Annotated in this window: 42 protein-coding genes, 4 tRNA genes and 2 pseudogenes; 22 read left to right on the top strand and 26 right to left on the bottom strand. The window is 62.0% G+C overall.

Going from position 1 to position 42,041, the window contains the following annotated elements; translation table 11 throughout:
* Positions 1-21: 21 nt before the first annotated feature.
* From E4U03_RS08065 to E4U03_RS08060, 3 genes are read left to right on the top strand one after another with little or no spacing between them, the layout of a single operon-like run.
* Entirely contained in the window at positions 22-942 is a 921-nt protein-coding gene (locus E4U03_RS08065) for a dihydrodipicolinate synthase family protein (RefSeq protein ID WP_135013036.1), read from the top strand.
* A gap of 29 nt (positions 943-971) precedes the next feature.
* Positions 972-1,907 carry an ROK family protein gene (locus E4U03_RS13190; RefSeq protein WP_209304149.1) on the top strand — a complete coding sequence of 312 codons (936 nt, stop codon included), beginning with the start codon at positions 972-974 and terminating at the stop codon, positions 1,905-1,907.
* 10 nt (positions 1,908-1,917) lie between these two features.
* On the top strand, positions 1,918-2,604 hold the full coding sequence (locus E4U03_RS08060; RefSeq protein ID WP_209304148.1) for an N-acetylmannosamine-6-phosphate 2-epimerase: 687 nt from the start codon (positions 1,918-1,920) through the stop codon (positions 2,602-2,604).
* A 49-nt stretch (positions 2,605-2,653) separates the two neighbouring features.
* On the opposite strand, the gene nagB is transcribed toward E4U03_RS08060, so the two are convergent.
* Positions 2,654-3,463, bottom strand: coding sequence for a glucosamine-6-phosphate deaminase (nagB, locus tag E4U03_RS08055; RefSeq protein WP_135013034.1), 810 nt, complete (start codon positions 3,461-3,463; stop codon positions 2,654-2,656).
* Between the two features lie 73 nt (positions 3,464-3,536).
* Between nagB and E4U03_RS08050 the strand changes: the two genes are divergently transcribed.
* Complete coding sequence (locus E4U03_RS08050) at positions 3,537-4,667, top strand: N-acetylglucosamine-6-phosphate deacetylase (RefSeq protein WP_135013033.1); 1,131 nt, start codon at positions 3,537-3,539, stop codon at positions 4,665-4,667.
* Positions 4,668-4,683: 16 nt separating this feature from the next.
* Here E4U03_RS08050 and E4U03_RS08045 read toward each other — a convergent pair.
* Positions 4,684-6,401, bottom strand: a pseudogene (locus E4U03_RS08045) (long-chain-fatty-acid--CoA ligase).
* A gap of 47 nt (positions 6,402-6,448) precedes the next feature.
* Between E4U03_RS08045 and E4U03_RS12860 the strand changes: the two are divergent.
* The 6 genes from E4U03_RS12860 to E4U03_RS08020 all read left to right on the top strand — a co-directional run bounded on the left by E4U03_RS12860 (position 6,449) and on the right by E4U03_RS08020 (position 11,383).
* Positions 6,449-6,598: a hypothetical protein gene (locus E4U03_RS12860; protein ID WP_167752362.1), complete on the top strand. Its 150-nt coding sequence runs from the start codon at positions 6,449-6,451 to the stop codon at positions 6,596-6,598.
* A gap of 1 nt (position 6,599) precedes the next feature.
* A complete protein-coding gene (locus E4U03_RS08040) occupies positions 6,600-7,241 on the top strand; it encodes a sugar O-acetyltransferase (protein WP_135013032.1) in 642 nt (213 codons plus the stop codon).
* A 28-nt stretch (positions 7,242-7,269) separates the two neighbouring features.
* Entirely contained in the window at positions 7,270-8,118 is an 849-nt protein-coding gene (locus E4U03_RS08035; RefSeq protein WP_135013031.1) for a hypothetical protein, read from the top strand.
* A 174-nt stretch (positions 8,119-8,292) separates the two neighbouring features.
* Positions 8,293-9,006 carry a response regulator transcription factor gene (locus tag E4U03_RS08030; RefSeq protein ID WP_135013030.1) on the top strand — a complete coding sequence of 238 codons (714 nt, stop codon included), beginning with the start codon at positions 8,293-8,295 and terminating at the stop codon, positions 9,004-9,006.
* Positions 9,007-9,153: 147 nt separating this feature from the next.
* Positions 9,154-10,377, top strand: coding sequence for an ATP-binding protein (locus E4U03_RS08025; RefSeq protein ID WP_135013029.1), 1,224 nt, complete (start codon positions 9,154-9,156; stop codon positions 10,375-10,377).
* On the top strand, positions 10,367-11,383 hold the full coding sequence (locus E4U03_RS08020) for a hypothetical protein (protein WP_135013028.1): 1,017 nt from the start codon (positions 10,367-10,369) through the stop codon (positions 11,381-11,383). Before E4U03_RS08025 ends, E4U03_RS08020 begins: the two co-directional genes overlap by 11 nt.
* 514 nt (positions 11,384-11,897) lie before the next feature.
* Here the strand turns inward: E4U03_RS08020 and E4U03_RS08015 are convergent.
* The 4 genes from E4U03_RS08015 to E4U03_RS08000 form a co-directional block, all read right to left on the bottom strand.
* Positions 11,898-13,421 (bottom strand): dihydrolipoamide acetyltransferase family protein, encoded by a 1,524-nt coding sequence (locus E4U03_RS08015; RefSeq protein WP_135013027.1) that lies wholly within the window; start codon positions 13,419-13,421, stop codon positions 11,898-11,900.
* Positions 13,422-13,438: 17 nt separating this feature from the next.
* Positions 13,439-14,440, bottom strand: a complete 1,002-nt coding sequence (locus E4U03_RS08010; RefSeq protein WP_135013026.1) for an alpha-ketoacid dehydrogenase subunit beta — start codon at positions 14,438-14,440, stop codon at positions 13,439-13,441.
* A 3-nt stretch (positions 14,441-14,443) separates the two neighbouring features.
* The gene (locus E4U03_RS08005; RefSeq protein WP_135013025.1) at positions 14,444-15,619 is read right to left on the bottom strand and encodes a thiamine pyrophosphate-dependent enzyme; all 1,176 of its coding nucleotides are present in this window, start codon (positions 15,617-15,619) and stop codon (positions 14,444-14,446) included.
* A gap of 152 nt (positions 15,620-15,771) precedes the next feature.
* The gene (locus tag E4U03_RS08000; protein WP_135013024.1) at positions 15,772-16,908 is read right to left on the bottom strand and encodes a histidinol-phosphate transaminase; all 1,137 of its coding nucleotides are present in this window, start codon (positions 16,906-16,908) and stop codon (positions 15,772-15,774) included.
* A gap of 145 nt (positions 16,909-17,053) precedes the next feature.
* Between E4U03_RS08000 and E4U03_RS07995 the strand changes: the two genes are divergently transcribed.
* A tRNA-Thr gene (locus E4U03_RS07995) sits at positions 17,054-17,128 on the top strand.
* Between the two features lie 120 nt (positions 17,129-17,248).
* Here E4U03_RS07995 and E4U03_RS07990 read toward each other — a convergent pair.
* The 4 genes from E4U03_RS07990 to E4U03_RS07975 form a co-directional block, all read right to left on the bottom strand.
* Positions 17,249-17,485 carry a hypothetical protein gene (locus E4U03_RS07990; RefSeq protein ID WP_135013023.1) on the bottom strand — a complete coding sequence of 79 codons (237 nt, stop codon included), beginning with the start codon at positions 17,483-17,485 and terminating at the stop codon, positions 17,249-17,251.
* Positions 17,486-17,520: 35 nt separating this feature from the next.
* Positions 17,521-18,372, bottom strand: a complete 852-nt coding sequence (locus tag E4U03_RS07985) for an HpcH/HpaI aldolase/citrate lyase family protein (RefSeq protein WP_135013022.1) — start codon at positions 18,370-18,372, stop codon at positions 17,521-17,523.
* A 146-nt stretch (positions 18,373-18,518) separates the two neighbouring features.
* Positions 18,519-19,217, bottom strand: coding sequence for an ABC transporter ATP-binding protein (locus E4U03_RS07980; RefSeq protein ID WP_135013021.1), 699 nt, complete (start codon positions 19,215-19,217; stop codon positions 18,519-18,521).
* 19 nt (positions 19,218-19,236) lie between these two features.
* Positions 19,237-20,328, bottom strand: coding sequence for an ABC transporter permease (locus E4U03_RS07975; protein ID WP_135013020.1), 1,092 nt, complete (start codon positions 20,326-20,328; stop codon positions 19,237-19,239).
* Positions 20,329-20,556: 228 nt separating this feature from the next.
* Between E4U03_RS07975 and E4U03_RS13185 the strand changes: the two genes are divergently transcribed.
* The 4 genes and pseudogenes from E4U03_RS13185 (at position 20,557) to E4U03_RS07965 (ending at position 22,552) form a co-directional block, all read left to right on the top strand.
* The gene (locus E4U03_RS13185; protein ID WP_209304147.1) at positions 20,557-21,237 is read left to right on the top strand and encodes a hypothetical protein; all 681 of its coding nucleotides are present in this window, start codon (positions 20,557-20,559) and stop codon (positions 21,235-21,237) included.
* Positions 21,197-21,295: pseudogene (locus tag E4U03_RS13790) on the top strand (histidine kinase); the annotation flags it as partial. The gene E4U03_RS13185 and the pseudogene E4U03_RS13790, both read left to right, overlap by 41 nt.
* Positions 21,296-21,302: 7 nt before the next feature.
* A complete protein-coding gene (locus E4U03_RS13175) occupies positions 21,303-21,926 on the top strand; it encodes a sensor histidine kinase (RefSeq protein ID WP_228066019.1) in 624 nt (207 codons plus the stop codon).
* Positions 21,923-22,552, top strand: coding sequence for a response regulator (locus tag E4U03_RS07965; protein WP_135013019.1), 630 nt, complete (start codon positions 21,923-21,925; stop codon positions 22,550-22,552). The genes E4U03_RS13175 and E4U03_RS07965 overlap by 4 nt, the downstream gene beginning before the upstream one ends.
* Positions 22,553-22,565: 13 nt before the next feature.
* Here E4U03_RS07965 and E4U03_RS07960 read toward each other — a convergent pair whose 3' ends face one another.
* The 5 genes from E4U03_RS07960 to E4U03_RS07940 form a co-directional block, all read right to left on the bottom strand.
* On the bottom strand, positions 22,566-23,729 hold the full coding sequence (locus E4U03_RS07960) for an acyltransferase family protein (RefSeq protein WP_135013018.1): 1,164 nt from the start codon (positions 23,727-23,729) through the stop codon (positions 22,566-22,568).
* 147 nt (positions 23,730-23,876) lie between these two features.
* The gene (locus tag E4U03_RS07955) at positions 23,877-24,362 is read right to left on the bottom strand and encodes a dehydrogenase (protein ID WP_135013017.1); all 486 of its coding nucleotides are present in this window, start codon (positions 24,360-24,362) and stop codon (positions 23,877-23,879) included.
* A 135-nt stretch (positions 24,363-24,497) separates the two neighbouring features.
* Positions 24,498-24,686 carry a YbdD/YjiX family protein gene (locus E4U03_RS07950; protein ID WP_135013016.1) on the bottom strand — a complete coding sequence of 63 codons (189 nt, stop codon included), beginning with the start codon at positions 24,684-24,686 and terminating at the stop codon, positions 24,498-24,500.
* 9 nt (positions 24,687-24,695) lie between these two features.
* Positions 24,696-26,966 (bottom strand): carbon starvation CstA family protein, encoded by a 2,271-nt coding sequence (locus E4U03_RS07945; protein ID WP_135013015.1) that lies wholly within the window; start codon positions 26,964-26,966, stop codon positions 24,696-24,698.
* A 163-nt stretch (positions 26,967-27,129) separates the two neighbouring features.
* A complete protein-coding gene (locus E4U03_RS07940; RefSeq protein WP_135013014.1) occupies positions 27,130-28,122 on the bottom strand; it encodes an NAD(P)H-quinone oxidoreductase in 993 nt (330 codons plus the stop codon).
* A 168-nt stretch (positions 28,123-28,290) separates the two neighbouring features.
* Between E4U03_RS07940 and E4U03_RS07935 the strand changes: the two genes are divergently transcribed.
* Positions 28,291-28,381, top strand: a tRNA-Ser gene (locus E4U03_RS07935).
* A 109-nt stretch (positions 28,382-28,490) separates the two neighbouring features.
* Here E4U03_RS07935 and E4U03_RS07930 read toward each other — a convergent pair.
* A complete protein-coding gene (locus E4U03_RS07930) occupies positions 28,491-28,877 on the bottom strand; it encodes a DUF4190 domain-containing protein (protein ID WP_135013013.1) in 387 nt (128 codons plus the stop codon).
* 177 nt (positions 28,878-29,054) lie between these two features.
* Here E4U03_RS07930 and E4U03_RS07925 point away from each other — a divergent pair.
* Positions 29,055-29,146, top strand: a tRNA-Ser gene (locus tag E4U03_RS07925).
* A gap of 97 nt (positions 29,147-29,243) precedes the next feature.
* Here the strand turns inward: E4U03_RS07925 and E4U03_RS07920 are convergent.
* From E4U03_RS07920 to E4U03_RS07875, 10 genes are all read right to left on the bottom strand, one after another.
* Complete coding sequence (locus E4U03_RS07920) at positions 29,244-29,771, bottom strand: SixA phosphatase family protein (RefSeq protein WP_135013012.1); 528 nt, start codon at positions 29,769-29,771, stop codon at positions 29,244-29,246.
* A gap of 9 nt (positions 29,772-29,780) precedes the next feature.
* On the bottom strand, positions 29,781-30,563 hold the full coding sequence (locus E4U03_RS07915) for an alpha/beta fold hydrolase (RefSeq protein ID WP_135013011.1): 783 nt from the start codon (positions 30,561-30,563) through the stop codon (positions 29,781-29,783).
* 129 nt (positions 30,564-30,692) lie between these two features.
* Positions 30,693-31,466: a winged helix-turn-helix domain-containing protein gene (locus E4U03_RS07910; RefSeq protein WP_135013010.1), complete on the bottom strand. Its 774-nt coding sequence runs from the start codon at positions 31,464-31,466 to the stop codon at positions 30,693-30,695.
* Positions 31,467-31,926: 460 nt separating this feature from the next.
* Positions 31,927-32,565 carry a uracil phosphoribosyltransferase gene (upp, locus tag E4U03_RS07905; protein WP_135013009.1) on the bottom strand — a complete coding sequence of 213 codons (639 nt, stop codon included), beginning with the start codon at positions 32,563-32,565 and terminating at the stop codon, positions 31,927-31,929.
* A 171-nt stretch (positions 32,566-32,736) separates the two neighbouring features.
* Positions 32,737-32,827, bottom strand: a tRNA-Ser gene (locus E4U03_RS07900).
* Positions 32,828-32,892: 65 nt separating this feature from the next.
* Positions 32,893-33,546 (bottom strand): TetR/AcrR family transcriptional regulator, encoded by a 654-nt coding sequence (locus E4U03_RS07895; RefSeq protein WP_245207694.1) that lies wholly within the window; start codon positions 33,544-33,546, stop codon positions 32,893-32,895.
* Positions 33,547-33,656: 110 nt separating this feature from the next.
* Complete coding sequence (gene tadA, locus E4U03_RS07890) at positions 33,657-34,142, bottom strand: tRNA adenosine(34) deaminase TadA (protein ID WP_194210394.1); 486 nt, start codon at positions 34,140-34,142, stop codon at positions 33,657-33,659.
* 18 nt (positions 34,143-34,160) lie between these two features.
* A complete protein-coding gene (locus E4U03_RS07885; RefSeq protein ID WP_245207693.1) occupies positions 34,161-36,383 on the bottom strand; it encodes a RecQ family ATP-dependent DNA helicase in 2,223 nt (740 codons plus the stop codon).
* Positions 36,383-37,120, bottom strand: coding sequence for a hypothetical protein (locus E4U03_RS07880; protein ID WP_135013008.1), 738 nt, complete (start codon positions 37,118-37,120; stop codon positions 36,383-36,385). Before E4U03_RS07880 ends, E4U03_RS07885 begins: the two co-directional genes overlap by 1 nt.
* A 72-nt stretch (positions 37,121-37,192) precedes the next feature.
* Positions 37,193-37,699: an asparaginase domain-containing protein gene (locus E4U03_RS07875; protein ID WP_135013007.1), complete on the bottom strand. Its 507-nt coding sequence runs from the start codon at positions 37,697-37,699 to the stop codon at positions 37,193-37,195.
* Positions 37,700-38,146: 447 nt separating this feature from the next.
* Here E4U03_RS07875 and E4U03_RS13170 point away from each other — a divergent pair, with 447 nt between their 5' ends.
* From E4U03_RS13170 to E4U03_RS07855, 5 genes are all read left to right on the top strand, one after another.
* Positions 38,147-38,863 carry a hypothetical protein gene (locus E4U03_RS13170; protein ID WP_209304144.1) on the top strand — a complete coding sequence of 239 codons (717 nt, stop codon included), beginning with the start codon at positions 38,147-38,149 and terminating at the stop codon, positions 38,861-38,863.
* A gap of 30 nt (positions 38,864-38,893) precedes the next feature.
* The gene (locus tag E4U03_RS13165; protein WP_209304143.1) at positions 38,894-39,466 is read left to right on the top strand and encodes a hypothetical protein; all 573 of its coding nucleotides are present in this window, start codon (positions 38,894-38,896) and stop codon (positions 39,464-39,466) included.
* Between the two features lie 154 nt (positions 39,467-39,620).
* Positions 39,621-40,439 carry a sulfurtransferase gene (locus tag E4U03_RS07865; protein WP_135013006.1) on the top strand — a complete coding sequence of 273 codons (819 nt, stop codon included), beginning with the start codon at positions 39,621-39,623 and terminating at the stop codon, positions 40,437-40,439.
* Positions 40,440-40,595: 156 nt separating this feature from the next.
* Complete coding sequence (locus E4U03_RS07860) at positions 40,596-41,159, top strand: hypothetical protein (protein WP_135013005.1); 564 nt, start codon at positions 40,596-40,598, stop codon at positions 41,157-41,159.
* A gap of 78 nt (positions 41,160-41,237) precedes the next feature.
* Positions 41,238-41,870, top strand: coding sequence for a class I SAM-dependent methyltransferase (locus E4U03_RS07855; protein ID WP_135013004.1), 633 nt, complete (start codon positions 41,238-41,240; stop codon positions 41,868-41,870).
* Positions 41,871-42,041: the final 171 nt, after the last annotated feature.

The raw sequence follows: 42,041 nt of genomic DNA, 5'->3' as shown, positions 1-42,041 counted from the left end.
CCCCACCAAGGAGAACACCCCATGACCGCGCCCGCTTTCTCCGGCGTCATCCCGCCCCTGCTCACCCCCCGCACCGCTGACGGTGCCCTCGACATTTCCTCCCTACGCCGCCTCATCAACCACCTCATCGACGGCGGAGTAGACGGCATCTTCGCCCTGGGTTCCTCATCCGAGGTCCTCTACCTGACCAACGAAGAACGCGAAACCGTGCTCACAACCTGCGTGGACGCCATCGCCGGCCGGGTCCCCCTCATCGTCGGCATCAACGACATGACCACCGCCCGCGTCATCGATGAAGCCCAGCGTCTGCTAGCTATCGGCGGCGACGCCATCGTGGTCACCAGCCAGTTCTATGCCATCGACAACGCCTTCGAAGAAGAACGCCACTTCCGCGCTATCGCCGACGCTGTCGACGTCCCCGTCTTTGCCTACGACGTGCCCGTCCGCACCAAGCAGAAGCTCCCGCTGCCCCTGCTCACCAAGCTAGCCCGCGAAGGCGTCATCGCCGGTGTTAAGGACTCCTCAGGCGACGACGTTTCCTTCCGCCAGCTGGTCCTAGCCACCCGCGACCTCGACGGTTTCGCCGCCTTCACCGGCCACGAAGTCGTCTGCGACGGGGCCATGCTCTCAGGTGCCGCAGGCCTCGTGCCCGGTCTCGGCAACGTCGACCCCGCAGGCTACAAGCGCCTCTACGAAGCCGCCCGCGCAGGCGACTGGGAAACCGCCCGCACCGAACAGGACCGCCTGGCCCGCCTCTTCGACATCGTCTTCGTCGAAACCCCCAGCGTCTCCGGCGGCGCAGCAGGCCTCGGCGCCTTCAAAACCGCCCTGCAGGTCATGGGGGTACTCGACTCCAACACCATGTCCCAGCCCATGGAAACCCTCGGCGACACCGAAACCCAGCGCATCCGCGCTATCGTCGAATCAATAGGGCTCATCTAGCCCCCTCCACCTGAGAAAGGGACGCTTTCATGACCAACCAGCCCGTAGCACTCACCGCAGACCTCGGCGGCACCAAAACCGCCCTCGGCATCGTCTCCCCCACCGGCGGCGTCCTGCACCGCGACAAAATCCCCACCCAGGCCCAAGCCGGAGGGACTAAACTCGCCGAGCACACCGCGTCCGCCCTAGCCGACCTCGCCGACCTGGCCCGCAGCCGCGGCTACCAGCCTGTCGGTATCGGCATCGGGTCCGCCGGAGTCATCGGTGAAGAAGGGCAGGTCATCACCGCAGCCAACCTCATCCACAACTGGAGCGGCACCCCGCTAGCAGCCATCGTCACCGACCGCACCGGCCTACCCGCCTACGCCGTCAACGACGTACACGCCCACGCCCTGGGCGAAGCCTGGCGGGGTGCCACCGCCACCGCCGAAACAAGCCTCATGGTCGCCTTCGGCACCGGAGTCGGCGGCTCCTACATCAGCGGCGGCACCCAAATGCGAGGAGCCCACTCCCTCGCCGGGCACGTCGGCCACTTCTCATCCCCCTGGGCCATGGGCGTCAACTGCACCTGCGGCAGAGCAGGCCACGTAGAAGCCGTCGCCTCAGGCACCGGCATCGTCGCCAGCTACCACCGCCTCGGCGGCGAAAGCCCCGCAGCCAACCTCTTCGACCTCGAACACCTGGCCGACGCCGGAGACCCCATCGCCTGCGATGCCATCGCCCTCGGGGCCCGGGCCGCCGGCATCGCCCTCGGTGACTTGGCCACCATCCTCGACCCCCACCTCATCGTCATCTCAGGCGGCGTGGTCAACCTCGGCACCCGCTGGTGGAACGACATGGCCGCCGCCTACCTCGGCTCCGCCCTGGGCCAGGCAGCCGAAACCACCATCGTCCGTGCGACCCTGGGCTCCGACGCCCCCCTGCTCGGTGCCGCCACCCTCATCCCCGACTTCGCCACCCGCTAGGAAAAACACCGTGTTCACTCTCGACCAGCTCACCGACCTCCTCGCAGGCCAACTCATCGTCTCCGCCCAGGCCTACCCCGGCGAGCCCATGCGCGACCCCCGCACCACCGTCCAGGTCGCCGCCTCAGCCGTCCTCGGCGGGGCCGCCGCCGTACGCGTGCAGGGCCTGGCAGATATCCAGTTCACCCGCACCGCCGTTGAGGTCCCCGTCATCGGGCTCTGGAAGGACGGCCACGACGGAATCTTCATCACCCCCACCCTGCACCACGCCCTAGCCGTCGCCCAGGCAGGAGCCCACATCGTCGCCCTCGACGGAACCCTACGGGACCGCCCCGATGGACTCACCCTCACCCAAGTCATAGACGAAGTACACGCCTCAAGCAACGCCCTAGTCATGGCCGACTGCGACTCCCTCGACTCAGCCCTCGCAGCCGCCGACGCCGGAGCCGACTTCATCGGCACCACCCTAGCCGGCTACACCGGCGCCCGCCCCAAAACCGACGGCCCCGACCTCGAACTCATCGAAGCCATCGCCGCCCGCGAGCTGGGCCGACCGCTCATCGCAGAAGGACGTTTCCACACCCCTGCCCAGGCTAAAGCCGCCCTCGATGCCGGAGCACACGCCGTCGTCGTCGGCACCGCCATCACCCACCCGATTTCTATTACGAGTTGGTTTAAAGAGGCAATGACTCAATAAATAAAAAGGGCCGGGGCAATATTTACACCCCGGCCCTTTTTATATATTTTTATGCCCCAATATTTTCGGGCTTTTGGAAAAAGGGAATATTATTTTGGGCAAAACGGTAATATTCTGCATTTTTAAGCTGGGAAGCAGCCGCCTCATCGATAACCACGGTAACGTCGGGGTGCAGCTGCAAAATTGACCCCGGACAGGAAGCCGTTACAGGACCCTCAGCCATACCGGCAATAGCGGCTGCCTTGTTCTCACCATCGGCAACCAGCACAATTTTGCGGGCCTCCATGATGGTACCGATACCCTGAGTCAGGCAGTGAACCGGAACCTGTGAGGTATCACCGCCAAAGAAACGGGCATTGTCTGCCACCGTCTTGGGGGCCAAAGTCTTGATGCGGGTACGTGAAGCCAGGGAGGATCCCGGCTCATTAAAGCCTATATGCCCGTTGGCGCCTATACCGAGAATCTGCACGTCAACACCACCTTTAGCCTTGATAGCTGCCTCGTAGGCGGCGCACTCGGCAGGAATATCTTCAGCCATGCCATTGAGCACATGCACCCGCTCAGCACTCAGGCCCACCTTCTGCACCACCTGGTCATCAATGACACTGCGGTAAGACTCCGGATGGGCAGGGTCAAGCCCCACATACTCATCAAGAGCGAAGGCGCTCACAGCACTCACATCGAGGCCCGCCTGCACTTTAGCCGCAAGGTGCTCATAGGTACTCTCGGGTGACGAACCGGTTGCTACGCCCCACACGGTTGAGGTGCCCCGCTGATTATTTCGCTCGGTCACCATAGCAATAAGCGATGCGGCATAAGCTCCCGCTTGATCCTTTGAATCACATATAATTATTTCCATAAGAATATAGTACGAAAATATATGTATAAATACCCGCCAGCACAACAATATGACGTATTGATAAGGGGCCCTCATGCCACGCACCATTCTTTTTCATTCCCTCCCCCACCTCACCCCACAGAGCAGCCCCACGGTCTGGGTTCTGGTGGAGGGCGAGCGCCTGCTGGCCATGGGCGAAGGTGAGAGCTGGCGGGAGGAACTGACGGCAGATCAACTGGCCTCTGCCCAGGTGCGCGAGGCCGGCAACTGGCTCCTGGCACCCGGCTTTACCGATATTCACTGTCACGGTGGGGGCGGCACTGCCTTTGAAGATGCCCCCGACGTTGCTCCTGCCCTGCGCGTGCACGGGCAGGCGGGGACGTCCACCCTGGTAGCCTCTCTGGTGTCTAACCCGCTAGAACAAATGCAGGCCAGCATGTCCCAGCTCCTGCCTCTGATGGATCAAAAGGTGCCGGGGCAGGCCCGTCTGGTGGGCTTTCATGCTGAGGGGCCCTTTATTTCCCCGGCGCATAAGGGGGCCCACGCCCCCGAAGCCCTGCGCGCCCCCACACCCGATGCCCTGGAACAGCTCTGGGAGGCCTCAGAAGGTAGGCTCCTGCAGATTACCCTGGCCCCCGAAACCGACCCCGGCCTGGCAACTCTGCAGCGCTGCGTGGAGCTGGGTATCAAGGTAGCTGTCGGGCATACCGACGCCACCTACGACCAGGCTAAAGCTGCCTTCAACGAGGGCGCGTCGCTACTGACCCACACCTTCAATGCCATGCGTCCCCTCCATCACCGGCAGCCCGGTCCGGTGGCCGCTGCCGTAGATAGTCCCCATGTCACCCTGGAGGTTATTTGCGACGGGATCCACGTGCACGGGCCCATGGTGCGGGCTGCCTTCGCCCTGGCACCGGGGCGGATAGCCCTGGTCACCGATGCTATGGCGGCTGCCGGTTGCGCGGACGGCCCCTACCGGCTGGGTTCTTTGGCGGTAGAGGTGCAGGACTCGGTTGCCCGCATCAGGGGCACCGAAACGATTGCCGGGAGCACCCTTACCCTGGCGCGAGCGGTGGAGCGGGCTGTCGCCTTCGGCGTCCCCCTCGGCGAAGCAGCCCGGGCTGCCACCAGCGTCCCCGCCACTGCCCTCGGCCTAGCAGAGCCCGCAGATAGCTACGCCCTACTGGGCCCCGATGGCTCCCTGCAGGGCGTGTTGCGAGGTTAGCTTTTACGGGCTAAGCCTAGCTGTACTTGGCTTCAAGGCTTTCGCGCACCTTACGGCGCAGGGTCTTGCCCAGCATGGAGCGGGGCAGTTCGTCGACCTCGTAGTAGTTCTTGGGTACCTTGTAGCGGGTCAGGCGCTCGTAGCAGTGCTGTTTGAGCTCTTCGGGGTCGATGGCGTGGCCCTCGGCGGGGATGATTGCGGCGGTGACCTTTTCGCCGCCGGAGCCATCCGGTAGGCCAACTACGGCGCAGTCCGCTACCGAGTCGTGCTGTTTAAGTACGTTTTCAACCTCGGTGGGTGAGACGTTGAAGCCGCCGGTGATGATGACTTCCTTGATGCGGTCAACGATTTCGATGAAGTAGTCGTGGTCGAGGCGCACGATGTCGCCGGTGCGTAGCCAGCCGCCGGGTAGCAGGGTTTTGCTGGTGTCTTCGCCGCGTTTCCAGTAGCCGCGCATGACCTGGGGGCCGCGTACCAGCAGTTCGCCTTCGGTGCCGTCGGGAACGTCTTTGAAGGTTTCGGGGTCGACCACGCGGATGTCGGTGGAGGGGAAGGGCACGCCGATTGAGCCGGCTCGGCGGGTGGAGTTCAGGGGGTTGCAGGAGACCAGGGGTGAGCACTCAGAGAGGCCGTAGCCCTCAACTAGCATGCCGCCGGTGGCTTCTTCCCATTCAGCTACCAGGTCGGTGGGCAGGTGCATGGCACCGGATACGGCGTAACGGATGCCCTTAGGGAGACGCCGCGCTTTTTAGCTTCTTCGAGCATGCGGCGGTAGACCGGGGGCACGGCGGGCAGGATCGTGGGGGTGGTTCGTTTCATGGCCCGGAAGATGAGGTCCATGTCTACAGTGGGGAAGAGCACCAGGCGGGCCTTGCAGACCGCTGCGATGGTCTGGCCCAGGGTCATACCGTAGGCGTGGAAGAGGGGCAGGACGGCGTAGATTACCTCGTCGTTGCCGGGCTGGATCCATTCCTCACCCATGCGCCCGTTGGATTCGAGGTTGCGGTGGGTGAGCATGACGCCCTTGGGCAGGCCGGTGGTACCCGATGTGTACTGCAGTAGGGCTAGGTCGTGGGCGGTGGGGCGGTGGTGGTCGGCGGCAAGGGGGCTGTTCTTCATGAACTGGCGCCAAGGAGTGGTGCCGCGGGCGGTGCCTTCGAGCTTTTCGCGGGAGGCCTTGGGGCTGCCGATAGGCAGCTTGAGGGCGGTGCGCATGGTGAAGGGCATCTCTTCGATCATGTTGACCGCGTAGATATTCTTGGGGCGGATATCAGCGGGCAGGGAGGTGATGTTGTCTGCGATCTTGTCCCAGACGATGGCGGCCTTGGCACCGTGGTCTTCGAACATATGGCGCAGCTCGGCTGAGGTGTAGAGGGGGTTGTGCTCAACCACCACAGCGCCCAGGCGCAGGATCGCGTAGAAGGCCACGATGTGCTGGGGGCAGTTGGGCAGGACGAGGGCCACGCGGTCACCATGCTGAATACCGGCTTTGCGTAGGCCTTCGGCTACGCGCAGAATCTGGTCATCCAGCTCGCCGTAAGTGGTGGTGGCGCCGAAGAATTCCAGGGCAATTTTCTGGGGAACGGTGCGCACGGCTTCAGCCATGAGGTGGCTCAGCGAGGTTTCAGGCAGAGCAACGTCTCTGTTGCTTTCTGGCTGGTAGTTCTTGCCCCAGGGGCGGTGGGCCAGGGGGAAGTCTGTGTCGGTGTGGGGTGAGTTTTCGGCTGACTGCATACACACGATTGTGCCATAGCGGGGCTAGAGCTGACATACTTAGGGGTATGGCTCGACGTAGAAATAACGATATTAGCCCCGAGGAATTCCGGGAGCTCATGCGAGAGATTAATAAGCGCATGATTATTGCCGGCCTCATTGTGATTGGGGTCGGTCTGGCGATTATTGGCCTGATGACCCTGGCCTATGGAGGTTAGTATGACGAACTGGGATGAGCTGCGCGCCGGTAAGACTGTCTTTGAGCAGATGACGGCGGGGTTCGCCTACCGCCCGGACGAGGAGTGCGCCGATACCCACTACCGGGTGGTGGAGCTGGTGGAGGAATACACCCGGCTGTACCGGGCCCGCGATAGCCGCAAGCAGGAGGTGCTAGCCCAGATTGTGGGGTCTCTCGGTGAGGGCTCCACGATTCGACCCTCGGCTGCCTTTGATTACGGGGTCAATACCCATATTGGGGCGGGTTGTTTCTTCAACTTTGGCTGCGTCTTCCTTGACGTTGCCCCCATTACCTTTGGCGATGCCGTCCTGGTGGGCCCCAATGTACAGTTTTTGACCCCCACCCACCCCCTTAACCCGGTAGACCGCGAGGCCCTGTGGGAGGGTGGTCTGCCCATTACGGTGGAGCGCAACGTTTGGATTGGCGGCGGGGCGATTCTCTGCCCGGGCGTCACCGTGGGTGAGAACGCCGTGATTGGTGCCGGCGCTGTGGTGACCAAGGACATCCCCGCTAACGCCGTGGTGGTCGGTAACCCCGCCCGGGTAATTAAGTATGTGGGCGCCGATGAGCGCCCCACCGACCCGGCCCACCAGTACAGCCCCCAGGCTTTGGGGCTGGCGTAAGTATTTTTTGTAGAAAGGGGCGCTGCCGGTGACCGACCAGCCTAAGAACCGCCGTGATTTTGATGAGTGGGACGCGGTCTTTGAGGACTCCGACCCCACCCGGGTGCTTGACCCGCGTACCTTCGGGCAGGACGCTGGTAGCAGCCAGGCGTCCACCCCTGCGGACGCCGGGGTCTCGGCTACCCGCTACCAGCGCAGCCCGCAGGTGGGCCAGGAGTACCTGCAGGCCGCACCGGCCCAGGCTCAGCCCCCGCAGCAGGTTTATTCTGCTGAACCGGCAACTCCTGCCCAGCCGGTGCAGGCGTCCGCCTACCCGGCAGCACATCTAGGGGCGATGGCTCCCGCCGCTGCCCTCAAACGGGTGCAGTTTATCCCGGCTTTCTGCGGCGCCCTGGTCGCCTATGCCCTGGCCACCGGCAGCCTGGCCCTAGCCCGCACGGTGATGGGTGTTCTAGGAGTTTCTACCTACAGTGGCCTGACCGAGACGGTTCTAGCCGTCACCGCCCCCGCCAGCCGCCCCCAGGCCCTGCCCTGGCTCATCACGGTCGCCGTCCTTATTGCGGTGGCCTTTGGCTTGGCCGGCTACACAGCCTCCCGCATGACGGCCCTAGCTCCCAGCAAGCAGGCTGTGGGCGTCCTTGCCGTCAGCACCCTGGGCGTGCTTCTTGCGACCCTGCTTACCTGGGCAACCGCCCAGCTCACGCACCCTCTTGCCCCCGCCTATGCCCTTCAACCCCTCCTAACCCCTGACCTGGCTATCGGTGCCCTCACTGCCCTGGCCACCGGCGTCCTGGCCCTGGTTAGCGCCCTCATCGGGGCAGGGCTGGGCACTCGCTACCATCGCGCCCTTACCGGCGCGGACGCCCGAACCCGCTAAGACAGCAGAAGCACGTCACAGCGCCCACAGTTCAGCCCACGAAGCACACTTTGCCTGTAAAATATTTTCGTAAGAAAAACACCCCAGTCTGCTCACCGCACCACACACAGCAACCGACGAGCAGCCACCGCCCACAGGTGAAGGTTGCACCAGCACACGAGGTAAGTAGGGATTATGAGCGTATTACGCGTAGGCATTGTCGATGACCACGAAGTCGTCCGCGAAGGTATGCGAGCAGTCGCAGCAGGCGCCAGCGAAATCGAACTGGTCGCCGCAGCCCCCACCGCAGCCGACCTGCTCGTTGCCCTAGGCCGTAGCCTCTCCGACCCCTCGTCTGCTGACCTGGGCAAGCTCAAGCGCGACTGCGACGTCGTACTGCTCGACCTCTCCCTGCAAGATAAGTCCCGCCCCTCAGAAAACGTCGATATTCTGCAGCGCGCCGGCATCAAGGTGCTCATCTTCAGCATCGGCGAGAACCCCGGCCTGATTCGTGAAGCCCTCAAGGCAGGGGCCCTGGGCCTGGTGCGCAAGTCAGAGCCCCTGGAACACGCCCTGGCAGAAGCCAAGAATATCGCCGAAGGCAAGGCCGTTGTCACCAAGGAACTGGCAGCAGCAATCGACGGTGACCACGAGTTCTCCCGCGCCAACCTCTCACCCCGCGAGCAGGAAACCCTGCGCCTCTACGCCTCAGGTTTCGCGCAGGTTCAGGTAGCCCGCCGTATGGGCATCAAACAGTCCGCTGTTAAGACCAACATCGACCGCATCCGCGAAAAGTACGCCCGCGTCGGCCGCCCCGCCCCCACCAAGATTGACCTGCGTATTCGCGCCATCGAAGACGGCCTGGTCGACTCCATGGTAGACACCTCCACCGCAGACCGCAACCTCTAAGAAGCGAAGACCTAAGGACGCACCCTGTCTACCACCACCGGCGGCGCCTCCCGGGACCTAGCCCACGCGCTACAACCGCCGCGGGCGGACCGCATCCGTTCCTTCTCCTTCAAGTCGCTCTCCCTCACCACCGGGCAGCAGCGACTCATGGGCCCGAGTTCCTTCGGCCTCTACTGCACCCTGGAAATCATCTACTCTCTGATTGCAGTAGGCCTTCTCTGCCAGTCGCTTGCCAACATCTCAGAGATCCGCGGGGGCGACTCCTACTGGTACCTGGCGATCATTCCCCTGCTGGTTGCCCATGCGGCCCTGCTCATGTTCAACGGCATCCGCAAGGAAGTCTCAGCCAAGGTCGTTAGCTTTATGCTGGCGATCGCCTACGGTTCCTACATTCTGTGGCCCTTCACCGTGGGTGCTGAGCACTCAGCTATTCCCTGGTCCTGGCTCTTTGGTATCTACGCCATGCTGGTTCCGGTCTTCGAAGAGAGCCCACGTGAGAGCATTATTCACAGCGTCGCCTTCCCGGTGCTGCTGGTGGTCAGTTCGGTGGCAGCCCACCTGCTCAAAGGCTCCCCCCTCGATGCCACCGAGCTGCTCATTCGGGTGGCCTACCTAGGCTTCTGCTGCGCCCTGCTAGCTGGCCTGGCCCGCTTTGCCCTCAACGCCGTCCGCGAATCAGATAAGACCTACTACGAGACCCTCTCTGCCCAGCTTCTGCTCAACCGCTCCCGCGACTACGCCAAGGAGCTGCAGGACTTCGACAAGCTGGTGCACGATAACGTCATGGCAGCCCTGCTCGACGCCAGCCGCAACTCCGGTGAGCTACCCCAGCGCACCCGTCTGCTGGCCCGCCGCGCCATTGGCGTGCTTGAAGAAGAGGCCCTCAAGTCCCAGCCCCAGCGCCCTATCACCTTCCAGGCCCTGACCGAGCAGATTGCCGAGGGCGTGGAACCCTGGAACCAGCGCCTGCGCTTTGTCTCCGACTCCATCGAAAAGCACCTGCTAGCCAGCCCCGACTCCACCCTGCCCTACACCGCAGCTAGAGCCTTCACCCACGCCGTCACCGAGGCTGTGTCTAACTCTGCCCGTCACTCGGGCACCCGCACCACCCAGATCTCGATTCGCACCGAGATGCGCCGCCCCTTCAACTCCACCCGCTCCGACGAGGTGCGCCCCTATATTCTCTGCACCATCTCAGATAAGGGCCAGGGCTTCTCAATGAGCGACATCGACTTCCGCCGCCTGGGTGTGCGCGTGTCGATGATTCGCTCTATGGAGGACACCGGCGGTATGGTCACCATTACCTCGGCACCCGAGAAGGGTACCCGCGTCGTCGTCCAGTGGCCCCACGAGGAACCCAATGCTGGCTAAGTACTACCGCTCCCGCATCCTCACCCTCATTCTGGGCACCGTCACCCTGCTGATTCTGGGGTCTTTCTTCTTCTGGTACGACCACTACACCGTCACCCGCGCCCCCCACTGGGCTATCCTGCTGAGTCTCTACGCGCTAGCCGCGCTGCCGGTCTTCCTGCCCACCAAGCGCCTGGCTCTGCCCGACATCATGATGCCCATTATCATGGTGCTCGCTCTCAACTCGGTCGATACCACCCTGAGCGCCATCAGCCACTCGATTACCTTCTCCAATCTCTCCTGGCCCCTCATGGCCTATACCCTGCTGGCTGCGGGCCTGGTGCTGCGCCGCCACACCTTCTTCGGCTGGCTCTTCTTTTGTGGTTTTGTGGTGCTGGTGCTGAGCTGGCACACCAACTATTTCGATACCCGCCTGACGCTCTCTACCGAGTTTGCTATCTCTTTCCTGCTCATGCTGGTGAGCATGATTGTGCCCAAGCAGATTGAGCAGGCGGTCTCTAAGACCAGGCAGGCCCGCGGTATGCGCATTATCGCGGACGCCGGGCGCGCCGAAGAGACAGATATGGGCGCTATTGCCACCCATCGCGTGCAGGAGGTCCGTGCCCTGACCGAGGATATGCTGCACCGTATCGCCTACAACGAGTCGCCGGTGACCCGCACCGAGATGGACGAATTCCGCTTCACCGAAGCCCAGTTGCGCGATACGATTCGTGGCCGCTACATCGTGAATAAGGAGATTCTGGACGCCGCCTGGCTGGCCCGTCAGCGCGGGGTCAAGGTCGATATTCTGGACGAGCGCGGCTCGGCCCTACCCTCCCGCGTCTCGCTGGTCCTTACCCAGTGCGCGGTCGATCTTTTTGATAACGCGTCAGGCGGTACTATCACGGTGCGTGCCTTCCCCGCCGATGACCAGACCGCCGTTATGCTGGTGCACGACGGCAACTCAGAGGACGAAGAGCCTAGCGCTATCGAGATTTCGCAGACCGGTGTGATTGAGCGTTTCTAGGGCTTATATAGTCTGGAGATTCCACCTCTGGTGGGGCAGTCTTGGGGGCATTTTGAGGGAAGCAGTCAGGCTACTGCCCACAGCTTACGCCCTAGTGTCACCCTATATGAGGACATACACCCCCCCAATGGGCTCAGCTAAAATTTAAGTAACTTGAGTGCTTCTTGCATCGAGTCGGGGGACTCGGTGTTCTGGCGACGTTGGGGGACTGACCCAGAGATTATCAAGGGAGGCACTTCAAGGGCATAAGGTAACCTACGAGACCTGAACCTATGTGGGCTCAGTGCCCATAGATTCGGATTTCTTGGGGGAGATAATTCGGATTATGCTCCAGGTTTCGTACCTTGGCGTTGCGAGGCTCCCGCCCTAACCGGCGGGAGCCTCACTATGTTCACACTTGTTCCGTTGGTTTTTAGCCATCAGGTTGAACTTCCAGCGGGGCCAGCGAGGTTACCGTGTGCTGCAAGGCCCGGGCGCTCTTTGAGTGCCCGGGCCTTGTGCTTTCCCGGCTCTTTTACATGTCCAGGAGCAGGGCCGGTTCTTCGAGAATCGAAGCGACATCTGCCAGGAACTTAGCCGAGAGGTCACCGTCAAGGACGCGGTGGTCAAAGGAACCGCCCAGGGTTGTGACCCAGCGGGGAATCACTTCGCCGTCTACGACCCAGGGCTTCTGCTTGATGGTGCCGAAGGCAATGATGGCGGCCTCACCGGGGTTGATAATCGGGGTTCCGGTATCAATACCCAGAGAGCCGATGTTGGTGATGGTCATGGTGCCCTGCTGCATTTCGGTGGGCTGGGTTTTACCTTCGCGGGCCCGGGTGGTCAGGTCGTTGAGGGCCAGGGCCAGCTCGCGCAGGTTCATGGTCTGGGCGTCCTTGATGTTGGGAACCATCAGGCCGCGCGGGGTGGCTGCGGCGATGCCGAGGTTCATGAAGTGCTTAATCTGAATCTCGGAGTCTGTCCAGGTGGCGTTGACCTGCGGAGTGCGGGCGGTTGCCCAGATAACGGCCTTGGCCAGAATCAGTAGCGGAGTGACTTTGACGCCCTCAAACTGGGGTGATTTTTTGAGGCGCTTGACGAATTCCATGGTGCGGGTGGCGTCTACATCGACGAAGATTGAGACATGGGGCGCCTTGAAGGCTGACTCGACCATGGCTTTGGCGGTGGCCTTGCGGACGCTCTTGACCTTGATACGTTCGATACGGTCGCCGCCAGCACCGGCGGGAATCCAGAAGCTGGTGGGGTCGGTAGTGTCGGTGACGCTGGCCTGTTCGGTGAGGCTCAGGTGGGCTGCGTAGTTGAGCAAGTCGCGTTTGGTGACCTGCCCCTGCTCCCCGGTGGGGATGACCTGGGCTAGGTCGATGCCCATATCTTGGGCGGCTTTACGTACGGGGGGCTTGGCCAGGGGCTGGCGGCGGGGTACCTCGCTGGTGCCGGTTTCTGCGGGTAGCTCATGGCTTCCCAGGCGTCGGAGCATTCCCTTGCCGCCTTCGCCCAAGAGCTTGCCCGCGCGGGCAGGCAGGCCGGTCAGCAGCTGGCGGCGGCTGTCGGTACCCAGCGGTGCAGAGTCAGGTACCTGAGCTGACACAGCAGCGCCGGCAGGTGCCGCAGGCAGCTGGGCTGATGCAGCAGCGGGCTGACTAGCTTTCTTGCGGACCCGGCGTTTGACGGGGTCGGCCTTGGGGCCCGAGCCTACCAGGGCGTTGCCACCGCCCTGCTCCCCTGCCGGTGCGGCGGCCTGCTGGGGGGCGGCGTCCGGACGCTCTGCCGCAGGCCTACTCCCCCCGCCATCTTCGGCGCCTTCCCCGGCGATAGCGATAATGGGGGTGCCTACCTCTACCGTCTCGCCCTCGTCAACCATGAGCTCCTGCACGGTGCCCTCGTAGGGGGAGGGCAGCTCAACGACCGACTTGGCGGTCTCGATTTCAACGAGTATGTCGTTGACCTCGACGGTGTCGCCGGGGGCTACCTTCCAGCTGAGGATTTCTGCCTCGGTGAGGCCTTCGCCCACATCGGGCAGGTTAAAGATCTGTGACATGGTGTGCCTTTCGGGCTTTAGTAGGCCAGGGAACGGTCGACGGCTTCGAGCAGGCGGTCTATGCCGGGCACGTACTCTTCTTCGACGCGGGAGACCGGGTAGGGCATGTGGTAGCCGCCCACGCGGATCACGGGGGCCTCGAGGTGGTAGAAGCAGCGCTCGGTGATGGCGGCTGCGATGTCTGAGCCGATGCCGCCGAAGGTGGGGGCCTCGTGGGCCACGACCAGGCGGCCGGTTTTTTGTACCGAAGCTTCGATGGTGGGGATATCAAGCGGTGAGAGGGAGCGCAGGTCTATGACCTCGATGGAGTGGCCGTCCTCAACCTCGGCCTGGGCGGCAGCCAGGGCCACAGGAACCAGCGGGCCGTAGGTGGCGATGGTCAGGTCTTCGCCTTCTCGCACCACCTGGGCGGTAAAGGGGTCGAAGTCGGTATCTGCGAAGTTGACCTCGCCCTTCATCCAGTAGCGGCGCTTAGGCTCGAAGTAGATGACCGGGTCGGGGTGGGCGATGGCTTTGCGGAGCATCCAGTAGGCGTCGTGGGGGGACGAGGGGGTCACCACGCGCAGGCCCGGGGTGTGGGTGAAGAGGGCTTCGGGGGACTCCGAGTGGTGCTCTACCGAGCCGATCATGCCGCCGTAGGGAATACGGACGGTAACGGGCACCTCGTACTGGCCGTGGGTGCGGCCGTGCATTTTAGAGAGCTGCGAGGTGATCTGGTTGAAGCCGGGGAAGACAAAACCGTCGAACTGAATTTCGGGTACGGGTCGGTAGCCGCGCAGGGCCATACCGATGGAGGTTCCGATAATGCCGGATTCTCCCAGGGGGGTATCCATGACGCGGGTGGGGCCAAAGGTTTTTTGCAGGCCGTCGGTTACGCGGTAGACGCCGCCGAGTTTGCCGATGTCTTCGCCCAGGGCCAGGACCTTGCGGTTGGCGGTCATTTCATCGTGTAGGGCGCGGGTAATAGCCTTAGCTAGGGTTAGGGTCTCGGTGCCCTGCTGAGGGGTCTGGTCTGACATGATTTAGTCCTCCTCGAAGCCGTCGTTGTAGGCGCGGTAGAAGGCGCGGTCGTCCTCAACCTGCTGGTGGGGGGCCGCGTAGGCGCGGTTCAGGTAGGTTTCGAAGGTGTCGGGTTCGCTGGAAAGAACGTAGGAGCGGACGCCCTTCACCTGCTCTTTGGTGTAGGCGGTGACCTCGTCGAAGAAGGCGTCAACGGCCTGGCCGGTTGAGCGCAGGTAGGCTTCGAGGCGCACCATGGGGTCGAGCGGCTCGTAGGTGGCACCGTGGTCTTCGGGGCGGTACTTGGTGGGGTCGTCGGCTGTGGTGTGGGGGCCGAGCCGGTAGGTTTCTGCCTCAATCAGCACGGGCCCCTCCCCCGCCCTGATTTTGTCCATGGCGTAGCGGGTGGCGGCGTAGACGGCTAGCACGTCGTTGCCGTCCACGCGCAGGCCCTCGAAACCGTACCCGGCGGCGCGGGTTGAGATGGGCACGCGGGACTGCACGCTAAAGGGCACAGAGATGGCCCAGTGGTTGTTTTGCACGAAGAAAAGGACGGGCGGGTTGTAGCTGGCCGCAAAGACCATAGATTCGTGTACGTCGCCTTCGGTGGTTGCCCCGTCGCCAAAGTAGACGGCTACGGCGGGTTTCTCGGCGTCCTGTTCGGGGCCGGTTCCTTGCCCCTGGCCGGTCTGGGCCTGACCGGTTTCTGCCTGAATCTCGGCGTCGAGGTTTAGGCCCATGGCGTAGCCCGTGGCGTGGAGTACCTGGGCGGCCAGCACCAGGGTGTAGGAGTGTACGTTGTGTTTTTTGGCGTCCCATCCCAGGGTGCCCGAGCCTCGGAAGAGGGGGGTGATTTCTTCGGGGGTGATGCCGCGCTCGAGGAGGACCCCGTGGTCGCGGTAGGAGGGGAAGATGTAGTCGTTGGCAGCAAGGGCCCGAGCGGACGCCACCTGGGCAGCTTCCTGCCCACGGGAGGGAACCCAGAGGGCCAGCTGCCCCTGGCGTTGCAGGGAGGTCATTTCGTCGCAGAAGCGGCGGGTCAGGGCCATGGTGCGGTACATGTCTTTGAGGTCTTCGCCGGTGAGTTCGTCGGCGTAGGCTGAGAAGCTGGTGTGGGGGGTGGTTTCACCCGCTTCGTTCATGAGCTGGATACGCTCTGGCGTTCCCCAGGGGTTGGTGGGGTTTTGCGTCTGTGACATGGGGTCTCCGGTCTTGCTCTGTTAGTACCTTTTCTTAACCCTACGCCTGCCGGTGGGCAGAGAGGGTCTATTTTTAGAATTTTGAGGGATTAATTGCAAATAAGTTGGGGGTAGGCGGGCGGACAGCCCCGCCCGCCTACCGTCCGTCTGCCCTAGAGGGGCTTGGTGGTGCGCTCTTCGAACTCTGCTGCGATTGTGAGCAGGCGGGCGTTGGCCCCGTCCTCACCGATGCTCACGCGCACACCCTCGCCTGCGAAGGCGCGCACGGACAGGGCGTTAGCTTCTGCCAGGGCAGCGAAGGCTGCCGAGTGCTCGCCCAGGGGAAGCCAGACGAAGTTGGCTCGGGTTTCGGGTACCCAGTAGCCCAGCTCCTGGAGCTCGGCGACGACCTTTTCGCGCTCAGCCACCAGGTGCTCCACACGCTCCATGACCTCATCATTGTGATCAAGGGAGGCCACGGCAGCCTTTTCAGCCAGAGCACTCACCGCAAAGGGGGTGGCACCCACGCGCAGGTGGGCGGTGACCTCGGGGTGGGTGATGGAGTAGCCCACGCGCAAACCAGCCAGACCCTGAGCCTTGGAGAAGGTGCGTAGAATAGCGACGTTGGGGTAGTCGGGGTAGACGTCCAGGCCGTTGACGGGAGGTTCTTGACCTTCGGGAATCTCGGAGGCCGCACAGAACTCAAAGTAGGCCTCGTCAATCACCACGAGTACGTCGCTGGGCACCTTGGCCAGGAAGTCACGCATCTGTGATTCGGTGACGGCCGGGCCGGTAGGGTTATTGGGGGTACAGATAAGGATGACGCGGGTCTGGTCGGTCACGGCTGCAGCCATGGTATCTAGGTCATGGGCGCCGTTGGGCAGGTTGGGCACCTGCACGCTCTTAGCACCGACCAGGCCAACGCAGATGGGGTAGGCCTCAAAGGAGCGCCAGGCGTAGATAACTTCGTCCTGCACACCGTCGGCGTAGGTACCTGCAAAGGTGGTCAGAATCTGGGTCAGGGCACCTAGGCTTCCTGCGCCGGTGACGATATCCTTGGGGTCAACCTCCAGGTGCTCCCCTAGCGCAGTACGCAGGGCGGTAGAGAGCGGGTCGGGGTAGCGGTGGACGGTATCGAACTCAGCCAGAATCTGAGCAACCGAGGCCACCGGCCCGAAGGGGTTCTCGTTGGATGAGAGCTTGTACTGGGTAAGCCCCTCAACCGGTGCCGGGGGTTTACCTGCGGCGTACTTGGGGAGCTGATTGAAAACCGGGCGGGGGTGCAGCCCGGAGCGCTGTGAACTTGTCATGCCATCCATTCTAGTGTTATAGGCCACAAAATCTAAGATTGGAGGTACCGCTCTTTTGGTCAGCGGTGCACGCAACCGGTGGTTGCAGCCCTCTCTTTCTGGTAAAGTTTTCTTTCGTTCGCCCCTGATAGAGGGGTAGGAACAGGCCTCCATAGCTCAGGGGTAGAGCATTTCCCTCGTAAAGAAAAGGTCGTCAGTTCGAATCTGACTGGGGGCTCCATTAGCAAAAATCTCGCGGCCCGCACCGGTTTAGGTGCGGGCCGCGAGATTTTTGCTGCCGGTTTGAGGCCGGGCGGACGAGCCACCCCACCTTCCTGGGGCCTGCGCCTCGGGCGGTGGGCTAGTCGTCGTCCATGTGGTTTTCGGCTCCATAGCCAATCAGGTAGGCCCAGATCCAGGCGGTAACAACCGCTAGGAAGGGTACTACCAGCAGGTGGGTATCGTTGGCGAAGAGCCAGCGGTAAAAGCCCCAGAGGGCCAGTGAGGGTACCAGGAGCAGGGCAAAGAGCAGCAGGAACCCGCGGGAGAAGCCACCGCGGGGCGTCCTGCGGGTTTGAAAACCAAGATAATTCTTCACGCTACCTACCCTACCGCTGCCACCTGGGAGTTCTTCTAGCTACGCCACAGGCCGTAGGTCTTAGCCAGGGATGAGACCTTGCGGGCGCGGGCCAGACGGGGCAGGTAGGAGCCGTCCTTAGGCACGGAGTCGCCTTCGCTCTTCTGGAGTAACTCGCGGGCCCACTCGATTTCATCAGCACTGGGGGCCAGGCCCACGTTGATGGTTTCGGTCTGGCCGGGGTCGAGGGTGAGCTTGCCGGTCATACCATGGCTAGCGGTTACCGCGCAGTCTTTAAGCAGGTCGCCGCCGTGCTTGCCGACGGAGGGGCCGTCGATGGGGCCAGCCAGGCCGCCCACGCGGGAGGCCAGAACCAGCTGGGAGCGAGCATAGGCCAGGGCGATAGGGTCTGCGGAGACGCCGGTATCGCGGCGGTAGTCACCCACGCCGAAGGCCAGACGGAAGGTGCCGGGGGCCTTTGCGATACGCACAACGTTCACCATGCCCAGTGCGGTTTCGATCAGAGCGATAACGGGGGTACCTGCCGGGAGCATCATGGCGGTGCGGGTGACGTGGTCGGGGTGCTCGGTCATGGCCAACATGACGCCCTTGAGCCCGCTCGCCCGGTTGAGGGCTTCAAGGTCTTTGGCCCAGTGGTCACTTTCGATGCCGTTAATACGCACCCAGGCTGAGGCGCCATTGTTGAGCATCTCGATGATGTGCTCGCGGGCCTCGTCCTTTTGCTCTTCGGGGCAGCCGTCCTCTAGGTCGATGATGACCGAGTCGGCCTCTGATTCAAGGGCGGCGGCGATGGTTTCTTCGCTTGCGGCGGCAGAGACCAGCAGCCAGGAGCGGGAGAGATGGGCGGGCAGGGAGGCTGCGCGTTCGTTGCGGTGAAAGTTAATCACGGGTGTGTCCTTGTAAAGGCTATTTTGACCGCTTCAAGTTTACCCTGCCCGCTTACCCCGGGGCTGGCTGTCTCTCAGAGTAAAACCTAGGCTGCCGGTGAGCCCTCTAGGCGGCCGTCGACCATGTGCTCGACCCGGTCGGTGAGCTACACCTGTTCAAGGTCGTGGGTAATCATGAGGGTTGCGGTGTTGAACTCGGCGGTGACCTTGGCCAGGAGCTCGACGATGGCGGCGGAGCGTTCGGCGTCGAGGGCACTGGTGGGTTCGTCGGCCAGGAGCAGGGAGGGCGAGCCCATGAGGGCACGGGCGATGTTGACGCGCTGACGCTGGCCGCCGGAGAGCTGGTGTACGCGGCGGTTGGCGGCATCGCCCAGCCCTACCATGTCGAGCAGGTCGGCAGCGGTAGCGCGGGCGGCCTTGAGTTCTGCCCCGCGGGCGCCACTGATGCGGGCGGTGAGCTCTAGCTGTTCGGCGGCAGTGAGGGAGGCAATGAGGTTGGGCTGCTGGAAAATAATGCCGATGTCGGTGCGGCGCAGGGCTGCGAGGTCGGTGTCCTTGTAGGCGGTGGTGTCGGTGCCGTTGATCAGGCGGGCCCCGGTGGTGGGGGTGATGAGCCCGGCGGCAACCGATAGCAGGGATGACTTACCCGAGCCAGAAGCACCGGTCAGGGCGATGAACTCGCCGCGGCCTGCGGTGAGGTTCACGTGATCTAGGGCGCGCATGGTGCGCGGGTTTCCCTTCTCGTCTACGCCATCGGGGTAGTCCAGCACGATGTTGCGCAGTTCAAGGACGCTGGGGGCAGCTAGGGTTTCTTGGGCCAGGGGGCGGGTGAGGAAGTCAGTCATGGTGAGGCTCTTTTCTGTTCTAGTTGCCGCCGAGAGCAATCATGGGGTCTACGGTGGCGACGCGGCGCAGGGCGATGAGGGCACCTCCCATGCCCAGGGCCCAGATTCCGGCGGCGGGGCCGGCGATGGTGAGGGCTGAGAGCTGGAAGGGTACGGCTCCTGCGGCCAGGGTGCCAAGGCCCCAGCCCACCAGGGCACCGAGGGCGGCACCAACGGCGAGAATCACGGTTGCCTGGGCGAGGGCGTCCCTGGTGAGGAAGGCGCGGGAGGCGCCCAGGGCTCGCATGACGGCAATGTCGCGGGTGCGCTGGATGGTCCAGACGGTCAAGAAGGAGATAATCACCAGAGCGGAGATGCCGTAGAGGAAGCCCTGCATGGTTTTAAGGGAGCCGTTCTCGGAGGAGTAGGCGGGCAGGGCTGCAAAGGATTCGCGGGTGGTCAGGGCCTGGGTTCCGGTGGCATCTGCGGTGGCTGCGTAATCTGCGCTACCGGTTACGGCCAGGACGGTGCCGAGCACGGCGTCCTGCTCTTCGGTTTCACGCTGGTGGGTGATGCCCTGCCAGGTGGCGGTGGTTGCCCAGCCTGCGTTGGTGTGGGAGTAGAAGGTGTCTTCGGTGATACCTGAGACGGTTACGTCGGTGCCCGAGAAGGTAACGGTATCGCCCACGGTCGCGCCGATCTCTTCAGCGACGCTGGTGGGCATGGCGATCTGGCCGTCACCGGGCTGGGTGCCCTGGATGAGGGACGCTGTGTGTTCAGCCAGGTCAGAACCGGCGGGGGTAGCGATTAGGCTCATCGAAGCGGCTCCGTTGCCCTCAACCTTGCCGGTGAGGAAACCGACCGGGGTTGCGTTGGCACCGGCTGCCTGCCACTCGTTCTGCAGGCTGACAGTGACAGCAGAATCGGTGAAGGAGGCCTTACCCCCGCTCTCAGACGGGGCAAATACGAAGCGGTCAGCCCCCATCTTTTCAAGGGCATCGGTGTTCTGGTTGCTCAGCCCACCGGTCAGGCCGGTCAGCATGACCAACAGCAGGGTAATCAGGGCTACTGTCGCCCCAATCAGGGTGAAACGGCCCTTAGCGAAGAGGATGTCACGCCAACCGACGAACATGACTGCACTACCTTTCAAACACAGGAAAACTTGATACTTCTATTCAAGCTCCCACCGGGGGTTACCCACATCGGGGTAAGGGTTGAACCTGGAGTCAACCATTTGGTTGATGCGACCACCCGCTGTGCAGACTTCTTGGGCTGTGTGCAGAGAAAACCCTGCACACAGCCCAAAAACCCTGCACAGCCCAAACCTGCACCGGGTCGGCAAAAGGTAAAGTGAGTTTGTATGACGACCGCGCCCAGCCCCCTCCCCGCTACTTCCTCGCAGCAAACTCTGTTGGTGCTCAAGATTCTGCGGGTGAGCCTGCACATCATGTTCGCCTTTCTGCTGTGTTTCGGTGCCGTTCTGGCCCTGGTCGGCAGCGTCTACCAGGTGCGGCATACCGTCATCGGGGTGCTCTCACTGGTGCTCGGTGGAATCTACCTGGCCGGTACGGTCTACGAGAACCGGCGGGGGCTACCTGCAACCTTCACCGACTTCTTCCCCCGGCCAGGTGCGTCCGCCCGCTACCGGCAGGCAGCTCGTTTTACCCCCGCCCACCTGTGGCTACTGATCATCACCCTGCTGTGGCTGGGGCTTATGGCGCTCGATAGCTCCTTCACCTGGGTGGTCTTCCCCATCATGTTCCTCTACCTGCACCTGCTCGCCCCCGTAGCGGGGGTAGCTGCCACCCTCGTCCTCTGTGCCCTGGCCATTGCCCTGCCTCTGGTGGGTCCTGCCGGGTTCGGTCTCGGCTACCTTCACTCCGAGGGGCTAGCCCCCGGCTACCTCATCGGCCCCACCCTGGGGGCCCTGCTCGCCATCGTCATCTCCTTCACCTACCGCGCCCTGCGCGCCGACGCTGCTCGCCCAGCAGCTCCGCGCGGTGCAGGCCGAGCTCGTCCAGCAGCAATACAGCGCCGGTAAGCTCGAAGAACGCGAGCGCCTGGCCCGCGAAATCCACGACACTCTGGCGCAGGGGCTTTCGTCCATTGTGCTGGTTTCCCGGGCAGCGGCGTCCGCGCTTCAGGGGGGGGGAAAAGGCGGACGCCGCAGCCGCCCAGGTGCGCGTTATCCAGGACTCGGCCGCCGCCAACCTGGCTGAGGCCCGCCGCTTTATTCGGGATCTCTCATCCCCTGCCCTGGATGATTCCCTGGTATCAGCACTCAGGGCTCTCGCAGCCTCCACCGAAGCTGCCCAAAAAGCCGCCGGAAAGCCCCTCACCTGCGCCTTTATTCTCGAGGGGAAGGAAGAAACAGCCAACGCCCTGCCCGAGGCGGTTTCGGCAACCCTCATGCGCGTAGCCCAGGGCGCCCTCGCCAACGTCGCTGCCCACGCCGAAGCCAGCCGCGCAGCCCTCACCCTTAGCATCTGGCCCGGCGAAGTCACCCTCGACATCTTCGACGACGGCCGAGGCTTCACCCCCACTCCCCTAGCAGCAAGCCCCCTCAGCGAAACCGGAACCGGCTACGGGCTCACCTCTCTCAGCGAGCGCGTTGCCCACCTCGACGGTAGCCTAGACATTGAAAGTACCCCCGGTGAAGGCACCGTCCTCACCGCCCGCATCCCCCTCAGCCAGACCAACCAGCACCGATCCGATCAGGAGGCCCAGTGACCGTCCGCGCCCTACTCGTTGATGACCACCCCGTTGTGCGCGCCGGCCTGCGCGCCATGTTCGAAAGCTTTGAAGGCATCGATGTGGTTGCAGAAGCAGCCGACGGGTCGGCGGCGCTCACCGTGGCCGCGGAGCAGACCCGGGCTGGGGCGGCACTGGATGTGGTAGTCATGGACATTCAGATGAAGCCCATGGACGGCATCGAGGCAACTCGCGCTTTCAAGGCTGCGGGCGGGCCGCCGGTGCTGATTTTGACGACCTTTGACGCCCAGGGCGATATCGTTGCGGCTATTGAGGCAGGGGCCCTGGGCTACCTACTGAAGGATGCCCCGCCCAAGCAGGTGCAGGCAGCGGTACTGGCGACGGCGCGGGGTGAGCGGACGCTATCGCCCGAGATAACGGCGGCCTTGATGGAGCGCATACAGCGGCCCGCTATTTCTCTGTCGGCCCGTGAGATGGAGCTGCTCAAGCTGCTGGCTACCGGGGCTACCAACAAGGAGCTGGCTGAGGCTCTCTTTATTTCTCAAGCCACGGTGAAGACCCACCTGGTGCATATCTACACCAAGCTGGGCGTCGATAACCGCACGGCAGCTATCGCTGCGGCCCGGAGCGAGGGGCTGCTCTAACTCTTGGTTCCCGCTAGCTCTTAGTTCCCATGGGGCCGGGGGTATCAGCTGCTGCCGCCTGCTTCTTCCAGCTCGCCCCGAAGTAGCGGTCTTTAAAGCGCATCACCGGCACTTCGACCACCAGGTACATCGCCACACCGGCGGCCACGCCCAGCGGGGCCAGCAGGGCAACCTGGGTCAGGGTGGGCAGCCCGTGCAAGTGAGGTTCCAGGGCCTTGAAGAGCACGTCGTGCACCAGGTAAATACTGTAGCTCGACAGGCCAATCAGCTGTAGGGGCCGCCAGGCCAAGAAGCGGTGCACAGTAGCACCCAAGGGCTGGCGCGAAGCAACCAGGCCCCAGAGCATCACAGCGGACGCCGCCCAGGCCTGGAGCGAATAGCGCACCGTATCGCGGAAGGTATCATCCCGAATCACCAGAGTCAGCAGGTAAACCCCCAGGGCGGCAAAAAGCACCCAGTTGCGCCCCAGAAGCGGGATGGTGCGTCCGTCCTGAATCAGGGCCCCCGACCGGTAGCGGCGGCCCACGACCTCACGCCCCAGCACCATCTCGTCCGCGGCGTAGCGGTGGTACCACAGGGAGGTGAGCATGCCGATGGCAATAGCCTCCATGCGGGTATCGGTGCCGAAGTAGATGCGGTCGGCGCTAGCGCCGGCGTCATGCAGAACCCAGCGAGACAGCGACGAGTAGAGCACCACAGCTATACCCAGTAGGGCCAGGGCCCGCCGGTAAGCGGTCCAGCGCACCAACACCAGCCAGATTAGGGCAAAGACCAGGTAAAACTGCTCTTCAATCGACAGAGACCACATGACGTGCGTACCCGGCAGTACCGTAATCTGCGAGTCCAGGTAGCGCAGGTTAAAGAAGAAGACCTGTCCCAGGAAGTCCAGAGTATCGACGGCCCCACCCATCGACCGATAGACCAGCGTGGGTATCACAATCGCCAGAATCAGGGGCGGGGCGATTTTGAGCAGGCGGCGAATGTAGAAGCCTGCTAGGTCGAAGCTACCGGTCTTATCGCGTTCTCGCAGCAACAGGTAGGTGATGATAAAGCCCGAGATAGCAAAGAAAATTGTTACACCCGACCCGCCCGGCACAAAGGTCAGCCCGGCGTGGGAAAACACCACCAGAAGCACCGCAAAAGCGCGCATCGCGTCAATGTGGGCGTAGCGGTTCATGGCGTAGAAATCCCCTCTGAATCACGTGCGGTGTGTGGCAGTGCCCTGAGAAAGCGCGAACGGGCACCCACCTACCTTACCGGCTAGCAGTACAGGTGGGCAGGCACTTTTTAGGGGATAGCTACGCGATATGGGTGACAGAACCGGTTAGGACACCGGGGCGAAGGCTTCCTGCCGGGCGGCCGCCAGGCGAGCTTCGGCGTCCGCAACGTGCTGCTGCACCGTTTCGACCCGGCGGGCGATGGTGGCGGTGCGGGTGCAGTCGGTGCCGCAATCACCGGCGCAACGGGTCATAGCCAGGGCCTCAGCGCAAAGGGCTAGGGAGTTACCCGCCTTGGAAAGCGCTCGGTGCAGGTCGGAGTACACCCCGGTGGGGGAAGCGGGGATATCGTTTGATTCACTAGGGGCCAGGCGCTGGGCCTCGGCGGCCACGGTGCGGACGCGCGGCAGCAGATCAGCCAGGTCATTGGCCAGGGGGACGAGCTCTTCAAGAGTGGGCCCGGCGGGTACGCGTTCGAGAATCTGGTGGAAGCGGTCAAGGCCACGGACGAAGCGGTAGTGGGCGCGGCGCCAGAGGCCTTTGCCGAGTTCGGCGTCGTCCCTGCGGCTCTGTAGGAAGTCTTTGATACCCACGGTTACTCCTTTCACGAGGTCTACATACTTAGGTTACCCTAATTTCACTACTCCCCGGAGAAGGTACCATCGCAGTCAGAAATACCCAGCTAGTTCGTGGATTTTTCTCACTGTGACGGTACCTACCGTGGTCAGCTAGCAGCACCGAGCTCCCGGGTTCTTATCGAGGGAGTCGGTATAGTCTTTCCAGAACTCCCGCTCGGTCATAGGAGCGTGGGCGCAGCCACTGGCGCGGTGGTGGGCCAGGTACTTCTGGTACTTATCGGCGCCCATAACTCCACTAGCGAACCAGCGGATACGGGTGAGAAAAGAACGGATGCTCATACTCCCCTCCTAGTGGCCACTGTGCCCGGCAGAACCGCTGATCTGGTCGGGGTGCTTGCGGTAGAACTCCTGCCACTGGGCCTCTAGCTCCCGCTCGGCGGGGGTGGCAATCATGCCAGCCGGGGCGTAGAGCTTCGACTCGATGTAGGGGTTTTCTTTGCTTTCCTTCGCGTGGCCGTTCTTAGCCTTGACGACCTCAATTAGGGCGGTAACAACGACCACCAGGGTCAGCACCACGAAGAGGATAGAAAGCGAGCCCTGCACGAAGGTGTTGCGTACAACCGCCTCCATGGCAGCCACGTCCTTGGCCGCACCCAGCGAGGTTTCACCGGCTGCCAGAGCATCCTTGTAGCGGAAGTGGTTAGCCCAGTAGCCCACAGCGGGGTTGGACGAGAAAATCTTCTGGTAGGAGCCCACCACCGTAACAACCAGGTCGAAGACCAGGGGCAGGGCAATAATCCAGAGGTACTTGAAGCGGCCCTTATTCGCGGCAATCGCCAGGCAGACAGCCAGCGCAACAGCAGCCAGCAGCTGGTTAGCGATACCGAAGAGGGGGTAGAAGGTGTTGATGCCGCCGAGCGGGTCGGTGACACCCAGAATCAGAATCGAACCCCAGCCTGCCACCATGACGGCGGTGGTCAGCCAGGCGCCCAGTCGCCAGTTATGGTCACGGAACTTGGGAAAGAAGTTGCCCAGGGTATCCGAGAGCATGAAGCGGGCTACGCGGGTACCGGCGTCCACCGCGGTGAGGATGAAGAGAGCCTCAAACATGATGGCGAAGTGGTACCAGAAGCTGGTGAATTCGAACCAGGGCAGCATCTGGTTGAGAATCAGCGCCATACCCACGGCCAGGGTGGGGGCGCCACCTGTGCGGGAGACGATAGAGTGCTCACCGACGGCGTCCGCAGTGCCCTGCAGCAGTTCGGGGGTGACGTGCACGCCAGCCAGTCCCAGGGAGTTAACGAAGGCGGCCGCTGATTCGACGGTACCGCCGGTTGCTCCGGCTGCTGAGTTCATGGCGAAGTAGATACCGCGGTCGATGGTGACAGCAGCGACCAGGGCCATGATGGCAACGAAGGACTCCATGAGCATGCCACCGTAGCCAATGAAACGGGTCTGGCGTTCCTTTTCAACCATCTTGGGAGTGGTACCCGAGGCGATCAGGGCGTGGAAGCCAGACAGAGCACCGCAGGCGATGGTGACAAAGAGGAAGGGGAAGAGGGAACCCGACCAGACGGGACCGTCGGCGCGGCCGGCGAACTCACTGATGGCGGGGACGGTAATTTCGGGGCGGACGACGATAATGCCGACAGCCAGTAGCACGATGGTGCCCACCTTCATGAAGGTTGAGAGGTAGTCGCGCGGGGCGAGCAGCAACCAGACGGGCAGGACGGCGGCGATAAAGCCGTAGATGATGACGCACCAGGCCAGGGTGATGCGGTCGAGCAGCAGGTACTCCATGCCCCAGGCGGTGTTGGAGACCCAGCCGCCGCCCACGATAGCGGCCATGAGCAGGACGAAGCCAATCAGCGATACTTCGCCCACCTTACCGGGGCGCAGGTAGCGCAGGTAAACGCCCATAAAGAGGGCAATAGGGATAGTCATGCCCACCGAGAAAACACCCCAGGGGGATTCACCCAGGGCGTTGACCACGACCAGGGCAAGAATAGCGGTAATGATGATCATGATGGCCAGAGTTGCCAGAATGGCGGCGTAGCCACCTACGGTTCCTAACTCTTCCTTGGCCATCTGGCCCAGGGAGCGTCCGCCCCGGCGCATGGAGAAGAAGAGCACCAGGTAGTCCTGCACAGCGCCGGCGAAGATAACGCCGACGATAATCCAGATGGTGCCGGGCAAAAAGCCCATCTGGGCTGCCAGGACGGGGCCTACCAGGGGGCCAGCGCCCGCGATAGCGGCGAAGTGATGTCCGTAGAGTACGCGGCGGTCGGTGGCGGCGTAATCCTTGCCGTCAGCGTCGTATTCGGCAGGGGTCGCGCGGCGGTCATCGGGCTGGGTGAGCTTGGCTTCGATGAAGCGGGCGTAGAAACGGTAGGCAATCAGGTAGCTACAGACGGCGGCGAAGACAAACCAGATGGCGTTGACGGTTTCGCCGCGGAAGATAGCAATCATGGACCAGGAAACCGCTCCGACCAGGGCGATGAGGGCCCAGATGGCGACGGTTTTGGGCTTCCGGGTGCGGTGTTCGGCGTCGAGCACGTCGGGGTCGACGTAGGGCTTCGGCCGCTCCTGCTCTAGGGTTGAAGAGCTCTGTGGTGACATGGTGAGGCTCCAATGTGACTGTGATATCCCACAACTGTGTGGGTGTGTGCACTCACACAATACTCCTCCATGGGCGCCAGGTCACATATTACGGCACTTGTGGCGCCGCTTTTCATTCACCGGCCGGCAGGGCGCCCGTCGCAGATGCGCGGACGCCCGCGGGTTAGGGGGTCAGCAGAATTTTGCCGCGGTGCTCCCCGGCTTCTAAATGGGCGTGGGCTTCTGATGCCTGCTCAAGCGGGAAGACAGCGCTGGTATGGTTCGAGATTTCCCCGCTTTCAATCAGGGGCCACACGAGCTGCCCCACACCTTTGACGATGCGGGCCTTATCAGCAGCCGACCGCGAGCGCAGAGAAGTGGCGTGCACGCTCAAGCGGCGCGGGAGCATATAGCCCAGATTGAGTTGCCCCCTGGGCCCGCCCTGCAGACCAATGACGGACATAGAGCCATCTACCGCCAGGGTCTTAATGTTTTCCTCCAGGTAGGCTCCACCCACAACGTCCAGAATGTAGTCGGCCCCGCGTCCGTCCGTAAGCTGGCGGACGGCCTCGCGGAAGTCCTGAGTACGGTAGTTGATAGCCTCAGCGCCCAGCGCCCGGATAAAATCGCACTTTTCATCACTACCGCCGGTGGCAAAAACCTGCAACCCCAGGGCTCGGGCCAGTTCGATAGCGTGGGTGCCGATGCCGCCGGTACCACCGTGAATGAGCAGAGTTTTGCCATCGTTGCCCTCGGGGCGGGGTGCAACCCCCAGGGTAAGAACCAGGTTGGAGTAGACCGTTGCAGCTACCTCAATCAGGCCGGCGGCATCTTCAAGGCTGATACCTTCGGGCACCGGCAGGGTATGACTCAGATCCACCGCCACGTACTCGGCGTAGCCACCGCCAGCGAGCAGGGCGACCCGCTCCAGGTTCAGGTAGCCCTCATCGATGCCCTCCCCCACGGCTTCCACCGTACCGGAGGCCTCCAGGCCGTAGATGGAACTAGCTCCAGGGGGCGGAGGGTAAAAGCCCTGCCGCTGGGAGACGTCCGCCCGGTTTACCCCGCTGGCCGCCACCTGTAGCAGCACCTGGCCGGGGCCGGGTGTCGGCGTCGACTGCTCGCTCACGACCAGCACCTCGGGGCCGCCGTGTTCTTCTTCGAGGATGGCGCGCATGGGGAACTCCTTCTCAGACAGGTTTTTCTGCCCCTTACCGGGCAGCTAGGAGGACGGATGTTTACTGCCCGCCCCTTACCCCAGCCTAACGAGAGCAAGGGCACAAAGGCCACTATTTTGCTTTAGGGCGGCAACTGTGTACCATGGTAGAAGTGCTCAGCACAGTTTGGATGGTTGTCCGAGCGGCCGAAGGAGCTGGTCTTGAAAACCAGTAGGCGGCAACCCCGTCTCGTGGGTTCAAATCCCACACCATCCGCCACGAAGCCCGCTTCCGTAAGGGAGCGGGTTTTTTCATGCCCGGATTCAGAGACAAAAGCAGGGGCAGGTCTCAGCCTGCCCCCCGCTCTCTAGGTAAAAGACTTCTAGTACTAGTAGGTAGAAGAAGTACCGGCGGTGCCGATCAAAACAACAACAAAGGCAATGTAGGCGATGATGAAGAGCAGGGAGAGGATGCCCAGCACCAGACCAATCCAGCCGGTGACCTTACCGACGGTTGCCTCAGCCCCGTAGGATTCAGCCTTGCGGACCTGGGAAAGAGCCAGGGGACCAAGAACTACACCGAGGCCCGCAATAACGATGGACAGAATGCCGAAAATCATGGCGTTCTGGGCGTGCTTCTGCCCCTCAGGGTTTACAGCAACCTGGCCGTAGGGCTGGTTGTAGTTCTGCGCGTAGGGCTGCTCGCTGGGCGCACTGTAGGAGCCGTAGTTCTGGCCTGAATTCTGGTGATTCTGCTGGTTGTACGATTCTGACACGCCGATTTCCTTACCGTTGGGTGCTGAGTGTTACCTGTGCCATTTTATCAAGTGGTCCACAGCAAGCTCCAGGGTTAGCGCCTGTATCTCACGGGGTTTTGACCGCCGCTACTTTTGTCGCTAGTATGGGTAGAGCTGTGTTGCTAGGCCACGTTGACGAGCCTCTACACAGACTATGGAGACGTGCCAGAGCGGCCGAATGGACTTCACTGCTAATGAAGGGTCGGGGTTAAACTCGACCGGGGGTTCAAATCCCCCCGTCTCCGCCATAAAACCCCGGTTGACCTTAGTCGACCGGGGTTTTTCTGTACCTTCACGGCACCCAGCGGCTAGCACCACAGGTTCGGAGCCCGTAGGCAGCTCCCGCTAAAAGCTTGCGAAATGGGTCAGGCGGGCCTCGCCCTCAATCAGCTGGTCCCAGTCGCTGCTTACCTCAAAAACGGTCAGGGACGAGGGGGCATACCCGTAGGAGGCGTCCATCAGCGCCTCGTACTCTGAGTCGGGGCGGGCCAGCTGCAGGGCGGCGTCCTGCACTCCGGGAAGGTGGGCAATCAGCATCAGGGACTGCACCCCGGCGGGGGTGCGGTTGATAGCGGTCAGCAGGGCTGAGGCCGGTGCGTTGTAGAGGCGTTCATCCAGGCTGGCGGTAGGGGCCTTTTCTCCCAGGGCATCTGAAACCCAGGTAGTGGTCTGCCGCGTCCGCAGGGCTGCGGAACTGACCAGCATCTCGGGTATCAGCCCCTTCTCCTTCAGCCATGCCCCGGCCCGCTGGGCCTGCTCGCTCCCATGACGGGTCAGCGGGCGGTTGAAATCGTCAAGCCCCCAGTCAGCTTCAGCATGGCGCATAATAATGAGGGTGCGGGCATCGTGACGGGGGAGGGCGAAATCGGTCATACACCCATCCTAACCGTCGAGGCCGATAAAGCGCTTGAGCAGGTAAATGGTCTCTTCGGGCTTCTCAGAGTGCACCCAGTGCCCGGCCCCCTTCAGCACCACACGGCGTACCAGGGGGAAGAGCTTCTTCATGGGCACAAGGTCAGCGTCTGTGATGTAGGGGGAGTCCCCACCTGCAACCCACAGCACCGGCTTCTTAAAAACTCCGTCAGCTCCTGGCCAGCCCATAATCTCGGGCAGGTGGCGGCGGAGCATCTGTAGGTTGGGTTCCCAGGAGTTACCGGCCTTTGACATGGTCAGATTCTGTAGCAGGAAGGCTCGGGTGCCGGCAGCTGGCACGTTGACTGCCAGGTCAGCTTCGGCCTGGGAGCGGGTGGTGTAGGTGGCAATGGGCAGGTTCAGCATAGAATCCATGAGAATTTCAAAACTGCCCTTAGACTCCCCCGGGGCAATATCGATAACCACCAGCTTGCTCACCAGATGGGGGTGGCGCAGGGCCAGCAGCATAGCGATTTTGCCGCCCATCGAGTGGCCCATCAGCACCACAGGTTCACCGGCCCCAAACTCTTCAATGGCCTTAGCTGCCAAGTCCGCCATCTGCCGGTAGTCGAAGCTCTCTGTCCAGTAACTGGCCCCGTGGTTGGGCAGGTCAACGAGCAGGGTTTGCACCCCCTCCCCCAACCCCTTAGCGATTCGGGTGAAGTTCTTACCCCGCCCCAGCAGACCGTGCAAAAAGACAGTTTTGATGGACCCAGAGCCAACAAGAGAAGTTTTCAGAGAGGGAACAGTCATGCCCTCTACTCTACTACCGCCCGCTCCCCCGATAGCAGGTAGCCGGGGCGGGAGCGTCCGCGCACATAAAGAGCGCCGTACCCAGCCTTTATAGCTGAGTGCGACGCTCTTCGCACGGTGGGTGTAAACCTAGATGGAGTATTCCGGTGCTGCCCAGACAACGACCTCGGGGTGCTCGTAGAAGCGGTAGCCCTGGCCGCGCACGGTACGCACGGTATTCGATAGGCGGCCCAGCTTAGAGCGCAGACGGCGGATATGCACGTCGATGGTGCGCTCATTGGGGATTTCTTCAGCGTCGCGCCACAGACTGGTAAGCAGCTCTTCGCGGGCAACGGTGCGCTGGCCGTTTTCAACCAGGTAGTTGAGGAGCTCAAACTCCTTGTAGGTGAGGTTGAGCAGTTCACCGTCCAGGTAAACCTCGCGGCGGGAAAGATCAATCAGCACGCCCACTGAGTGGGTGGGCTTGACGTCCTCGCCACCGTGATGAGCGGATGCCGGTACCGCCTCAGGCTGGTAGTGCACGGCAGTGGGGTCGCCCAGAGCATTGCGGACGACCTCAAGGTCGCTACCCTGCGCATCGGCAGGGGCCAGCGCCACAGCAGCGTAGGACTCTGCGCCAGGCACCTGGTTCTGCACGTAGGCGCGGGTATCTTGGACGATTCGCACCAAAGAGGTTCCGTGGTTAGCGGCAGCTTCTTCGCTGAGGCCAACATAAATGACGAAGCCGCGAGCTTCGTTCTCCTGCGCAGCTGCGCGCGGAGGCTCAGGCTTATAGGTCATAGGGCGAAGATTAGCGGGCTGCTGCTTTGCAATACCACGACTATGGCCGGCTGCGCCCTGCTGGCGCTGAGCGGCAGAACGGTTGCGCTGCGAGATGTGAACATACCCCGGTGCACCTGACATTTTGCCTACCTTCTCCCTGTATGAGTTGAGCATTAGTGTGCGGTTCCGCTAGAAAGCAAACCCCGTGTGTGGGTAGGACTGCTGTCTACTTTTAATCGTTGTCCGAATTTGTATTTAAAGCAAGTAATATTCGCGTATTTTTTCAACTTATCTTAGTCTAGCCCCCGCAGCGAGGGTCATCAAACATGAAAATCCTTACACCCCACGGCATACTTTTACACCCCAAGTTCTAAATAAAGCCTTGGCGCCCCCGGTTTTCTGCATATTTTTACCTGCCGAAAAAACCAGACAACTAGAACGCCTGAAACTCAAATGTCAATACCTTTTTGTGGGCAAATCTCACCATGCAATATATTTGCCATCATATACCGGGCCGGCAACAGGCGTCCATCCCTACAAAAACAGGGGCAGCCCGCCATCTGACAGGCTGCCCCTGGGCTAAGGCAGTAAGCTAAAATTCCTACTCAGCGACCCCGTATAGGCGGTCACCGGCATCGCCCAGACCAGGCACAATGTAGGCCTTCTCGTCGAGGCGGTCGTCCTGGGCAGCCAGGAAGAGGTCGACGTTCTCAAGGCTGTCAACGCCCTTCTCAAGGGCCTCAATACCCTCAGGGGCACCCAGCACGCACACACAAGTGATGTGCTCAGCGCCGCGAGCGCGCAGGAACTTGATGGACTCAATCAGGGTGCCGCCGGTGGCCAGCATGGGGTCAAGCACGTAGACCTGACGGCCGGTGAGATCCTCAGGGAGACGCTCGGCGTAGGTGACAATATCCAGGGTTTCCTCATTGCGGGCCATACCCAGGAAGCCCACCTCAGCGGTAGGAATCAGGCGGGTCATACCCTCTAGCATACCCAGACCGGCGCGCAGAATCGGCACGATCAGGGGGCGGGGGTTGGCGATGTGGGAGCCAACGGTGGTAGCAACGGGGGTCTCAACCTCGCGGGGCTCAACGCGAATCTCGCGGGTAGCCTCGTAGGCCAGAAGGGTGACGAGCTCGTCTACAAGCTGGCGGAAAATCGGGGAGGGGGTGTTCTTATCGCGAAGAACGGTAATTTTGTGGTCAACCAGGGGGTGGTCCAGAACTTTAATACGCATAGTTAAAAGCTACCACTGGGCACCAGCCCGTAAAGAGTTGGAGGGCAAACGAGTATCACAGGGGTATCACCGCTTGACATGTTTATGTCAGATTTTTGTCACGGAGCCTCCTTTGGGCATGAAAAAACCCGCCTCCCCTAGCTTTTACTAGGGGAAACGGGTTTTTATCGCTGGCGGTGACGGAGGGATTTGAACCCTCGGTACGGGGTTACCGTACACAACATTTCGAGTGTTGCACCTTCGGCCGCTCGGACACGTCACCAAACTCTGGAAATTTTACCCTAGATACCCTGGTCACTCAACTCAGTGGGGCCAGCAGGCAGGTCTCTAGCCCTGAATGTAGCCGTCGATGGTGAGCATAGCCAGCTCGGCCCCCTCATCGGGGGTGCGCTCAGCACCGTGGCGGGTTTCATCCATGGAGAGCATGAAGACCGCGCCAAAGATAATAAGGGAGACCCCCTCGACCGAGCGGTCTGTGCGCACGGTGTAGCGGGTAGCCAGGCGGCTAATGAGCTCGCGGATAAAGCACATGATGTCTGCACGAATCAGGTCGGTGGTGGGCGACCATTCAGCACCAGCCCGCCAGAGCTCTGACACCCACAGTCGGGCGAAGCCGGGGTGCTCGCTCAGGTAGATAATGGCGGCGTGCAGGGCGCTCCGCAGGGCTTCTCGGGGGTCGTCGTGGTTGCTGGCAACCGTGGTCATCTCGGCCAGCAACAGCTTGGCACCGTACTGCAGGAGCTGGTCAATCATGGTCCTCTTCGACCCGAAATTGTAGTAGACCGTACCTTTTGAGACCCCGGCCCTCTCCGCAATGTCCTCAACAGTGGTGGCGGTGGGGCCGCCCTCGCTCATGATGTCCATAGCAGCTTCAAAGAGTTTGAGCTGGGTTTTGTTGGTGCGCCCGGGGCGGCGGCTGCTCGCCTCGACCACCGGTGTTTGGTGTGCGTAGACGACCGCTTCTACCTGTTGTTTGGCCACGCCTGCCCCCTTACCTTATTTGAAAAAATAGTATTCCTTTTTCAAAGATACATGATTGTGGGGCGGCTGTGCAGTTTTCTGCGGGGCGTTTTAGGGCAGGCCCTCCCCTACTAGCGATGTTTTCTAAAGAAAGTAGTCAGGAGCTCGGCGCACTCGCTCTCAAGCACCCCGGGGTAGACCTCTACCCAGTGGTTGACTTTGCGGTCGCGCAGCACGTCGTAGACGCTCCCGGCAGCCCCTGTTTTTTCTTCCCAGGCCCCTATTACCACGGTGGACAGGCGGGCTAGCAGGATAGCCCCGGCGCACATGAGGCAGGGTTCGAGGGTAACAACCAGAGTGCAGTCCTCTAGCCGCCAGCTCCCCAGGTGTTCGGCGGCCTGCCGAATCGCGATAACCTCGGCGTGGGCGGTGGGGTTGGCATCGGCCTCGCGCCGGTTGTAGCCGCGCCCGATTACCTGCCCGGCGGCGTCCACAACCACCGCCCCGATGGGAACGTCGTCGCTGGCTAGGGCCAGCTTTGCCTGGTCGATGGCCTGGCGCATGAGGGCTTCGTGCTGCGGGTTGCGCGGACGCGTGGGCAGGGCGGATCGGGGCATGGTTCCTTCGGCGCGTGCTTAGTGGGTGATGGCCAGGGCGTAGGGCAGGACAGCGGTCGCACCGGCTGCCCGCAAGGTACGGGCGGTGACGGTGGTTGACCAGCGAGAGTCAATTCTATCGGTGACGACGAGAACCGGGCCCGCGTTGGTCGCCAGATAGTCGGCCGCCGCCGGTGGTAGGCGGTAGGCGTTCAGCACCCCGGCACAGCGGAAGACGCTGTTGCCGCCGAAGTGGGCGGGGGCGTCCGCCAGTTCAAAGTCGCCCAGGTCGGGCAAACGTCCGGCTGCGGCGATGCCGCGGGCCAGCGAGAATGCCAGCTGCGGACGCACCGGCGAGGGTAGACCGATGACGGCAACCGGGCGATCCTCCCAGCCCCATTCGGCCAGCACCTGCAGACTGGCCCGGCCTAGGTCGGCGGGGACGGGGCCGTCCACAGCCTGCCCGTCGGGGCCGGGGGCGAAAATTTCGCGCAGGCGGTTGCCCCAGCCCAGGTCGGTCAGGCGGGCGAGGGCTCGGCCCTCACTAGCCCGTTCAGCCTCGGCAATTTTGCCACGCAGGGGCTTGCCGGTAACTTCGTGTACCGCCTGGGGAACTAAGCGGTCGAGGCCGGTGGGCCACATGCCGCGCGGCTCAATGAGTACGCCCACGCGGGCCAGGGCTGCCCCTGCCTGCTCAGTCAGGGCCGGGTTAAAGCCGGTGGGGTGCCAGGGCCCGGCGCACACGTCACAGATGCCACAGGGACGGGCTGTGGTGTCGTCCAGTTCGCGGGCCAGGAAGACCATGCGGCAGGTATCGGTGTGCTGGTAGGCCAGCATGGCTTCCTGCTCACGCTGACGGGCCTGGCGCACCCGGGCGTAGCGGGGGGCGTCATAGTGCCAGGGAGCTCCGGTCGCCACCCAGCCGCGGGCGCCACGTTCTACAGCCCCCTCCACCGCTAAGACCTTAAGGAGCAAGTCAAGAGAGGATCGCTTAACATCGACTCGGGTTTCGAGGGCGAGCACGCTCAGCTCTGTGCCCACAGCGGTTGCCTCGGTCAGCGCCGCCAGCACGGCACCGGTGTTTTCTTCGGTCGGCATGGAGGCGGTGGCGAAGTAGTCCCAGATTTCCTTGTCTTCGCTGCCGGGTAGCAGGAGCACATCGGCCTTAATAGCGCCACGACCGGCTCGACCCACCTGCTGGTAGTAGGCCACTGCGCTGGAGGGAGCGCCCAAGTGCACCACAAACCCCAGGTCAGGCTTATCGAAGCCCATCCCCAGGGCACTGGTAGCGACCAGGGCTTTGACCCGGTTTTCTTTCAGGGCGCTTTCGGCCTCGCGTCGTTCGTCGGGGTCGGTTTTACCGGTGTAGGCCAGCACTTCGTAGCCGGCGGCCCGCAAGGCTGTGGCGGTGTCTTCAGCTGTCGAAACGGTCAGGGTGTAGACAATGCCAGAGCCCGGCAGGCTGCCAAGGTGGGTGGCTAGCCAGCCCAGGCGGTTGCTAGCGCTAGGCAGGGCAAGGACACCCAGGCGCAGCGAGTCGCGGGACAGCGGGCCCCGCAGAATAAACACGTCGTCAGCGGAGCCCGCGCTACCCTGCTGCCGGGTGCCGAGCTGCTCGGCGACGTCCTGCACCACCCGCTCATTAGCGGTTGCGGTGGTAGCCAGCACGGGGACGCCGGTGGGCAGGGCCGCAATCAGGTCGCGGATACGGCGGTAGTCGGGGCGGAAGTCGTGCCCCCAGTCAGAGATGCAGTGGGCCTCGTCGATGACCAGCAGGCCGCAGGTACGCACCAACTCGGGCAGCCAGTCTGAGCGGAAGGAGGGGTTATTGAGCCGTTCAGGGCCCACCAGCAGCACGTCGAGTTCACCGGCGGCGAGCTGGGCCCGTACGGCGTCCCACTCGGTCATGTTCGACGAGTTGACCATACCTGCCCGCACCCCGGCTCGGGCAGCGGCCTCTACCTGGTCGCGCATGAGGGCCAGCAGGGGCGAGACGATGAGGGCGGGCCCGCTCTCCCGCCTACGCAGGAGCAGGGCGGAGAGGAAGTAGACCGCCGACTTACCCCAGCCGGTTCGCTGGATTACCAGGGCCCGGCGGCGCTGCTGCACCAGGGCCTCAATGGCCTCGAACTGGCCGGGGTGGAAGGTGGCGGCCGGGTTGCCGGTCAGGCGGGCAAGGAGCTCGGTAGCCTCGGCCCGCAGGCTTCCGGGCGAAAGGACACCGCCCACCACCGGGTCTGACTGCTGTTGGGGCAGGGGCACTAGCGCTGGCCCCGGTCAGCGCCCATGTAGGCCTGCTGCAGCTTCCACTGCTGATAGGCCTTAATCTGACGCATGTAGGTTGAGACGGGGTTCTTCCAGACGAAGACCAAAAAGACGATAGCTAGCACGCCAGCGAGCAGGTCTACCAGCATGGTCCAGTGGAAGACCAGAAGCAGTGTCAGCGCACCTATGAGCAGGTTCAGGATCTGGAAGCTCGCCACGACAGTCAGCACGATACGGGCCCAGTTATGGCCCTTGTTCATCATGATGGTGAAGAAGACGAGCAGGGCAGACCAGATAAGACCAAAGACCAGGCCCATAATGAGGCCGGCAGTGGCGAAACCTGCATCTGCGCTCGCAGTTATCTCAGCCTCTGCTGCTGCGAAGTCTTCTTCGGTCATCATCCCGCTGAAGAGGGAAAGGATGCTGCTACTCGTTGCCTGCTGAATCTCCTGGTAGAAGATAGTGCCCAGAATAGACCCCAGAACGCCCAGGCCAATCATCACGTACATGATGAGGCTGGCGGTTTTGAGGGCCTGCGGGCGCTCGGGTGCATCCATGTGGGCGGGTAGGCCCTGGCCGTAGGCCTGGGCATAGCCAGCGTAGGCGTCCTGCTCGGTGTAGTAACCGGGCTGGGTTGCCGAATAGGCCGGGGGCTGGGCCTGGTTGGGGTAGGCAGGGGGCTGCTGGGGCTGGTAGTTACCGATGGTGTTGTCGTTGCCGGGGTACTGGCTCACGGGGTCCTCCTGGTCAGTGGGTGGCCGGTGCTTGCTTTAAGCCTACCGGCCAATAGCCTCGCTCACCAGGGTTTACGCGATTTCGAAGATGCCGCGGGCCCGGTCTTTCTTAACAGCTGAAGCGGGGAAGATGCGGCCGCTCATTGAAATGTAGACGCCGGGTTCGAGCAGGTTGAGGGCGGCGACGGCTGCGCCCAGGTTGAAGCTGGCGTCGGACTTCCGCATAGACGCCGGCTGCATGGCACCGGTGAGCACAACTACCTTGTTGCCGAGGGTGGCGTTGGCTTCGAGGTAGCGGGCGGTTTCGGGCATGGTGTCGGTGCCGTGGGTGATGATGACGCGGTCGTTCTGCACGGCATTGAGAGCCTCGGTCAGTACGGCGCGGTCGGCATCAGCCATGTCGAGGCTGTCGAGCTTGAGCACGCTTTGCACCTCAAAAGCGGTGTCGGTGAGCACGTAGCTGAGCAGCTCGGGCACTGAGGGTTTGCCGATTTCCAGTTCACCGGCTACGGAGTAGACCTTGTCGAAGGTCCCGCCGGTGGTCAGGATGGTCACGGTTTCTGCGTTATTGATAGGCATGGCTTCCTTGAGGGGTTGCGGGGTTTTGCTTCTAAGTCTAGTGGAGGGCAGGCGGACGCCCGTGGTCGGCTCAGTGGGCGGATTCAGGGATTCCTACCCCCCCCCGATTAAATTCGCTCATAGCGAACATAGGCTAAAGAGCGCTCCGTAAACACAGGTAAACAACAGAGAAAGTAAGGTGCGCCACAAAATTTTACCCCGAAAACGTCAAGTCTATACAACCTTAAAGTTGTCATAACTTTAAGGGACAAGCCCGACCCTTTTAAAGAAAAACCAGCAATATTTCAAACACTAAATAAACCCGCCCACCACCAAAGTCAAGGCCCTGCACCCATCCCAAGCAAGGGCGTCCCAATCTGCGATATAAGTGCGCCAAAACACGCTCCTAGAATGACTCGTAAGCCCCCAGCGGCCCACCCACACACCACCTCACCCTAGGAGCAAACTATGAAGCTCGCACCCAAAGTAGCAGCAACCCTCTCAGCAGCTGCACTCGCCTTCTCCATGGCGTCCGCACCCGCCACCGCCGCCGAAAGCACCGACGCGGGCAACGGCACCATCATCAACACCTACCCCGAAACCCCGGCCCTCAACGCCACCCTGCCCATCGTTCAGACCCACCACAAGAGCGACTCCATCAAGGCCAACATCCTCAATGCCCGCCCCGTCTGCAACGCCTGGGAAGACTACCGCACCGTGGTCTACAAGGTCACCGACAACTTCACCCCCGTCGGTACCATCTCAACCACCAACAGCACCTCAGCCCCCGTCAACCTCACCCAGAGCCTCTCCAAGACCCAGACCGTCACCATAAGCGTCAACGGGTCAAAGACCGAAACCGTCTCCTTCAACCTGGGCGGCACCCAGAACCTCGATAAGGGCAGCATCAACGCCGGCATCGCCTACTCCATCGCCAAGACCGTAGGCGGCGACGCCTCCTACTCCCTCTCCTGGAGCGTCGGCCAGACCATCGGCCCCTACGAAGTACCCGCAGGCTACACCGGCGAAGCCACCTACGGCTTCCGTACCATCGCCATGACCGGCACCCAGCAGTACTGCATGCTCAACGGCACCTGGTCCAACCCCGTCGCCTGGCGCGCCAACGTCCCCATCAAGAACCAGGTCACCGTCAAGCTCTACAGCAACCCCGCTGACTCCTACTAAACCGCCCCGTCTTTGAGAGAAGGTACAACCATGCAGACCGCTATCACCCGTCGCACCGCCATCACCTCCCTAGCTCTGGGCACCGTTTCCCTGGCCTTTGCCTCAACCGCAGCCCGAGCCGCTACACCCGCCTACGACCTTGAGCCCGTCCTCACCGTCTCATCCTGGAAGGCTGAAGGCTACGCCGGCCTAGTCGCCTTGCGCCTCAAGAACGTAGGCACTGAGCGCTACTACGGCGACTTCCCCGTAGTTTCCTTCCGCATCGACGTGAAGACCGCATCGGGCCCCACCGGCGTTGACCGCCTGATCACCCCCGGCTGGTTCAACGGCGCCTACACCCGCGACCTGGGTTTTGACGCCGCAACCTCGACCCGTAGCTTCCTAGTCACCCTGGCCAACCCCATCAAGGCCGGTGAAACCCAGCTGGTTGCCAACCTCAACTTCGGTGACGGCCTCACTTCAGAGGGCCGCCTGCGCAACTACATCACCGTCACCCAGGTCGGCCGTATCGCCGGTGACACCTCCACCAGTAATGACCAGAACCGCGATTCTCGCGAAATCACCCTGACCGATACCGGCCGTAAGGCAAGCGGCATCTTCTAAGCCGCCCGGCTCCCAGGCCTCAGTTGAGTTGCGCGGCTTACTGCGCCCCGGCGTCCTTCTACTCCCCGCATGAGGACGCCGGGGCGCAGCCTTTCGCGGTCAGCGGCCGAGTCAGTAGCATGGGAGGGTAACAATCCCCCGTGAAAGGCTGATCATGCCCGAAACTACCGCCATTAACCTGCGCTTCCCCATCGTGGGAGCCCAGTGGCTGGCAGCCAATATTGCCGCCCCAAACCTGGTCATTCTGGACGCCTCCGTCGGCGAGTTCGCCGGCGCCTGCCGCTTTGATATCGACGGCGAGTTCAGCGCCCCCGAAGGCGTACACACCATGCTGAGCGCCGAGGACTTTGAAGCTAAGGTCCGCGCTCTCGGTATTAGTAAGGACGCCGCCATCGTGGTGTACGACCGCCAGGGCATGTTCTCTGCCGCCCGCGGCTGGTTCATGTTTGTGGCCATGGGGCACGATAACGTTGCGGTACTCGACGGGGGCCTGCCCGCCTGGGAGGCAGCCGGTTTCAACCAGCTCCCCCTCAACGAGGGGCCTTTTACTCCCGGTTCATTCGTGGCAGAAGACCGCGGCCTCTTCGTTGACGCGCTCACCACCAAGGCCTTTGCCAAGCGGGAGGACGCCGCCGTCATTGACGCCCGCAGCGCCGAACGCTTTGCCGGCACCGCTCCCGAACCCCGCCCGGGTCTGCGGGCTGGCCATATTCCCGGCTCCGTCAGCCTGCCCTTCACCTCCCTGCTCGATGAGCAGAGGCGTTTCCGGGCGCCGGAGGAGGTCAAGGCAGCCGTGGATGCGGTGGCAGGGGATGCTGAAACCCTGATTTTCTCCTGCGGCTCTGGCGTGACCGCCTGCATTGACGCCCTAGCAGCCTATGTATCGGGCTATACCGAACTAGCTGTCTACGACGGCTCCTGGGCCGAGTGGGGCGCAGAGGACCCGGCTGGCCTGCGCCCCGTAGAGGCGTAGAATCCAGACAAAAAAAGAACCCCGCTTGACCTGTTTTACCAAGTCAAGCGGGGGCTTCGAGGAATCTTAGACTGTCTTGAAAAACAGTAACCCCGGCGATCTGCAAGAGCAGGGATCGTTCCGGGGTTTTCATTCTCAACTATAATGCTAAGAACCATGGGAAACAAGAAGGTATCAGTCGAAGAGTTAGAGGTGTGGTTCTCCGAGCCTCGACTTCACAGGTACAGGATGTATAGGAATCCGGAGCATGTCTACCACTGGAATGCTCATATCACCAAGGAACTCTTAGTTGACATCGGCCACCTCGAAATCCTACTGCGAAATGCAGTAGACAGAGCCCTCCGCCAAGATGACAGGTACGGCACATACTGGTTTCAGAACACTGCCCTACCGCTGAGCTACCAAGCTCAGAAAAGCGTGGTTAAAGCGGTCGAACGCGCAACGCGGCGCGGGACAAGGCCTTTGGATGCCGGTCGGGTTATCGCAGAACTACCCTTTGATTTTTGGAGGTATTTATTCTCGAAGTACTATCAAGCAACGGTCTGGCCAAAGTTTGCTAGCTGCCTGTCGACCAAGGTCAGTAGAGTCGAATTTGAGCGTCATCTCAACTTTGTTTATATCAACCGCAATCGTTTCTCTCACCATGAGCCAATTGTCAAAGGAAGTTATGAGGAAGATCTTGCATATGTTCAGAGCCTATTGACTTCTATCTATTTTTAGCATCTCTTATCTCAGACAATACGTCCTTGTGGATTCGACAGAATTCATCTGTAGATGAGAGGTTAGGGAATCATCCAGATGCCAACTCGTGAGGGCCGCATACAAACTATCACTGCTTATTCTGAGCGTGCTCAAGAATATGCAACGGTGTTAGGGCATATTAAAGCTACGAAAGAGGCCGACCGAAAGCTGGTTAGCTCTTGGGCCGGTTCCGTCGCGGGGATTATCCTTGACCTTGGGTGCGGCCCTGGGCACTGGGCAAATTTTATTGCATCACAAGGTATAAAGGTGAAGGGCCTTGACCCCACTCCCCTTTTTATTAAAATTGCCTCGGAAAAATACCCTCATGAGCAGTTTGAGGTGGGAACAGTCGCAGATGAAGCAGGAAAGGAATATCGCGGGGTTCTTGCTTGGTACTCCCTCATACATTGCGCACCAGAACAACTCTTACAGGAACTCAAAGGTATTTGGTCGGCCCTTTCTGAGGACGGTACCCTCCTGCTTGGGTATTTTCGAGGAAAATCTCTAGGAATCTTTAACCACGCGGTCGCCCCGGCCTGGTACTGGCCTGATAGTTTTATGGCTGAGATTCTTAGTCAGGCAGGATTCCAAATCCTTTACCAAGAGTATCGAACTGATCAGGATGCTCGCCCGCATGGCGCAATAGTTGCAAAAAAGGTACCCCTGGGAGGGGAGATCTTTAGAAGTTAACAGGCTACAAGACCCAAGGTAAATAAAGAGCCCCGCAGGTGAAATGAACTGCTCCCCATAAGTTGGACTACTAAAAAACAGTCACCAACTAATGGGGAGCATCTCCTATGCGAGCACGAAGCTCACTCACCCAACACCAACGAGAACAACTCATCCACCTCTTCCAACAAG

Origin of the sequence: Rothia nasimurium, assembly GCF_004569295.1 — a bacterium.
In the GTDB taxonomy this organism is placed as follows: domain Bacteria; phylum Actinomycetota; class Actinomycetes; order Actinomycetales; family Micrococcaceae; genus Rothia; species Rothia nasimurium_B.
The sequence above is the reverse complement of the archived record's forward strand: the minus strand, read 5'-3'. Positions and strand labels throughout refer to the sequence as shown.

Coding starts and splice junctions, on each gene's coding strand:
- E4U03_RS07855 (WP_135013004.1), top strand. CDS start 41,238: ATGCCAACTCGTGAGGGCCGCATACAAACTATCACTGCTTATTCTGAG.
- nagB (WP_135013034.1), bottom strand. CDS start 3,463: ATGGAAATAATTATATGTGATTCAAAGGATCAAGCGGGAGCTTATGCC.
- tadA (WP_194210394.1), bottom strand. CDS start 34,142: ATGCCCCGATCCGCCCTGCCCACGCGTCCGCGCAACCCGCAGCACGAA.
- E4U03_RS08015 (WP_135013027.1), bottom strand. CDS start 13,421: ATGTCACAGATCTTTAACCTGCCCGATGTGGGCGAAGGCCTCACCGAG.
- E4U03_RS12860 (WP_167752362.1), top strand. CDS start 6,449: ATGGCTCGACGTAGAAATAACGATATTAGCCCCGAGGAATTCCGGGAG.
- E4U03_RS13165 (WP_209304143.1), top strand. CDS start 38,894: ATGCAGACCGCTATCACCCGTCGCACCGCCATCACCTCCCTAGCTCTG.
- E4U03_RS13170 (WP_209304144.1), top strand. CDS start 38,147: ATGAAGCTCGCACCCAAAGTAGCAGCAACCCTCTCAGCAGCTGCACTC.
- E4U03_RS07960 (WP_135013018.1), bottom strand. CDS start 23,729: ATGAACCGCTACGCCCACATTGACGCGATGCGCGCTTTTGCGGTGCTT.
- E4U03_RS07860 (WP_135013005.1), top strand. CDS start 40,596: ATGGGAAACAAGAAGGTATCAGTCGAAGAGTTAGAGGTGTGGTTCTCC.
- E4U03_RS08030 (WP_135013030.1), top strand. CDS start 8,293: ATGAGCGTATTACGCGTAGGCATTGTCGATGACCACGAAGTCGTCCGC.
- E4U03_RS08050 (WP_135013033.1), top strand. CDS start 3,537: ATGCCACGCACCATTCTTTTTCATTCCCTCCCCCACCTCACCCCACAG.
- E4U03_RS07920 (WP_135013012.1), bottom strand. CDS start 29,771: ATGACCGATTTCGCCCTCCCCCGTCACGATGCCCGCACCCTCATTATT.
- E4U03_RS07915 (WP_135013011.1), bottom strand. CDS start 30,563: ATGACTGTTCCCTCTCTGAAAACTTCTCTTGTTGGCTCTGGGTCCATC.
- E4U03_RS13190 (WP_209304149.1), top strand. CDS start 972: ATGACCAACCAGCCCGTAGCACTCACCGCAGACCTCGGCGGCACCAAA.
- E4U03_RS07950 (WP_135013016.1), bottom strand. CDS start 24,686: ATGAGCATCCGTTCTTTTCTCACCCGTATCCGCTGGTTCGCTAGTGGA.
- upp (WP_135013009.1), bottom strand. CDS start 32,565: ATGCGTATTAAAGTTCTGGACCACCCCCTGGTTGACCACAAAATTACC.
- E4U03_RS08000 (WP_135013024.1), bottom strand. CDS start 16,908: ATGACAAGTTCACAGCGCTCCGGGCTGCACCCCCGCCCGGTTTTCAAT.
- E4U03_RS08065 (WP_135013036.1), top strand. CDS start 22: ATGACCGCGCCCGCTTTCTCCGGCGTCATCCCGCCCCTGCTCACCCCC.
- E4U03_RS07910 (WP_135013010.1), bottom strand. CDS start 31,466: ATGTCAGGTGCACCGGGGTATGTTCACATCTCGCAGCGCAACCGTTCT.
- E4U03_RS07875 (WP_135013007.1), bottom strand. CDS start 37,699: ATGCCTATCAATAACGCAGAAACCGTGACCATCCTGACCACCGGCGGG.
- E4U03_RS08005 (WP_135013025.1), bottom strand. CDS start 15,619: ATGTCACAGACGCAAAACCCCACCAACCCCTGGGGAACGCCAGAGCGT.
- E4U03_RS08025 (WP_135013029.1), top strand. CDS start 9,154: ATGGGCCCGAGTTCCTTCGGCCTCTACTGCACCCTGGAAATCATCTAC.
- E4U03_RS07980 (WP_135013021.1), bottom strand. CDS start 19,217: ATGACTGACTTCCTCACCCGCCCCCTGGCCCAAGAAACCCTAGCTGCC.
- E4U03_RS13185 (WP_209304147.1), top strand. CDS start 20,557: ATGACGACCGCGCCCAGCCCCCTCCCCGCTACTTCCTCGCAGCAAACT.
- E4U03_RS07945 (WP_135013015.1), bottom strand. CDS start 26,966: ATGTCACCACAGAGCTCTTCAACCCTAGAGCAGGAGCGGCCGAAGCCC.
- E4U03_RS07940 (WP_135013014.1), bottom strand. CDS start 28,122: ATGCGCGCCATCCTCGAAGAAGAACACGGCGGCCCCGAGGTGCTGGTC.
- E4U03_RS08010 (WP_135013026.1), bottom strand. CDS start 14,440: ATGTCAGACCAGACCCCTCAGCAGGGCACCGAGACCCTAACCCTAGCT.
- E4U03_RS07975 (WP_135013020.1), bottom strand. CDS start 20,328: ATGTTCGTCGGTTGGCGTGACATCCTCTTCGCTAAGGGCCGTTTCACC.
- E4U03_RS07865 (WP_135013006.1), top strand. CDS start 39,621: ATGCCCGAAACTACCGCCATTAACCTGCGCTTCCCCATCGTGGGAGCC.
- E4U03_RS08020 (WP_135013028.1), top strand. CDS start 10,367: ATGCTGGCTAAGTACTACCGCTCCCGCATCCTCACCCTCATTCTGGGC.
- E4U03_RS08040 (WP_135013032.1), top strand. CDS start 6,600: ATGACGAACTGGGATGAGCTGCGCGCCGGTAAGACTGTCTTTGAGCAG.